Source organism: Streptosporangium subroseum (genome assembly GCF_900188345.1).
In the GTDB taxonomy this organism is placed as follows: Bacteria; Actinomycetota; Actinomycetes; order Streptosporangiales; family Streptosporangiaceae; genus Streptosporangium; species Streptosporangium subroseum.
The window spans coordinates 1-56,174 of the sequence record NZ_FZOD01000017.1; the positions used below are offsets into that span (position 1 = coordinate 1).

Genomic DNA, 56,174 nt, shown 5'->3' on the forward strand with positions numbered 1-56,174 from the left:
CAAGGCCTGCTGGCCCGCTCCTACGGAATCACCCACACCACCCTGCAGATCGATCCCGCACCCGACGACGCGGTGGGCGAGAGCGAGTGTGTCGACGTCGGCCACTGCACCGATCCGCACGGCCCCCACTACCTGCCCCCACGCGGCGGGCAACCCGCCTCTCCCCGCGATGCGAAAAGGAATCGAGATGATGAGGGCGGCGGCCGCGTCGAAGGAAGCGGGTTGACCCCGCAGGGACCGGAGAATACGGGCTGACTCTCCGAAGGGCGCGGTCTCATCTGCCCTTCCGGTGAGAGCGGCCGGCGCGCCATGGTAATCCAGAATTGACGCCCCATTTAAACCCGAAATGTCGATATAAAGGCCCCTGTTGTCGCGTTGCGTTATGCATGGAAACGCGTTTTCGGCTCGCCTTTTGGGGAATCGAGAAAACGCAGAGATCCCGGATGGCGGGAAGGTTGACCGGAGGTCGCCCATGGAGCGGATTCCCAGCGACGTTTCCCCTCGTGCTCGTCACTATGCGGATTTTCCTCGTGAAAAGATCCCGATTCTATCGGAGGGCCGCGTGACCAGGGCACTCGATGAACTCGGGCGGCCTGGCGGCCGGCGCTGCGAGGAGGGCTCTCCGACGGCCGACGCGGAACAACTAAAAGGCCGCACACGACATCGCCCGGGTTGAGTGATGTCATCAGGGAAATGCCCGGTCGGCTGGGACGGTAAAAAATTGACGGCATCTCCGGCGGTGAACGCCACCCGCCGAGCTCCATCCTCGGTCTTCCGCTGTCAGTTTGATAAGGGGTGCTGAAAATGCTGCCGGCATGGTGGACGCAGGCCACGCGGCCGATGCTGGAGGCAGGAGATTCTCCTGGAACCGGGGCATGGATCGCCGTGATACTGATCTCGGTGTCGACGCTCGCGGGGGCGTGGCTCGCGCGACGCGAGTCCACGCGCCTGGCGGTCCGGCTGGCGATCGCCTCCGCGATGATGATGATCATCGCCCTCACGGACATGCTTCCCGACGCCTGGCAGGACGCGGTCGAGACCGGAGTGCCCCTCTGGGTGGTCGGGATCGCGGTGGCATTCGGCTTCCTGGTCATCACCTACTTCACCCGTAAAGGATGCGCGTGCCCGTCCGACTCCGGCAGGAGCCCCGTCGGCCTGTACGCTCCCGGCGGTCATCGCCGCCTGAAGGAGACGGTCAACGCGGCACTGTTCGGAGGAATGGGAACCGCCGCCGCGCTGACCGCCCATCGGGCCATCGAGGGTGCGACCCTGGCACTGACCGCTTCGACCGTCGTGGTCATCGCCCTGATGGCGCACTCCGCCGGCGAAGGGCTGGCACTCGCCGCACTGCTGGACGTGGCCGGCCAGCGCCTCGCCCCCTGGCTTGTCGTCGCGTGCGTGAGTCCGGCGGTCGGCGTCGTCGTCGCCACCTTCAGTCCCCTGCCCGGCCAGGTGGTTCCGGTGCTACTCGGGATGGTGACCGGCGTGCTGCTGCGCACGGCGATAGTCGGCCTGAAACTGGCCGCGGGCAGGCAGGAGAACGGCCGGCTGTCGAGAGGACAACTGGTGATCGCCACCGCCGTGGCGATCACGGTGGGAGTGCTCCTCGCGATGGCCCGTTAACCCTGCTCGGGGAAGTCGAGTGGCCAGGACGGACCCGCGGCTGATCTCGCCTTCGGAGGCGGGCCGAGGTGGTTCGGAGGCGCCGCCTCAGGCGGTCTGCCTCTCGGCGGAAGGAGACGCCATGACGGGATCGATCCACTGCTTCAAAGTATCCATGACCTCGGCGTGACCTCCCCGCTCGGCATCGGTGAGCGGGATCCCGCCCCAACGATCCCTGGCCTCGTGATCGGCGCCCCGCTCCAGCAGGTAGGTGACGAGATCGAGGTGTCCCTCGGCCGCCGCCAGGTGGAGCGCCGTACGACCGTCATAATCGGCGGACCGAGGGGACACCCCGGATGCCAGCGAAGCCCGCACGCCTTCGAGGTCGCCGGTGCTGGCCGACCAGAGGAGCCTGATCGTGCCGTCCGCCGCGGCCTGGTTCTTCTTCAGGCGGGGGTCGCGCTTGCCTTCCCCGTCGCTCTGCACGAGCGAGTCGTACATGTGGAAGTTGTACTTTTCGACCAGTTGCCGGCAGAACTCGATGCCACGAACGGAGTTCCCGTGTCCGTCCAGCCGTGGTGACCAGATGGCGATCCCCATGACCTTGGGGATGACCACCATGAGCGCACCGGAGACTCCGCTCTTCGCCGGCAGGCCGATGGTGAAGGCGAACTCGCCGGAATAGTCGTACATCCCGCAGGAGGACATGAGGGACAGGCACTTCTGGACGGAGCCGGTCGAGAACACCCGGTCGTTGGACAGGGGCACGACCCCGCCGTTGGCCAGCGTGGCGGCGGCCGACGCCAGGGCCCCGGCGTGGAGCTCTATGGAGCAGCACTGGAAGTAGAACTCGAGGGTCTCGACCAGGTCGGTGTCCTGCGGGAAGGCCTTGTGTTCCCGCATGAAATAGCCCAGTGCGAAATTGCGGTCGGCGGTCTGTCTCTCGGAGAGGTAGACGGCGTTGTTGAATCCGACGGGCCTGCCACCCGACAGCCTCTGCCAGGTGGCCGCGACGTAGTCGAAGCGGTCCGCGATGTCGAGGTCCGGTTTGATGAGTGAGCAACTCATGATGGCACCGGAGTTGATCATTGGGTTGTGCGGAAGCCCGTCTCCGTTGAGTGACAGCTCGTTGAATCCGCGCCCGCTCGGCTCCCGCCCCACATGCCGGTGGACCACCTCGGCCCCGTGTTCCTCGAGCGTGAGCGAGTAGTTGACCGGTTTGCAGACTGACTGCACACAGAAACCCACGCTTGAATCCCCGATGCTGAACCGCTGGCCGTCCACCGTGCACACCACGATGGCGAACTGTTCGGGCGGCACCCGTTTCAGCTGGGGAATGTAGTCGGCCACCTCGCCACGTCTCTCTGGCAGCAGACTCTCGTAGATCCCGGTGATGTCCGCGGTGAAGGAGGAGAAGTCCGGAATGGCGAGATCGCCGGTGATCGCACGAGCCGGCAGTCCTCCACTTTGCCGGCACAGCTTCGCGAACCGGGCGTAGTCCAGTTGCCCGCCCGTATCCGCCTTCTCCAGCGCGTCGAAGGCGTCCACCATGCGCGGATCGTCGGGCGTGATGCCCGCCTGCTGGAGCCGGGCGATCATCTCGATGCGGGAGATGTGACCCCGGGCGTCCTTTTTGAAAGAGTCGAAAAGCTTCCGGTATCCGCCTGATTCCTCGGAGGCGAGGTCCCGGACCCTCCAGACCGTGTCGGCGATGACGGCGACCCGGCCGTTCGGTGCTTCCATGAGTGTGTCCTTCCGGTCAGAAGACGGCCCGGCTACCAAGCGATGGTCAGAGGATGACCTGGACATGGGAGATCTCACCGGGGCGAGCCTCCACCGAGACGTCCTTGCGGACGCCACCACCCGCGATGACGCGGACGGTCCAGGACCCAGGTGCGGCGAAGAACCGGAAAATGCCTTCGTCGGACACCACCAGCTCACCGGTGAACTCACCGGAGTGATCCAGCAGACGGGCGTAGGACCTGCCCGCGCATATCACGACACCCTGGATGACCGCCTGGGCCGTCAGATCCATCTCCGCCGAATGCGCGACGGTCCGCTCCGGTGCGGTACGACCCTGAGCGGGCATCAACGGGCCTCCCCCGATCCGAGGGGCACGCCGGCAGGCGAGCCGTACCCGGTCCACGAACCGCCGTAGTTCTTCGCGCCGGTCTGGCCGAGGACCTCGTACGACCCGACCGGGTGCGGGCGGAACGCTCGCCGACGCGGCAGCGGGCGACGGTGTCCTTGCCGGAGCCGGAACGCTCGCCGGCGTGGAGCGAGCGGAGCCCGTCGTCGGCAGGGGGCCGGAATGCGGCAGTCCTGTTCGCGCAGGAGCGGCGGCCTCACGCCGTGGGCGCAGGGACTCACCAAGGAGTTTCTCGCTTTCCATTTTTCTTACGGTAGGAGGGAAGCCTGCCGGCAGACAGGTCGTATTACACCCAGGAGTGGTCCTCACTGTCGGCGGACATCCCGGCCAATGGCCATGCCCGATGCCCATCGCGTCCGGCGCTCGCCGCGCCACGCCCGAGCAGTCCGAATGCGCATCCTCGGGTGGTCACCTCACCCACACTGGAACTCGATCACTGCAAAAGGTCCGGGGGCTCCGCCGTGTCGTGGGCTCTCACCGATCCATGGGGAGAGGTTCGATGACCCTGTCGAGGCGTGTGATGGTCGCTGGGCTCGGCGCGCTGGCCGCCCCCTTCGTCCCGCCGCCACCGGCCCCGCGGCCGGTGGCTCCCGGCCCGCCGGCCGTTCCCGCCGGCCGGACGCCCGACCAGCTCGCCCGGGACGAGGGCTTCTGGTCCGCCGTGGCCCGGCAGTATCGGGTCAGCCCGGACTTCGTCAATCTGGAGAACGGCTACTACGGGATCATGCCCGAGCCGGTGCGCCGCGCCTATCACCGCAACGTCGACCACCTCAACGAGGTGAACTCCCGCCTGCTGCGCACCACCTACAAGGACCAGGCCGACCAGGTCAGAGAGCGCATCGCGACCCTGCTCGGCGTCTCCATGGGGGAGATCGCCCTCACCCGCGGCGGCACCGAGGCCCTGCAGAACCTGATCGCCGGCTACCGGCGGCTGCGCCCGGGCGACGCGGTGATGTACACCGACCTCGACTATCACAGCGCGCGGTACGCCATGAACTGGCTGCGCGACCGGCGGGGCGTGCGGGTCGAGCGGATGGCCGTCCCCGAACCGGCGACCCACCAGGCCGTGCTGGACGCCTACGCCGAGGCGTTGCGCGACCGCCCGCGGGTGAAGCTGCTCCTGCTCAGTCACATGAACAACGTCACCGGTCTGGTGCTGCCGGTACGGGAGATCGTCGCGATGGCCCGTGACAGGGGAGTGGATGTGATCGTCGACTCCGCGCACTCCTGGGGACACCTTGACTTCACGATGGACGACCTCGGAGCGGACTTCGCCGGATTCTCCCTGCACAAGTGGATGGGGGTTCCGCTGGGAGCGGGATTTCTCTACATCAAGAAGGACCGGCTGCCCGATATCGACCTCGCCTTCGCCGATGAGACCTATCCCGGTGACGACATCCGCTCGCGGGTCCACTCCGGCACCCTGGACGTCGCCCCCGTCCTCACGGTGGGCGCGGCCCTGGACTTCCACGACGCCCTCGGCGGCGCGGTCAAGCAGTCGCGCCTGCGCTTCCTGCGCGACCGCTGGGTCCACCAGGTGCACGACCTCCCGAACCTGGAGATCCTCACCCCCGAGGATCCCGCCATGTACGGCACGATCACCGCGTTCCGGGTGGCCGGGCACATCTCGGAAGCCGACAACGTCGCAATCGCCAAGGAGTTGTTCGACCGGCACCACATTTTCACGGTGCGCCGCGGCGGACCGGTCAAGGGTGACTGCGTACGGGTGACGCCCGCGCTGTTCACCTCCCGAGACGACGTCGACCTGCTCGCCAGGGCGTTGCGCGGCATCGCGTCGAGGATGCGCGGCTGAAGGGGCGAGCGGCCCGGAAGCGGGTGCGCGGCTGAAGGGGCGGGCGGTCCGGAGCGCGCCGGCCCCGCGCGCGGGCTCCCGGCCGGTGGCCGGGCGCATGCCGGCCGGGAGCGCGTGCGAGGTCTGCGAGGTCTATACAGCCACCGGCGCCTCGGGTGAGGCCGCCAGGCGTCCCGACCGATCCAGGGCGCGTACGGCCGCCGCGCATCCCAGGCCGATCAACGCCATGACCAGCCACGGCAGGCTCGGCAGGCCTGTCGAGTCGCCGAGGTCCAGCGCCCACCCCGACAGCAGGTTGCCCGCGGTCACACCGATGCCGGCCAGGGTGCTGTAGAGCCCGTAGTAGGTGGCCACCATGTGCGGGCCGCCGACGGTGACGATGGTCGCCATCTCGAACGGATAGATGATCATGATGGCCAGGCTGAGCAGCACCGCCGTACCGAGGACCGGCAGAAGCAGGAGCGCGTGGGCGATGCCGCCGGCCGGGACGGTGGCATCGCCCACCAGGGGCGCGGCCAGCGCGAGCGGGACGAAGGCCAGTCCCATCAGGGCGAGCCCCCTGCCGATGGCCTCGGGCGGGCGCCACCGCCGGGCCGCCCACGCCGTCACCCGGGCCTGCCCGGAGATGGTCAGCAGGCCGGAGACCACAAAGATGAGGGTGACCCCGAGCTCGCCGCCCGTCACCCGGCGAACCTCCAGCGGCAGGCCGAGATAGACCTGGAAGCTCAGCACGTACGAGCCGATCATGGCCAGGGAGAACAGCAGGAAGGGGCGGTTGGCGATCACCTCGCGCCAGTCGAGCAGCACTCCGCGTCTCTCCCGCGCCCGGGGGTGCTCCCGTGACGGCAGGGCGCGTGTCTGGGCGATCGTCAGGGCGGCGAACGTCAGTCCCGAGGTGAGGCAGACGAGCTTGAACGCCATGCCGTTGAGCACCAGGCCGATGAGGGGCCCGATCAGGACGCCGAGCTGGGCGAAGACGTTGAACGCCGCGAAGGCCTCGACCTTGCGGGTCCCCGCCTCGTGGGCGAGATAGGCCCGTACGGCGGGGTTGAACAGGGCTCCGGCGAATCCGGTCAGCGCCGAGGCGACCACCAGCATGGGAATGGAGTCGGCCACGGCGAGAAGGAGGAACGCGACGGTGCGCAGCCCGCATCCGGCGATGATCATTGGTCTGCAGCCGAGCCGGTCGGCGAGGGTTCCCCCGACCAGGAACATGCCCTGCTGGCTGAGGTTGCGGATGCCGAGGATGAGACCGACCAGTGCCGTCGGCAGTGCCAGCGTGCCGGACAGGTGACCCGCCAGGTAGGGCATCAGCATGTAGAAGCCGACGTTGATGGTGAGCTGGTTGACCAGCAGCAGTTTCACCGGCCGGTCGAAGGACAGGGCCAGAGCCAGCGTGCTTCTCACCGCGGTGTCCCTTCGGAGACGAGGGGAGGCCGCAGGCCGGCGACCGGGTCGATCACGGTCGCGCAGCGCGTCCAGCGGGTCGGCTCGCGTTCCGCCGGATGACCGATCTCCTCCGGGGCCGTCGCCGCGGGCGAACCGAGAAGATCATGTGCGACGCAGTAGTCGTCGTTGAACACCGTGTCGAAGTAGCGGTGGGGGCCATCGGGAAAGATCGCCGCTATCCGCGTGTGGCTGGGCAGCGTGCGAGCCAGCCACGAGGAGACCAGGGCCACCGCCCCGACGCTCCAGCCGCCGGTGGCGTACCGCAGCGCCGCCAGGCGCCGGCAGGCCCAGACCGCTTCCGGCGGTGCGACCCAGTGGACCTCGCTGAACAGCTCGTACGCCACGTTGCGCGGATGGATGCTGCTGCCCAGGCCGCGCATGAGCCGGGAGCGCGCGGGCTGCCCGAAGATGGTCGAACCGATCGTGTCGACGCCGATGAGCCGCAGGTCGGGGTAGAACCGCCGCAGCGCGCGGAAGACCCCGGCGCTGTGGCCGCCGGTGCCCACGCTGCACACCAGGACGTCGATCCGCCCGAGCTGGCCGGCCAGTTCCGCCGCCAGCCCCGCATAGGCCGTGACGTTGTCGGGGTTGTTGTACTGGTCCGGGCAGTAGGCGTCCGGTTGCTCACCGAGCAGCTCGCGCACCCGCTCCCGGCGCGCCTGCTGCCAGCCGCCCACCGGGTGCGGCTCGGTGACGACCACGACGCGGGCTCCGTAGGCCGACAGCAGGCGGCGCATCAGCGGTTCCATTCCCGGATCGGTCACCAGCGTCACCGGGTGGCCGTGCACGATGCCGGCCAGTGCCAGGCCCAGGCCGAAGGTCCCGCTGGTGGACTCCACGATGGGCGCGCCCGGCCGCAGCTCGCCGCGATCGCGCGCTCTGTCGACGATGTAGAGCGCGGGACGATCCTTGATCCCTCCGGGGTTGCTGCCTTCCAGTTTCGCCCAGAAGCCGCGTCCCTGCCCCGAGGCGATCTCAGGGACCCAGAGGACCGGTGTGTTGCCGACCACGTGCTCGGGGGTGTGGCACGTGTTTCCGGTGATCATCTGGCTGAGCGGAGGAGTATCGATCTGTGGTGCTTTAAGTGTGTATGTCATGATCCGTTTCCCATGGTTGCGAGGTGGTCGACGCGCTTCTGGGCATGCGGAGGCGACGGCTCATGCCGATCGGGTCGAGCGGTGAGTCGTTCGCGAGCCTGCCCGCGGGGCGGCTATATACGGGAAACGGATTTGAGCAGCAGCAGCTCTGCCCCGGGAGGCAGGCAGGCCGGTCGCGAGGAGCGCCGTGCCGGTGCCGGTGACGCCGTCGCGGCTGTCTCGCCGGCGATCAGATCACCGATGGCGTGCCCGCTGGGAAGCGGGACGCGCACGTTGACGATCGGCGATCCGGCCGCCGCGCCGCACAGGCTGTGATCATCGCCGGCGGGAAGCTGGGGGCACGGTGCGCCGTCCCGGAACGCCGCCGTGACGACTGCGGCGTGGAGTTCGGCATCCGTGCCGCAGACGGCCGCGGGCTGTTCCGTGCCGTGCTCAGGGAGGGGAGCCGGAGGGGCGGTCGTGAGGACGCACGACCCGAGATGCAGCAACACGACGATGCCGAGCACGGCCAGGCACAGCGCGGAGAGAACGCCTCCGCGCTGTGCCAGCCGCCGCATCGATACGATCATGACGGTAAATCTATATTACGCTCCGTGGCGACTCGCTACGGGGGGTGACTTTTGCACCATCGAGGGTGGCCCTCGCCGCCTCCCTCGAACACCGTGACCTGTGGCTGAACGGCTACCGCGGGATTTTCGGCTCTGTCGCCTTCCTGCTCCGCGGTACCGTTTCTGTGCGACGTTGGTGCCCGGGGCCGTGGCGGTGCCCGCCGCCGAACGGGTCATGTTCGTAATGTGCAGGTCTTCTACCACGATCGCCGAATACTTTCGGGCCAGCGCGGTGGTGGTCTGGTGCTGCCAGTCATAGGCTCTGCGCTTGGCTTTCGCGCGGAGCCTGGCGATCTGGTCGTAGGTGCGGGCCAGCCGGTTGGAGACCGGCTCGCCTTTGATGCGGGCGGCGCGCCGGCGAGCGGCGGTGCGCTCCAGACGCAGCAACCGCTCGCGCTCACCGGGAGCCAGCCACGGCTTGTGCCGCAGTTTCTCCCCGGTGGACAGCGCCAGGGGCACGGTGATGCCCCGGTCCATGCCCACCTTCGGGCCCCGGTGCGGGGTCGGGTGTGGCACGTGTTGTTCGGTGCGGAACACGATGTGCCAGCCGTTCGCCTCCTTCACCACCCTGGCGCCGGTCACCTTCCCGGCCGGGGAGTTCTTCCCGATGCCGGGCAGAGCCTTGGTCCACCGGAAGCGGACCCGGCCGACCAGCGGGACGGTGACCGCGCCCCATTTCGCCGACAGGCGCACAATCCGCAGTTTGCTGGCTTGGGGCACATCGACCGCCAGACGCGGGCGGCCCTTCTTTGTTTTAAACGTCGGTCTTTTGGCCGGTGGTTAGGGTTGAAGAAGTTCTGCCACGCCTGCATATACGTTTTGAGAACAGCTTGGGCTGCCTGGGTCGGAAGCACCGCGAGAAAATCGGCGTCTTTGCGGGCCTGGCGGATCGCCGCATCGGCCTGTGCGAGCGTTGGCTTTTTTCCGGTGAAATGCGTCCAGTAGGCGTGCAGGCCGAGCAGGACCGTGAGGGGGATGCCGCGCCGTATTACAGCGCGTTCAGGAACCGTGCGGCGATCGGCGCGGCCACCTTGCCGCCGGCGCCGCCGTTCTGGACGAACACCGCGAAGGCTAGGGAGCCGCGGTAGCCGATGAACCAGGCGTGGTCCTCCGCGCCTTCGACCTCGGCGGTGCCGGTCTTGCCGAAGGTCTCCGGCGGGAGGCCGGCCTGGGCGGCCGTGCCCTGGGTGACCACGGCGCTCATCATCGTCCGCAGGCCGCCGGCCACACCTTCGTCCAGCGGCACCGGCGGCGGCGAGTCGGCGGCGGGCTCGGCGGTCATGATCGCGGGCCTCCAGACGCCGCTCGCCACCGCGGCGGCGACCTCGGCCATGCAGAGCGGGCTGGCCAGCGCCGAGTGCTGGCCGATGGCGTCGGAGCCCAGCTCATCCGGGGTCCCGTACGGCTGTATCCGGCAGGAGCTCAGGCCGGGCTTCTCGCGGAACCCGAACCGGTCGGCGGCCTCGGCGCGGAGCCGGTCGTCGCGGAGCCGCTCGTAGGTCTGCTGGACGAAGGTGGTGTTGCAGGAGAGCGCGAAGGCCGTGGTGAGGGTCACGGTACCGTGATCGACGCCGTCGGAGTCGGTGAAAGATTTGCCGGTCGGGATGTTGTAGGTCGCCGGGCACGCGACCGGTGACTCCGGAGTCAGGCCGGTGCGGAGCAGTGCGGCCGCGGTCACCACCTTGAACGTCGAGCCGGGCGGATAGAGGCCGTTGAACGCGCCCCTGCCGCCCAGGGTGTCCGCCACCGCGCGGACCTGACCGGTCTGGACGTCCACGGCCACGATCGCGGCGGGCCGTTCCGTACCGTCCAGAGCCCGGGCGGCGGCGGCCTGCACGGACCGGGAGATCGTGCTCCGGGTCTTTACGGGCGGCGGGGGCGGGGAGGCCAGCAGCACCCGGCCCGAGGCCGCCTCCTCCAGGGACAGAACGACCGCCGTGCCGCCCAGCCCGGTGACGTAGTCGCCCGCCCTGCTGTCGCGGGGGAACAGCAGGCCCTCGCGGGTCAGCGTGGCCGGCCTGCGGACCTGGGTCTCTTTGAGCCGCAGGCTCTCGCCGTCCTTGAGCGAGGGGTGCAGTGTCCCGGGATCCCAGAGCACCTTCCAGGCGCCGGCCCGCAGCCCCAGGTGCAGGACCGAGGAGAACGTCCACCGGCCGAGCCCCGCGACCTCCCGTACTCCCTGGAAGGTCATCTCGGCCGCCTCCTCACTCAAGCGGTGCAGCTCGCCCCGGGTGAGGGACAGCGACGAGACCCGCAGGTCGGCGTCGAACGATCGGTGCCGCTCGGCGAAGTCCGCCGGGGGGTCGGCGACCAGGCCGGTCATGGAGGAGATGTCATGGGCCTGCCAGGCGTCGAAATATCTCGTCGCGGTCAGCTCGGGGCTCTCCTGCGGGGGCGACGAGGGCGCCGGAGTGGTGGGCGTGGGCACGGGCACCGGAGTGGACGCCGGCGCCTCGGCCAGCTCGGCGGCGATCGTGGGCGACGGCGATGGCGAGGCCACCACGGCACCCGGAGAGCTCGTCACCCCGTACACGCCGAAAGCGATGATCGCGACCGTCGAGGCGATCAGCGCGATGAGCCCTCGACGACGCATTATCGCTTGCTCCCTCTGGTTTTCCACGAGCGCATACCAGATAAAAGATCATAAAGGCTGCAACCAGGGATGAGCCAGGCGATTCGGTAAACCTGTTTGTCACGCCGCATGGCAGGGGCAGGCGGTACGGAAGGCGAAATTCCGGGTCACGTGTTCCGCGAGCCCCCGCCCCGCGTGCGGGCGGGGCCGGTCACCGGGACTCCCTGGGGGCGCACTCCGTCGAGGGCGAGAGTGAGCAGCCGGTCGGTCTCGGCCGCGCCGGCGGTTTCCTGCTCGGCGGCCAGCGAGATGGCGTTGACGAGTTTGAGCAGATCGGCGATGGCGACATCGGGGCGTACGGCGTGCGCCTGACGAGCGCGCGTCAGAAGTTCGCCGCCGGAATCAATGATCATCGTGTGGCAGGTGGTGCCCAGTGTCGAGTCGCCGTCGCGGGCGCCGCGCATCAGCGACGCCGCCAGGCCGCGGTTGGAGGCGGCGTGTGCGCCGACGGCGCGGAGCCAGGTGACCAGCGCGGACCCGGGATCGGGGGAGGCGGCCAGGTCGCGCGCCTTCGCGCAGAGGATCTCCACCCGGTCGTGGAAGACGGCCTCCAGCAGCGCCTGGCGGGAGGGGAAGTGCCGGTGCAGGGTGGCCGAGCCGACTCCGGCGTGCCGGGCGATCTCCTCCAGGGAGGCCTCGGCTCCGTGCTCGGCGACGGCCGTTTCGGCCGCGGCGAGGATCCGGTCGCGGTTACGGCGTGCGTCGGCGCGCATCGACCGCCCGGCCGGGACCGATGCGGCGCTTCCCTGAGTCACGGGACCTCCGGTGGACTTGCAAAACGGGGTGGTCCTCCATATCGTACCGGAATGTAAACGGAAGGCCACCCCACTTATAGGGTGGCCCCACCGGCGCAGTCGAACCTCAGGAGAGACCGTGGACACGGGAAAGATCATCATGGTGGTGGGAGCGACCGGCCTGCAGGGTCGCGTCGTGACGGCGCATCTGCTCGCCGGAGGCTGGCGGGTGCGTGCGCTGACCCGCGATCCGGACGGCACGCCGGCGAAGGCCCTGGCCGAGGCGGGTGCGCAGATCGTGCGCGGCGAGATGGACGACCTCGCCTCCCTGGCCGCGGCGGCCGAGGGCGCCTACGGCGTGTTCAGCGTCCAGCCCACCGTCGGCTCTCCCGGCACCGCGCCGGACTTCGCCGCCGACGACGAGGTCCGCTGGGGTGTCAACGTGGCCGAAGCGGCGCGCGCCGCCGGCGTCCGGCACTTCGTCTACACCTCGCTCGCGGGCGCGGGCCGCCACGACAGCGAGCAACTGCCGCAGAACACGGTGAACAAGTGGCGGATCGAGCGGCACATCGCCGGGATCGGCCTGCCCGCGACGATCCTGCGGCCGGTCTCCTTCATGGAGAACTACACCGGCGGCTACCACCTGCACGACGGCACCGTGGCCACCGCGTTCGAGCCCGACGTGCCGCAGCAGATCATGGCCGTCGACGACATCGGCGCCTTCGCCGCTCTGGCCTTCGCCCGGCCGGACGAGTGGATCGGCCGGGCGATCGACCTGGCCGGGGACGAGCTGACCCCCCGGCGGATCGCCGAGGCCATCGGGGAGGCGGTCGGGCGGCCCCTGCCGTACGTGCAGATTCCGATCGAGGCGATCCGGCAGGTCGGCGAGGACTTCGCGTTCGCCTACGAGTGGCTCAACGAGCGTGGCTACCGGGCCGACATCACCGCCGCGCGACAGCTCCACCCCGGCCTGATGGACTTTCGCACCTGGCTCGGCAGGACCGGCGCAGCCCGGATCACGGCGTTCCTCGCCGCCCAGCACGCCGGAAAGCAGGATGCGTGAACGACCACGGGCCCGACCTCGGACGCGTCGGGATCTGGACGGGCGACCTCGACGGCTACCCCAGCCTGGAAGATGGGGACGGGATGCCCTCTCAGGTGGTGGCCGGCACGCGGGTCAGGATGTCCGCGGCGCGGTCGATGTCGCCGATGTCGCTGAAGCGGCCGATGCCCAGGCGGATGGTACGGGCCGCCTGGCCGGGGGTGAGCCCGATGGCGGTCAGCGCCGCCGAGGGTGCGCTGTGGCCGGTGTGGCAGGCGGCCTGGGCGGAGAAGGCCAGTTCGGGGGTGGCGGCCATCAGTTGCGCGGCGGTGAGGTGAGGCAGGGTGAGGCTGAGGTTGCCCGGCAGACGGTGGACGAGCGAACCGTTGACCCGCAGCCCGGCCCACGCGGCGGTAAGCCCGTCGAGGAGCCGCCGGCGCAGGGACAGGATTCGGGTGGCGTCGGCGTCGTGCTCGGCCAGGGCCAGAGCGGCGGCGGCGCCGAGGGCGACGATGCCGGGCACGTTCTCGGTGCCGGCGCGCAGGCCGTGCTCCTGCCCGCCGCCGACGAGCTGAGACAGCGGGACGGGGGCGCCGCGCCGGACGTATAGAGCGGCGACCCCTTTGGGCGCGTACATCTTGTGGCCGACGACGGTGAGCAGATCGAGGCCGAGGGCCGCGACGTCGACGCCGACGGTGGCCGGGCTCTGGGCGGCGTCGGTGTGCAGCGGGATGCCGCGCTCGCGGGTGAGGGCGGCGATGTCGGCCAGTGGCTGCAGGGTGCCGATCTCGTTGTTGGCGTGCATCACCGACACCAGGATCGTGCCCGGTTCGAGGGCGCGTTCGAGGTCGGCGGGCTCCAGGCGCCCGTCGGCGCCCACGGGGACGCGGGTGACACGGAATCCGGCGGCGGCCAGCCGGTCACAGGTGGCCTGGGTCGCCGGGTGCTCGATGGTGGTGGTCACGATGTGCTCGCCCCGGCCGGCGGCGCGCAGGGCGTGAGCGGTGCCGGTGAGGGCGAGGTGGTTGCTCTCGGTGCCGCAGGAGGTGAAGACGATCTCCTGCGGTTCGCGGGCGCCGATGAGCGCGGCCACCTGCGCGCGGGCGGTGTCGACCGCGGTGGCGGCGGTGCGGCCATAGGCGTGGGCGCTGGAGGGATTGCCGAACTCGGTGGTCAGGTAGGGCAGCATGGCCTCGACCACGCGGGGATCGACCGGGGTGGTGGCCTGGTAGTCCAGGTAGATCGGCCGGCTGCTCATCGATCCTCCAGGGTGCGGCGAGGCGGTGATGGAAACCTGGCGGTGAAGCGGCGTCCACGTGAGGGGGAGAAGCTCACAGCTCACCGAGCGCCTGCGGCGTGGAGGTCCCATGGTTCCCATGGTGAGGACGGGAGGATGTCACTCCATGACGCGGATCGGGTTCCCCGACTGGAACGCGGCGATGTCCTCGACGGCGTCACGGTAGAAGATCTCATAGACCTCGCGGGTGACGTACCCGACGTGCGGGGTGAGCACGGTGTTGCCCAGCGCGCGCAGAGGATGATCGGCCGGCAGCGGCTCGGTGTCGTAGACGTCGAGCGCCGCGCATGCGATCTTCTTGCGCCGCAGGGCGTCCACCAGGGCGTCCTCGTCGACGATCGGCCCGCGGGAGGTGTTCACCAGTATCGCCGTCGGCTTCATCGCGGCGAGTTCCGCGGCGCCGACCAGTCCGCGACTGCGGTCACCGAGCACAAGGTGGATCGAGAGCACGTCGGCCCGGGCGAACAGATCCTCCTTGGACATCGCCGTCACACCGTGTTCGGCGGCTTTTTCCGGAGTCAGGTTCTGGCTCCAGGCAACGGTCTCCATGCCGAAGGCCTGGCCGATCCTGGCGACCTGCGCGCCAAGCCTGCCGAGGCCGAGCAGCCCGAGGGTCTTGCCGTTCAGGCCGGTTCCGACGCCGACCTGCCAGCCACCGTCACGCATGGACCTCACCTCGGCGGGGAGGTTTCTGGCGGCGGCGAGGATCAGCGCCCAGGTGAGCTCGGCGGTCGGATATCCGATGTATCCGGTCGTGGACACGACGATGCCGAGTTTCCGTGCCGCGTCGACGTCGATGGCGGCGTTGCGTGCCCCGGTGCTCACCAGCAGCTTGAGAGCGGTCAACCGGGCCAGCAGTTCGGCCGGGAACCTGGTGCGCTCACGCATCGCGACGAGCACGTCGAAGCCGGCGAGCCGCTTGACGACCTCGTCGGCGTCGGCGAACGGTTCGGTGAACACCTCGATCTCGGCGTCGAGGGAGTCCCAGTCGGCAAAGCTCAGCGCGACGTTCTGGTAGTCGTCAAGGATCGCGACCTTCATGCCAGTCAAGCTACTACGGCGGCGTCCCCCGAGCCCGCCTCGCCCCCCGGGCTCGGCATGGTGCCGTCGAAATCCGTTCCGATCCTTTGCGGAGGCCGTCCGCCAAGCCCAGACTCGGACGGACGAAAGCCACCTCCCTGTGAGGCGCGGGCGCTTCCTACAGTACGGCGCGTGCCAGGGCGTTACCCTCGCCCGGCGCGACCGGCGCGGTCAGGAACACCGGCATCTGGGCCATGAAACGCGGGCGCGTCCCCCGGTGCTCGTCGGCCGCGTGCACGGTCAGCGGGTGAACCAGGTACATGTCGCCCGGCTGCCCGGTCGCGTACGCCGTCGGCCGGTCCGCGGAAGCCGCGTCCAGCAGCGGTCCGGCCTTGAACGGGTCGAGCACCTGCTCACCCAGCACCTCGACGGCGTCCCGCTGCGAGCCCACCCTGATGCGGGTCGGCGCGTCGTCGTCCCCGACGTCCGAGAGCAACACCAGCAGCAACATCGTCTCCGGCCGTCCCGACACGGCCCACGAGCCGTCGGGCCGGGCCACGGAGGCGTCGATGTGCCAGCCCCGATCGTCGGCCGGTGCCACACGGGGGAAGCGGATCGGCATGTTGCCGAGGGCCCCACGCGGCACCCACCCACCGGGACCGGCCACCTCATCCAACGCCTCACGCAGCCGCGGGCTGCCCATGAGCTCCCCGAAGGGTCCGTGGCCGGTCATGTCGGCGGCCCACACCACGGGCTGCAGCCAGCCGGAGGGGTCATCGGGCGACAGGCCGATCTGCTGCCAGACCAGCGCCCTGGCCGCGTCTCCGACCTCCCGGGGTACGGCCGCCTCCAGCTTGGCGAACCCCTCGGCAACAAAACGGTCGACATCCACAATTGCCATACGAGCACCATAACGACGCCGTCCACCGATTTTCCGGACGCTACTCCTGTGGATATTCAGGCATTAATCACTCACATGCCCTCAAAGCGCCCTCTCGGGTTGGGCCGCCTTCGGCGGCTCGCGCCGTCGCGCCCGCTCCGCCTCCGTTCGCGTCATCGGCCGCTTGCGCGTGCCCAGCGCCACCTGTCTCAAGGGGCCGGCGCCCCGGCCAGGAACGCGCCGGCGGCGGCGAAGGAGCGCTCATCGGTGAGCGGGTCGTAGGCGACACCGGGCATCGCGCCTGCTACCGCGTGCCTGTGCGTGAAGCCGTGCATGGCGGTGCCGTAGATGACGAGCTGCCAGTCGGCCTCGGCGCGATTCATCTCGTCGGTGAACGCGGCGACGTCGTTCATGGGAACGTGCGGGTCCAATGCCCCGTGGCAGACGAGTATCTTCGCCGCGACGGCGCCGGGCTCCGCGGGATTAATTGAATTTCGATCCGGTCTCGATAACAACATCGTGGGTTCGGAGAAATGCGGCCGGGTCCTCCGTCTCGGCATGGAACGCAGATGGAGCCGGGTAACCTCCGCCGAGCCGGAGGGCGATCCGTCCCGGCGACGAGGGATCCCTAGAAGACCATCCAGGACAGGACCGAGGCCTGGAGGGCGGACAGGACGCATAGGAAGAAGAGGAAGACCAGACTCCAGCCGATGACCCGGCGGAAGATGTCGCCCTCCTTGCCGTTCAGGCCGACCGCCGCCGCCGCGATGACGAGATTCTGCGGCGAGATCATCTTGCCCAGCACGCCGCCCGAGCTGTTGCCGGCGGCCATGAGGATCTCGGAGAGCCCGGCCTGGCCCGCCGCGGTGACCTGCAGGGCGCCGAAGAGCGAGTTGGAGGAGGTGTCGGAGCCGGTGACGGCCACTCCCAGCCAGCCGAGGATCGGCGACAGCAGCGCGAACGCGGCGCCGGCGCCGGCCATCCAGGTTCCCAGCGTGATCGTCTGCCCGGAGGCGTTCATCACGAAGGCCAGCGCCAGGACCGTCATCACGGTGACGATCGCCCAGCGGAGCTGATGAAGCGCCGTCCCGTAGGCCCGCAGCGCCCGCGGGACGGAGAGTCTGAGCGCGATCGTGGTGATGATGCCCGCGACGAGCATCTGGGTGCCGGGTGTGGTGAGCAGGTTGAGGGTGAACGTGGCCAGCGACAGCTCCTCGCCCTTCGCGTTGAGCAGGTGGAGCCCCGGCCACTTCACCGTGAACGTCGCCCTGTCGAGGAGGCTCTTGACGGCGGGGATCTGGCAGATGACGAACACCGCGATGATGATCCCGTAGGGCGCGTACGCCCGGATGACGTCCGCGCGCGAGTCGGGGTGGGCGACGCGTTCGGCGAACTCGGGGGTCGGCTCGTCGGCCGCGCCGCCCGCGATCACGGCGGGCTTGGGGTACGGCCGGCGCGGGCGCCAGACGCGGACCATCGCGACGACGGCGGCGGCCGACAGGAGGGCCGCGACGACGTCGGCCAGCGGCACCGAGATGAAGTTCGAGGTCGCGTACTGCGCGATCGCGAAGACGACTCCGCAGACCAGCGCCACCGGCCATGTCTCCCGCACCCCGCGCAGCCCGTCCACGATGAGGACGAGCGCCAGCGGGACGAACACCGCGAGGAGGGGGGTCTGCCTGCCCACCATCGCGCCGAGGGTGTCGCTCGACAGGCCGGTCACCTTGCCGAGCGTGATGATCGGGGTGGCCATGGCCCCGAAGGCGACGGGCGCGGTGTTGGCGGTGAGCGCCAGCACGGCGGCCTTCAGCGGGTTGAAGCCGAGGGCGATCAGCATGACCGAGGTGACCGCCACCGGCGTGCCGAATCCCGCGAGCGCCTCGATGAGGGCTCCGAACGAGAAGGCGATGATGATCGCCTGAATGCGCTGGTCGTCGCTCACCCGGGCGAACGAGCGCCGCAGCACGTCGAAGTGCCCGGTCGCGACGGTCATCTGGAAGACCCAGATCGCGTTGATCACGATCCAGAGGATCGGGAAGAAGCCGAACGCCGCCCCCTCGGATCCGGCCAGCAGAGTCTGCCCGATCGGCATGCCGTACACCGCGACGGCGATCACGATGGCGAGGGCGAGGGACACCAGCGAGGCGACCCAGGCGGTCACCCGCAACACGCCGAGCAGCACGAACAGCACCAGCAGCGGCAGCGCGGCGACCAGGGCACTCCAGGCAAGGGAATGGGCGACGGGATCGAGAATCTGCTGGTACACGGCGACCACCTTCGCAGGTGCGTGATTTTCCTCGTGATCGATGAGTTTTATCCTGTTTCGGTCTTCTGTAAAGGCCCCTGTAAAGACCTTTGTAAATACCCGGAATGATCACCTCCGGACCGTGACCTTCTCGTCTCCGTCTGAGATCGGCCGGGGGAGTTCGTTCCGCGTACGTGGTGCGTCGCCGTATCCAGGCCAGGAACCTCCTGACCCTGCTGACCGACCGCCGGCGCGAGGTCGCCGTCGCGGTCGGTCAGGGCCGGTCCAACGCCCAGATCGGCGCCGTACTCCACCTCGGCGTCCCCACGGTCAAGACCCACGTCTCCGGCATCCTCACCAAGCTCGACCTCAACAACCGCGTCCAGATCGCGCTGCCGGCCCACGACGCGGGGCTTCTGGACGACCAGGCCTCGGACTAGGGCTGGGCCGAACCGGCGAGGACGGGCACCTTGCGCTGGATGAGGTCGGCCATGGCGGCCTGTCCCGGCTGGTTGAGGTGCAGTACGGCGTCCGGGCCCTCCTGCCCGGGCGCGAGTGCGTCGAACCCCCGGTAGAACTGAGGCGCGGACTCGCAGAGCGAATGACCCGCGAACTCGGGCTGGAGATTGACCGAGTTCGTGTAAGGGCTGACAAACTGGACGTCGACCCTGTGTGCCCTGGCGGCCAGCGTGGCCAGGCGAAGGGTCGCGTCCAGCGCGCTGGCGACGTTGTTGCCTTCCACGCGCTCCGTGTCGCTGAACACCTGGCTGTCGCAGATCGGGTCCAACGGCACCCCGGTGGCGTTCTCGCCCCGGGTGACCTGCCGGCCGTACCCGGTCACCACGATCTTGGCCTGCGGGCTGCGGGCCTTGATGTCGGTCAGGAGGGTGTTCAGGGCCTTGCCCATGCCGGGCAGGCGGCTGAGAATCGCCTTGGTGGGCGCGCCCGTGCAGTCGGCCTGGATGCACACTCCGCCGTATCCGGCGAAGTCGACGTCGGTGGTGCCGATGCTCAGCATCACCACGTTGGTGTCACGACGGAGCGCGTCCAGCTGCGGGGGCTGGTCTTTGAACGTCTGTCCCAGGGTCCTGATGGCCGCGCCGCTGCAGGTGACGTTGGTGAACTTCACCTGCTTGCCACTCTGCCTGAGCGTGTCGACGATGACCGAGGAATAGGAGTTTCCGCTGCGATAACACGTTCCCTCGGTGCCGGGCTGGTAGTTTCCGGCACCGGTGCCGGATCCGTAGGAGTCGCCCATCGCCACCACGTTCAGCGACGCCGATGAACTGGTCGCGGCGACGGCGACCGGGGCGGTGAGCACACCCAGCGCCCCGATGACTAAAACCATGAAGGGTAATCTCATAGTGGGATCTTGATGATTCCGAAGCCAGATGTCCATCGCCCGATTGGGAGACCTCGGACGCGGGGCGACGGCCTGCCGGTGCGCTCCTGATGCCGCATGTGGGGCGAGCGCATCGGCGGGCCGGAACAGCGGGACGTTGCCACGGCATGGCGCACGGAGCTCCCGACCCGGTCAACAAGCGCATCCTCACCTTCGGCGGCGATGCGATCGCTCCGGGCCGAAGCGGATCCGGCGGGGTGATGTCAGGCGGCGAAGACCTGGGAGTCGTCGGCGAACGCCTTGAACTCCAGGGCGTTGCCCGCCGGGTCGAGCAGGAACATCGTCCACTGCTCGCCCGTCTGGCCCTCGAAGCGAACGTAGGGCTCGATGACAAACGCCGTGCCGGCCGCCCGGAGCCGGTCGGCGAGCTTGTGGAACTCGGGGACCGCCAGAATCAGGCCGAAGTGCGGCACCGGGACGTCGTGACCGTCGACGGGGTTGCTGACGCCCTGGGAACGGCCCGGGGCCAGGTGCGTCACGAACTGGTGGCCGTGCAGGTTCCAGTCGACCCAGGTGTCCGAGCTGCGGCCCTGCTCCAGACCGAGCACCTCGCCGTAGAAGCGGCGCGCGGCGGTGAGGTCGTCGACGGGCATCGCCAGGTGAAACCGCGGGATGGAGGAGTCAAGTGTGGTCATGGGTGGCCTCGCCTTCCAGGGCCCAGCGGGAGTGGACCGTGAGCCCAGGTTATCGACACTCGCCCTGTCGCCCGGCCGGGGGATTCACGGGGAGGACGGAGTCACGTGGGGGAGCGCGGGCATCGTTCTGGCGGTCAGGACGATGAGTGTCAGGCCGCACAGCAGCAGCGCGACAAGCTGGACGACGGTCACGGCGGTCATGGTCCGGGTGATCGGATCGACGGCTTCGAAGGTCAAGACAGATTCGAAGGTCAGGACAGAGGCGTGGGAGAGTGTCACGGGCACGATCAGGATCGCCAGTGCCAGCGGCGGGGAGGGCGTCCGCCTGGCCGGAACTCGCAGATGCGTCCAGACACAGGTCGCGCTCCCGGCCAGAAGGGCCAGGCAGGCCAGTCCCGCCACGCCCAGCCATGGCCACACCTATGACCAGAACCTCCAGTCGATGGTCGCCCGCATCGTCGAGCCCAGCACGCCCAGGATCGCGTAGAGCAGGACGCCGGCGCCGACGGGCGACGCGGCCACCCACAGGGGACGGCGCGTCCGTGGCGCGTCACGATGGAATCCGGCCACCAGCGCCGGCACGGGCACCACGAACAGAAGACTTTGGAGAACCGCGATCCTGCCGTAGTCCCAGTTCACGAGACTTGAGGGGAAGATTGGTGATCCCGGCGGCGACGGTGATCGTTGATGCTCCAGAACTAAGGCCCCTGAGGGCCGCGGTAGGACAGCGTCTGGCTGTAGACGAGGTTGGTGGTCGTGCTGCCGAACTGGGCGAGCTCGTCGATGAGCTGTTCGAGGTGGGCCATGGAGGTCGCGGCCACCTTCAGCAAGTAGCAGTCGTCACCGGTGGTTCGCAGACATTCCAGGATTTCGGAGCGCTCCTCGAGCAGCCGATGCAGCGGCTGGTGCCGGCTGCCGGGGTATTTGAGGCGCACTACGGCGAGCACGGCGAAACCGACCTTCGTCAGGTCGACGGCGGCGTGATAGCCGGTGATGATGCCCGCCGCCTCCAGCCGCTTGACCCGCTCGGTGGTCGCGGAGGCGCTGAGACTCACCCGCCGTCCGAGCTCGGTGAGCGGGATGCGGCCGTCTCGCTGAACCTCGACCAGGATCGACCAGTCGGTCGCGTCAAGACTCTCGGTCATTCGGCAAAGATACCGGCAGATCCACGACTTATCGACCAGTACGCCGGGAGGATTCCCTTCCAGGTGGGGGTGATCGCTGGATAGCCTGAAACGGTGCAAACGAACGGAACGACCATGACACGCGATGACGAAAACCACCTCCGCAGGGCCATAGAGCTTGCCGCCAAGGCGCGGGAGACCGGAGACGCACCGTTCGGATCTCTGCTGGTGGGTCCGGACGGCGCCGTGCTCGCCGAAGCCCACAACACGGTCCTGAGCGACGGCGACATCAGCGCCCACCCCGAGCTGAAGCTGGCCAGATGGGCGGCTCGGGAGCTTGATCCCGAAGCCGCGGCCGCCACCACCATGTACACGAGCTGTCAGCCCTGCGGCATGTGCACGGGCGCCATCGCGCGCTCCGGCCTCGGCCGCGTCGTGTTCGCGCTCTCCAACGAACAGTTCGCGACTCTCAAACCGGGCGGCTGGCCACACGTGCCCCAGGAGGGCCCCGCTCTGTTCGACGAGGCGCGCGTCCCGATCGACGACTACTACCGGTGATCCACCACGGCTCGGGCGCCCGGCGGCGGCCGACGTGCGTCAGCCCTCACCGATCGCCAGTCGCAGGAGGAACCGGGTCTCCCTGTCGTGCGGGTCGCGGTTCAACCGGGGGACGGCGATGACGGCGGCCGTCGCCCGGCACCAGCCCATGAGCCGGTCGGGATCCACCTCGGGGATCAGCGCGGCGAGGCGGGTGATGTTCGCCTCCAGGTCGTGAAGTTCCGTGGTCTGGGCGAGGACCCAGTCGATGCCGTCGAACATGGGATCGCCGATGCTGGGCCGCGGGTCGATCACGGTGAAGCCGTGGTCATGGCTGACGAGGACGTTTCCGGGGTGCAGGTCTCCGTGGACCAACCCGGCGGGGCCGCCGGCGGCCAGTGCGAGCGCGTCGGCCCGGCGGCGCTCGAGGAGATCGCGGTCGATGTACTGCTCCGCCGGGTTTCCCCGCCATCGGCCGAGGGCCAGGTCGAAGAGGAATTCGACGCGCTGCCTAAGAGTGGGCAGTTCGTCGTCGGGGGAGTCGGCCAGGCGGAGCGAGCGGAGAAGCACCGCGACGTCCTCGATCGACAGCCGCTCGACCCGGGTTCCGGGTTCCACGGCGGCCAGCAGCAGCGATCCCGACTCTCCGTCCGAGTCGATCAACCGGACCACGTGAGGACTGTCCTCCCACGCCTGGAGCGCGGCCGCCTCGGTGATGCCGATCTGCGGCTCGGGGGTGAGCTTGAGAAAGGCGGGGACGCCGTCGGCCCGCCGTACGTGAAAGGTTCGTGAGGTGTTGCCCGCCGCGACGGCGGCGACGATTTCCAGGTCCCAGCGCCGGGCGAGCCTTTCCAGAAGCTCGGGAAGCGTGGCGAACCAGTCGCGGAAACCAGGACCGAACCGGCCGACGAGTCTGGTCTCGACGGCCGGATCGAGGGTCAGATCGAGCATGCGACAGTGTCGCACACGGCGCCGGGTCCTCCTGAGGCCCGCCGACGGCGGATCTCATGCCGTGATGAGCCGGTCGCGGAAGCGGATGCGCGAGCTCCATGGTGCCATCCTTGGCCCAGTCGCCTTCGATCGTGTGCAGGTTCGATCGGCAGACCCCGCACGAAGCCACCTTGACCACCACCTGCCCGGTCGGGGCCACCGGCTCGTCCACCTCGCGCAGGCGCAGTGGCCAGGCCTCGATGGGCATCAGGGATTCCAGGACGGAAGCTTTCGTCGCGCACATCCTTGGGTTCGGCGGCGGCGCACGGCCCACGGTCAGTGGGTACGGATCACGGTGAAATTGAACTCCCCCTCGAGAAAGAAACTCCGTGAGTGCATGAACGGCCTGCCCCTGTCGTCGAACTGCAGCTGATCCAGGAGCACGTAGAGGTTGTCCTCACCCGCGTCGTCGTCCCAGCCGACGACGTCGGAGCGGACGGCGTGCACCGTGGCCACGGCCCGCGTCGGCCGCGGTCCGTCGTGGTCGGCGAGGTAGCCGAACACCGACCCCCGTAGATGGCCGGCCCGGAATTCGTCGGGAAAGACCCAGCGCGGCAGGATGTCGTAGGAGTAGGCGACGACCGTGTCGTCGGCCAGGATCTTGCGCTGGATGTCGAGCACTCTGGCGCCGGGATCCAGGCCGAACATGGCGAGCTCATCCTCGGTCGCGTCACGGATGGTGCGCCGGCGGTATCTCATGGAGGGCGTGAAGCCCATCTCGGCGATCGTCGCGGAGATGGACGTCAACTCCTGCATGCCGGCGTGGATCTCACGGTGCGGGGCCATGAACGTGCCCAGTCCCCGCCGCACGACGACCAGGCCCTGACCGGCCAGGTCCTTGATGGACTGACGTACGGTGGCGCGGGAAAGGCCGTACTCGGCGACGAGCTCGGCCTCGGTGGGCAGCTTCTCGCCGGGGGCCCACTCCCTGGCCTTGATGCGCGCGCGCAGGTCGTCGGCCAGTTGCTGGGGCAGGGAGGCCCGGGAGCGCAGGATGGTTATGGCGCACCTCTCATCGAACGGATCGGCCTACGGGTCCACATCCGACCCTAACAGAATACTTGACAGACGTCAGTTGTCAGACAACGCTACCAACTATGCGAACCATAGATTGGCTGGACGGTTCCGTACGGATCATCGACCAGACGCGGCTGCCGCATACCGAGACCCACGTCGACGTGCACGACGTCGAAGATCTCATCGTTCACATCCGGTCACTGGCGGTGCGTGGCGCGATGGCGCTGGGCGTGGCGGGCGCGATGGGCATGGCGCTCGCGGCGACCCGGGCCGAACGCGATCACCTTGACATGGACGGTGAGCTCGCCGCCGCGGCGCGGCTACTCGTCGAGGCTCGTCCCACCGCCGCCAACCTGGCCTGGGGCGTCGGCGAGATCCAGAAGGTCCGTGCCGCAGGAGCGGACGCCGCCGGCATCGTCGCGGCCGCGCTGGCCGTCCGGGACGCCGATCTGGATGCCAACAGCGCGCTCAGCGAGCGTGGAGCACGGCTGCTGGCCGGGGCGCGGCGCATCCTCACCCACTGCAACGCGGGCGCGCTCGCGGGCGTCGAGTACGGCACCGCGCTCGGCGTCATCGGGCGGCTGCACGCCACCACCGGCCTGGACATGGTCTACGTCTGCGAGACGCGTCCGCTGCTACAGGGCAGCCGGCTCACCGCCTGGGAACTCGGCCGGCACGGCATCGCGCACCGGGTGATCGTGGACTCCGCCGCCGCCGGTCTGATCCTCGCCGGCGACGTCGACGCCGTGGTGGTCGGCGCGGACCGTGTCGCGGCCAACGGCGACGTCGCGAACAAGGTGGGGACGCTCGGCCACGCACTCGCGGCTCGCCACGCCGGAATTCCCTTTGTCGTCGCCGCCCCCGAGTCCACGATCGACCTCGGCACCCCGACCGGATCCGACATCCCGATCGAGATCCGCGACGAGCGCGAGGTGCTGGAGATCGACGGCCGGCGAGTGGCCGCACCCGGCAGCCTGGGCTGGAACCCGGCCTTCGACATCACCCCCTCGGCCCTGGTGACCGCCATCGTCACCGAGCACCGTTCGCTGAACGATCCCAGGAACGATCCCCGGGACGACAGCCGGCACCCCTCACCGCACGATCCGCGGAACAGAACCGAACGCCTCTCACCGCATGAGCCCTGGAACAGAACCGAGCACCCCTCACCGAACGAGCCCTGGAACAGGGCGACACCCGAGGAGGACCTCGTATGAAGAAGCTCATCAACGACCCGCACGACTTCGTCGACGAAGTCGTCGACGGCTTGCTGCTCGCCCATCCCGACCGCCTGCGGGCCGCGAGCGAGACCCGCAGGGCGCTGGTGCGCGCCGACGCGCCGGTCGCCGGTCAGGTCGGCATCGTCACCGGCGGTGGCTCGGGTCACCTGCCGGCCTTCCTCGGCTATGTCGGAAAGGGGCTGTGCAGCGGGGTCGCGGTGGGCAACGTCTTCTCCTCGCCGTCGGCGGAGCAGATGTATGAGGCGACCAAGGCCGTCAACGGCGGCGCGGGCGTTCTCTACCTGTACGGCAACTACGTCGGTGACTCGCTCAACTTCGACCTCGCCGCCGACATGGCCGACCTCGACGACATCCCGACCCGCACGGTCCGGATCACCGACGACGCGCTGAGCGCACCGCCCGAACGCGGCACCGAACGACGCGGGGTCGCCGGCATGGTCTTCGCGTTCAAGATCGCTGGTGCCGCGGCCGAACGCGGCGACTCCCTCGAAAAAGTGTCCGAGCTGGCCCAGCGTACGGTCGACAGCACCCGCTCGGCCGGCGTCGGGCTCTCCCCGACGATCCTGCCCGAGGCGGGCAGGGCCACCTTCGAGCTCGCCGACGGCGAGATGGAGATCGGGATCGGCATCCACGGCGAGCCGGGATCACGCCGTGGCCCGCTCGAAACGGCCGACGAGGTGGCCGACACCTTGCTCGCGGTCATCCTGGACGACCTCCGGCTCGGGGCGGACGAGCAGGTCGCGGTCCTCGTCAACGGCCTGGGCGCCACTCCCCTGGAGGAGCTGTACCTGATCTACCGGCGCGTCCACAACACCCTCCTGGACAAGGGGATCGGCGTGCATCGCCCCTATGTCGGCGAATACGCGACGAGCCTCGAGATGGCCGGTGCGTCGGTCACGGTGCTGCGTCTCGACGACGAGCTGACCGAACTGCTCGACGCTCCGGCTGACTCCCCGTTCTTCCAGCAGTGACTTCCAGCAGCGAAGGGACAGCCGTCATGACCACTCTCACCGTGCCCGAAGTCGGCGCCATCCTCGACCAGGCCCTGCTGACGCTGGCCGGGCAGCGTGACCATCTCCGTGATCTCGACGCGGCGGTCGGGGACGGTGACCTCGGCATCACCGTCGACAGGGGTGCCGGCGCGATCCGGGCCGCGTTGGCCGAGACGCCGCCCGACACGTTCGGCGCGCTGCTGCGAACCGCCGGTACGGCGTTCGCCGGAGGCAACCCGTCGACGATGGCCGCGCTGGTGGGCACCGGCCTTCTCGCCGCGGCGAAGGAGGTGGACGGTGAGCGCGAGCTGAGCCCGGAGGTCGCGGTACGGATCGGGGACAGCGCTCAGCGGCGCATCGCGGAACGCGGAAAGGCCGGCCTGGGCGACAAGACCGTGCTCGACGCACTCGCTCCGAGCGTGGACGCGCTGCGGAAGGCGGGGGAGGGCGAACGACTGGCGGCGATGATCGCGGCGGCTCGCGAGGGTGTCGAGGCGACGACGGACCAGCCCGCGCGCAAGGGGAGGGCGGCATGGGTCGGTGAGCGGGGCACCGGCCACCCGGACCCCGGCGCCACCGCGTACCTGCTGTTCCTGGAAAGCCTGCTGTCGGCGGTGACGGAGCGGGCACCGCGGTAGCGGGCGGTCTCGCCGCTCCCGCGATGTCAAACGTGCCGTCGATACGTGCACCGGACGACAACGACGTCGAGATCGAGGAGCGGAGGCCGGATGTGATCAGTTAAGCGGGGCGTAGCCGAGGACGTGGTCGCGGAGCAGGGCACCCGCGTCGGGGTCCCTGCGTTCGAACGCCGCCATGAGCGGCTCGTGGTCGGCGGCGTTCTCGCAGGGCCGCATCCGGAACAGCCGGACCGACAGGTGCGTCCACACCTCGATGCCGAGCGACTCCCACACCGCCAGGAGCACGTCGTTGCCCGAGGCTTCGACGATCTCGCGGTGGAACGCGACGCCATGGCGTACCTGGTCGACCATGGAAGAGGCGGCCGCGGCCCGGTGCAGGCCGGCGAGGTGGACCCGCAGCGCCTCGACGGGCGGGTGACGCAGCCGTACGGCCGTCTCCTCCAGGCCCGCCCGTACCTCGTAGATCTCGCGCAGGTCGGTCGCGGTGAGCCGGCGGATCCGCGCGCCCTTGTGCGGCGACGACTCGACGAGCCGGAGCGCCTCCAGCTCGCGCAGTGCCTCGCGCACCGGAGCCTGGCTGACGCCCAGCTCCGCCGCCATACGCCGTTCCACCACGCGGTCACCGGGCCCCCACCGGCCGCTGATCAGGCCATCGAGTACGGCCTGCCGGATCTGATCACGCAGCGGGGGTCGTAAGACAGGTTTCACGAACCCAATGATGGCAGATGCAAACAACCGATGATCGATCATTGGGTGTTTAATGGTGATATGGAGAAGGATATTGACCCGCAGGAGACCGCGGAATGGCTGGAATCGCTAGAGGCGGTCCGCCGGGCGGCAGGCCCAGAACGGGCCGAGTACCTGCTGAAGCGGCTGGCCACGAGCAGCCGCTACATCAACACCGTGCCGACGTCGGAGGAGCCCGGCTACCCCGGTGACCTCGAACTGGAAGAGCGGATCGCGGCCTACGACCGGTGGAACGCGGCGGCGATGATCACCAGGGGCAGCCGGCTCGGGCTCGGCGGTCACCTGGCCACCTATGCCTCGGCCGCCTGGCTGTACGAGGTCGGGTTCAACCATTTCTTCCACGGCACTCATGACCAGGTGTACTTCCAGGGCCACGCGTCCCCGGGCATCTACGCCCGCGCGTTCCTGGAGGGACGACTGACCGAGGACCAGCTCGACCTGTTCCGGCGCGAGCCCGAGGGCGGGCTGCCGTCGTATCCGCATCCGCGGAGCATGAGCGGGTTCTGGCAGTTCCCCACCGTGTCCATGGGCCTCGGGCCGCTCAACGCGATCTACCAGGCCAGGTTCAACCGCTACCTGCACAACCGCGGCATCAAAGACACCTCGCTCAGCCACGTATGGGCCTTCCTCGGCGACGGCGAGATGGACGAGCCCGAGTCCACGGCGGCCATCACCCTGGCCGCCCGCGAAGGGCTGGACAACCTGACCTTCGTGATCAACTGCAACCTGCAGCGGCTCGACGGGCCGGTGCGCGGCAACACCCGCATCGTGCAGGAGCTCGAAGGCGTCTTCAGGGGCGCGGGCTGGCACGTCGTCAAGGCGCTGTGGGGCGCCGAATGGGACGGGCTGCTCGGTTCGGACGAGCTGGTGTCCCGGCTGAGCGAGATGCCGGACGGGCAGTTCCAGACCTTCGCCACCTCGACCGGGGACTACATCAGGCAGCATCTGTTCCACGGGCTGGACGTGCCGTACTCCGATGAGGACCTGCGGCGCATCGTCGGCGGTTCGCGGGCCGGCCACGAGCCGCGCAAGGTGCACGCCGCCTACCGCCGGGCCCTCGACCACCAGGGCGCGCCGACGGTGATCCTCGTGCAGACCGTCAAGGGATGGACACTCGGGGCCGGGGTGGAGGCGCGCAACGCCAACCACCAGATGAAGAAGCTCACCCAGGACGAGTTCAGGGCGCTGCGCGACCGGCTCGGGCTGCCGGTGCCGGACGAGGCACTCGACGCGGACCTGCCGCCGTACCTGCACCCCGGGGCCGACTCGCCCGAGGTCCGCTACATGGCCGAGCGCCGCCGCGCCCTGGGCGGGCCCATCCCCAGCCGAACCGTCTCCCACCAGCCGCTGCCGGCGCCGCCCGAGCGGCCCTTCCAGTCCCTGGAGAAGGGGTCCAAGCAGCCGGTGGCCACCACGATGGCCTTCGTCCGCCTGGTCAAGGACCTCATGAAGGAGCCGGAGACCGGGCGCCGCTGGGTGCCCATCGTGCCCGACGAGGCCAGGACCTTCGGCATGGAGTCGCTGTTCCCCACCGCCAAGATCTACTCGCCGCTGGGCCAGCGTTACGAGTCGGTCGACCGGGACCTGCTGCTCTCCTACCAGGAGGCGGTCGACGGCCAGCTCCTGATCGAGGGCATCACCGAGGCGGGATCGATGGCGTCGTTCACGGCCGCCGCCACCAGCTACGCCACCCACGGCGAGGCCATGATCCCGTTCTACATCTTCTACTCGATGTTCGGCTGGCAGCGGACCGGCGACCAGATGTGGGCGCTGGCCGACCAGCTCGGCCGCGGATTCCTGATCGGCGCCACCGCGGGGCGGACCACGATGACCGGCGAGGGGCTGCAGCACGCCGACGGGCACTCCCAGCTGCTCGCCTCCGTCAACCCCGCATGTCTCGCCTACGACCCCGCCTTCGGCTACGAGGTCGCGGAGATCGTGCGCGAAGGGCTCCGGCGCATGTACGGGCCCGACGGCGAGGACGTCTTCTACTACCTCACCCTCTACAACGAGCCGCTTCCCCAGCCCGCGATGCCCGAGGGCGTGCGCGAGGGCATCCTCAAGGGCATCTACCGTTACTCCTCCGGCGGCGGCCAGGCCCATCTGCTCGCCAGCGGCACCGCGATCCACTGGGCGCTGGCCGCGCAGCGGATGCTCCAGGAGGAGTACGGCGTGGGCGTCGACGTCTGGTCGGTCACCTCGTGGAGCGAGCTGCGCCGCGACGCGATGACCTCCACCGGAGTGCCGTACCTCCAGCAGGCCCTGGCCGGGACCGAGGGCCCGGTGATCGCGGTCAGCGACTGGATGCGCGCAGTGCCGGATCAGATCAGCCCGTGGATCGACCGGCCGTGGACCTCCCTCGGCACCGACGGGTTCGGCCTCTCCGGCACCCGGGAGTCCGTACGCGAGCACTTCGGCGTCGACCCGCGTTCGATCGCCGACACCGTGCTCAAGTCCGTCGAGGAGTCCGGCCGGCGATGACCGGCCCGGCTTGACCACCGCCGAGGCCGAGCCGTCCGGGTGCCGTCCACCTGCGCGAGGACGACACCCGGACGCCCGCCGGGCGGAGGGAGAGCGATCCGGAGGCCCTGCTCGCCGAGCAGGGCCTCCGGATCACCCGGGTCCGCCGGAGTCGGCTACGGGAGGACCGGGCTCAGTCTTTCTGGCGGGCGAACAGTTCAAGGTGGGAGCACCGGACGCAGCGGAAGGCGTCAATGATCAAGCGCGGTTTTCCCAGCCGCCTGGCACCGCCGAACAGTCCGCGCTTCAGAGTGCCCTCGATCCAGCGGCTGTACCCCTGGGAGTGCTCACCGCCGTCCTCGATGAAGCCCGGTTCCAGATCCACGCTGTCACATTGAGTGCATCGCATGCCCGTATTGTGCCAGCGATCTCTCCCGCGACCAGGCCATGCGGTCTACGGCTCCCTACGGCTCCCACGCGACCCGGACACCCGGGGTGCGCGGGGGAAGCCGGTCATCGGGGCCTCACCGGTCAGGGGAGAGCCAGGGCGCCTAAAATGAACTGGGAAGTCCATTTTTAGGAGCGAGAACCATGCACCGGTCCCTTACACCGAAGGGCGAGGCCACGCGGGCGCGCATCATCGAAGGAGCCGCCCAGGTGCTTCGGGAGAGCAACGTCGTCTCCGCCACGCTCGACGACATCCGGCAGCAGACCGGCACGAGCAAGAGCCAGCTGTTCCACTACTTCCCGGAGGGCAAGGACCAGCTGCTGCTCGCCGTCGCCCAGTACGAGGCGGATCGGGTGCTGGACGACCAGCAGCCGTACCTCAGCTGTCTCACCTCCTGGGACGCGTGGTACCAGTGGCGGGACGTCGTCGTCGAGCGGTACCGGTCGCAGGGGGACACCTGTCCCCTGAGCGCGCTGTTTCTGCAGATCGGCCGCACCACACCGGGTGCCCGGGCCGTCGTGGTGGAACTCCTGAAAAGATGGCAGGCCGAGCTGGCCGCCGGCATCCGGGCGATGCGGGACGGCGGTCACCTTCCGGCGTCGTACGACGTCGACGAGGCCGCCGCGGCTCTCCTCGCCGGTGTGCAGGGAGGAGTGTCGATCATGATGTCCACCGGGCGGTCCACCCACCTGGAGGCCGCGATCGACGTCGGGATCAGGCATCTGCGGATGGGTGGCCGGGAGCTCGCCCGGCCGTGAGCCCCACGTAGAAATCCAGGTGCCGCAGGGCCGCGGCCTCCCAGGTATGCCGGGCCGCGAGCGCGCGGCCCTCGGAGCGCCGCAGGGGGTCCGGGCCGTCCAGGGCGTGCCCGAGCTCCGCGGCGAGCGCGTCCGGGCCGGCGGCGAAACGGGCGGCGGACCCGAAGACCTCGCGCAGGACGGGCAGGTCGCGGACGACCAGGGGAACGCCCGCCGCGAGAGCCTCCATCGCGGCGAGTCCGAAGCCTTCCTTGGTTGAGGGGAAGGCGAAGGCGTCGGCGGCGGCGACGAGCGAGGGCAGGTCGCCGTCCGCGACGGTGCCGAGGACCACCGGTTCGACGCCGAGTTCGGCGGCACGGGCCTCCCATCGGACGCGGTAGTCGCGGTAGTCGAAGAGGGTCTCGCCTCCGGCGATGACCAGGCGCACCTCGGGATGGCGCACGCGGAGCAGCGCGTACGCCTCCAGCAGGTCCAGCGATCCCTTGCGGGGTTCGATCCCGCCGACGGCGAGGATGTAGCGGCCGAGCCGGGCCTTCCACCGAGCCCGGGCCGCGATGTCCTTCGCGGCCGAGGCGAACCGCTCGTAGGCCACGCCGTTGGGGATGACCTGAGCCGTGATGTTCCAGCCGTCGGCCAGTTCGGCGGCGACGGTGCCGGAGACGCAGACATGCGCGTACGGGGTGACGATCGCCCGCTCGTGGCAGGTGGCCAGTTCGGGGGTGGTGAAGTGGTCGAGGTGATGGACGGTGCGTACGCACCGTCCCACGGCGTTGGCGCTGATGCAGTCCTGGGCGTGCACGATGTCGTAGCCTGCCGGGTCGAAGGCGTCGCGCAGGGCGGTGATGGAGCGCAGCACACGCTCCCCGACGGTCTCACCGGGCCGGTCGGGGAATGGCACGACACGTTGCCGGACGGCCGGGTCGACCTCGCGGAAGAACCCGGCGTCGCCGCCCCGCCCCAGGGTCCACACGGTGACCCGCTGGCCGGCCGCCGCCAGTGCCTCGGCGAGGGCGAGGGTGTGCACGACGCCGCCCCGTGGCTTGGTGGAGTAGCTGAGCAGGGCGATGGACAGGGGAGCCGTCATGCGTTCCCCCGGTAGGCGCCGGGCCGTCGCTCGTCCAGATGACGCAGGATGCGCCGGGCTCGGTCGATCTCGGCCGCGACGTCGATCTCGGCGACGGCGAGCCCGGCCTTGGCCCAGGTCCGTGCGAGGACGTCGCCGCCGGGCCCGACCACCTTGGCCTGGCCGAGGAAGCGCATGCCGCCCATGGCGCCGGTCTGGTTGGAGGAGGCGAGGACCACCTGGTTCTCGGCGGCGCGGGCCTGGTCGTACAGGTCGAAGAGTTTGGCCTGGCGGTCCTGCGCCATCCGTGTGGCCCGGTTGGTGATGCTGGTGGGCCAGGCCGACAGACAGGCCAGGATCTCGGCCCCGTCGAGGGCGAGGCTGCGGGCCGACTCGGGGAAGGTCTTGTCGTAGTCGATGAGCATGCCGATCCGGCCGACGGGCGTGTCGAAGGCGTCGAACCGGCCGCCGGGGGAGTAGGCCGCGACCTCCCCGGCCGGCAGATGGACCTTTCTGTGCCTGCCGAGGACGCCGTCGCCGCTGACGCAGACGGCCGCGTTGTAGCGGTCCGCGCCGTCGGCCTCGCAGTACCCCACGCAGACCGTCATCTCGGCGGCGAGCGCGGAGACCCGCAGGATGAGCGGGTCGTCCGGCTTGAGGGCGGGCGGCAGCGCCTCGGGATCCGGATGGCGCAGGTCGGCGAGGTAACCGCCGAGGGCGGCGTCGGGCAGCACCAGGAGCCCGGCGCCCTCCCTGCGCGCGTCGTCGATGATCTTGGCGATCCTCGCCAGGTCGAACTCCAGGTCGCGGCCGAAGTGGGCGGCCGCGGCGGCGATCCGGACGGCGCTCATGCGGGGACCGCTCCCGCGGCGTGTGACAGGGGCGGATAGGCGTCGGGCCGCCGGTCCCGCAGGTGGCCCATGGCGCGCCGGGCCGTCTCCAGAGCCCTGGTCACGTCGATTTCGGCGATGGCGACTCCGGCGCCGACCCCGGTGTCGGCGAGGATGTCGCCGCCGGGGTCGACGACCTTGGCGCTCGCGACGAAGCGCAGCGTCCCGAAGGTGCCGGACTGGTTCGCCGACAGCCACACGATCTGGTTCTCCAGGGCCCGGGCCCGGTCGAAGAGGTCGAACCGGCGCTTCCAGCGGTCCTGTGCGAGGTCGGGGGACGCGCCGGTACGGGACCCGGGCCAGGCGGAGACGCACACCCCGATCTCGGCGCCGTCCAGGGCCAGTGCCCGGGCCGACTCGGGGAAGGCCTTGTCGTAGCAGATCATCATGCCCAGCCGGCCGAGTGGTGTGTCGAAGGCGTGGAAGCGGTCGCCGGAGGAGTAACTGGCGTCCTCGCCGAGCGGCTGGTGCACCTTGCGGTGGTTGCCGAGGACGCCGTCCCCGTTGACGCAGACCACGCTGTTGTAACGGCGTGTTCCTTCGGCCTCGCAGTAGCCGGCGATCACCACCATGTCGCCCGCGAGCGCGGTCAGGCGACGGATCTCGGGTCCGTCCAGGGCAAGGGCAGGCGGTCCCTCGTCGTGTTCGGCGTCGTCGTCCAGGCTGAGCAGGTAACCTCCGAGACAGGCCTCCGGAAGGGCGAGGAGCCGGACGCCTTCCGCCTGGGCCTGCTTGATCAGCCTTTCGACGATGGTGAAGTCCTCCTCCAGGTCGCGGCCGAACTCCGCCGCGACGGCGGCCATGCGCACCGTACTCATGCAGTCCCCATTCCGGTCACCGCATCGGTGACAGCCTCGGTCAGTTCGCCGTCGGGCCAGCGCAGCCGTACGCCGTGGCCGGCGGTCAGCTCCCCGCATTCGCCGCCGACGGCGGGACCGGCCCGCAGGGCGGGCCCGCCTCGCTCGTCGGCGGTGAGCATCGCGAAGCCGGGGAAACAGCTCAGCCAGTCTCCCAGGGACGCACCCTCGGGGCGGGGCACGGCGGCGACATCGAGGATCGCCGCGCAGCCGCTCGCCTCGGCGAGCATGCCGAGGGTGCCGGCGATCCCGGCCATCGACACGTCCTTGGCGGCGGCGGGCCGGGCGGCGGCCACCGCGCCCAGCATCAGGCGCAGCTCCTCACCGCTGCGGGAGGTGGTCGAATCCCACTGGCGGCCCCGGTGCCCGGCCCGCCAGGTGCCGCCGAGGTCGGCGGTGAGGCGGACCCGGTGCCCGGGTCTTCCGCCACCGCCGGGCACGGGATGGTCCGTGCGGCCGAGTGCGGTCACCGCGAGCGCGGCCGGGACACCGAGCTGGGTGTGACCGCCCAGCACCGGCACCCCGTACGCCGCGGCCGCGTGCCGCAGTCCGGCCAGCACGCGTGCGGCGTGCGAGGCGTCGCGCGCGCCGACGGCGTCGAGCAGTCCGACCGGGGTCGCGCCCATCGCCGACAGGTCGTTGACGTTGACCAGGACCGAGCACCAGCCGGCCCACTCCGGTTCCCGCTCGACCATGGACGGGACGATGGCGTCGCAGGCGGCGACGAGGTCGCTGCCGGGCACGGGGGCGCCGTCGTCGCCGACGAAGCCGGGGCCGCCCGGGGCGAGCCCCGCCAGGAGCGGGCCGAGCGCGGACTTGGTGGCCGCCGCCTGGGCCGCGATCCGGCCGATCGGCCGGCGCATCAGCACGTGCGGGGTGCCGGCGACCGTGACCGCTCGCACCCGCCGCCAGCCCAGCCGCCGGAACGGCGTCTCGTTGCGCGCCTGGACCGTCGCCTCGAAACGGAGCACCCCCTGGGCCTCGGCTCGGGCGCAGGCGGCGCGGACGAGAGCCGCGCCGACTCCCTGCGGGCCACGTGCGCCGGCGGCGACCACCAGCCGTCCGCCCGTCCACCAGCCGAGGTCCGGCCCCTCCCCGACGGGGCCGAGCCGCACGCCGCCGACGACAGAGCCGTCCCGCCCGCGGGCCACCAGGACGACGGTGCGCGGATCGGCGTCGTGGTCGTCGAGGTCGTGGTCGTCGAACAGCCCCTGCTCGTGGACGAAGATCTGCCGTCGCAGCCGCCGGTAGGCGTTCAGGGTGGCAGGGTCGCCGGCCTCCTCGATGCGGAAGCCCGGCTGTCGCGCCAGAGTGCTGCGGTCGCCGAGCAGGGCGAGGATGTCGTCCATCACGGCCGCGGCGGAGGCGGGAAATCCTCCGTCGAGCCCGGCGGCGGCGTGGAGTCCGCTCATGCCGGCCTGTTCCGCGGCGCCGGGTGTCGACGGCGCCGTCCTGCCGCCGTCCTGCTTCCGGGAGCATTCATCGCGTTCACCCACCCGCCGTCCGCAGCACGCTGCACGCGCCGCATGCCGCGCAGCCGGCCTTCTGGTCGGCACCGGACATCCCGGCGGCGCGTAGTTTCAGGGCGACCTGTTCGGTGACGTGGCGCAGCAGTCGCGGGCTCGGGGCGCCGATGCCGTCGTGGGCCGCGAGAGTGCCGCGCATCGGGCGGAACGGAACGACGAACGGATACACCCCACGGTCGATCAGCCGGCCCGCGCCGGCGATCAGCTCGTCGGGGTCCTCACCGAGGCCGACCAGCAGGTACGTGGAGACACGGTTGGACCCGAAGATCCGCACGGCCTCGTCCCAGGCCGCCTCGTACTCGGCCATCGGCACCGTGGACTTGCCGGGCATCCAGCGGTGGCGCACCTCCTCGTCCAGTGCCTCGGCGTGGATGCCGATGGCTGTGGCCCCGGCGTCGTGGAGCTCGCCGATCCAGGACAGGTCGCCGGGGGGCTCGCACTGCACCTGGATCGGCAGGCCGGGTACGGCCTCCAGTACGGCTCGCACGCTGCGCGCCAAGGCGCGGGCACCGCGGTCGGGGCCGACGGTGGTGCCGGTGGTCATCACCATCTGCCGCACGCCGTCGAGCCGGACCGCGGCCTCGGCGACCTCGGCGAGCTGCGCCGGAGTCTTGGCGGCCACCGTCGCGCCCGAGCGCAGCGACTCCTCGATGGTGCAGAAGCGACAGCGGTCGGGCTCGGCGTAGCGGATGCAGGTCTGAACGACGGTGGTGGCGAGCACGTCCGCGCCGTGCAGGCGCGCGATCTGTTCGTACGGCACGCCGTCGGCGGTCGTCAGGTCGTAGAACTTCGGTCGGCGGACGGTCTGGAGAGTGAGTCCGGTGTCCTCGTCGCCGAGCCAGACCCTGCCGTCGCGGACCGTGTAGGGGCTGCCGGGGTTGGTGGGAAGGGCGGCGTTGGCACCGTCCACGAGGACATGGCCGTCGTCGCTCGGCCCCGCGCCGTCGGGGCGGCGGACAGGGGCGTCCATCTGGACGCCGTGCAGGGCGAGTTCGGCGCGTGTGGCGATCCGCACGTCCACCGCAGTGCCCCCGATGCCTCCGGTGCCAACGCTCATGTCGTCTCCCTCAGAGCTGGTAGGTCGAGTTGATGATCGCGCCCTTGCGCGCGTAGTAGATCAGGGCGTCCTGGACGTCGAGCGGATGGGCGGGGATGACACCCTCGATCAGGTCCTCCTCACGGGCGCCGTGCAGGGAGAGCCCGAAGCGGCAGCAGTAGACCTTGCCGCCCTCGGCGATGAAGGTTTTCAGCTGGTTGTTGATGTTGTGCTCACCGGGGAAGGCGGAGTTGCCGGTGGTGGGGAAACCGCGGGTGGCCAGGCAGTTGAGGGAGCCGGGACCGTAGAAGTAGATGGCGGTCTCGAAGCCCTTGCGCAGCGCGCGGGTGGCCTGCAGGACGGCGACGAAGCTGACGGAGGACTCGTGAGCGAGGCCGTGGACGAGGGTGAAGTAGGTCTCGCCGTTCTCGGCCTGGTAGTCCGGGAAGATCTTGGTGCTGCCGTAGATGCTGGAGCCGTCGGCCAGGGAGGGGTGCGGGATCTCGTTGATGCTCTGCTTCTCGAGGTCGTTGAGCTCGATGGCGGCGTCGGTCATGGTGTCTCCTCGTGGTGTCGGGTGAGGCGTGGGCGGTCGTAGAGCGCGGTGAAGGTGTCGTGGAAGACCAGCTCGCCGAGCTCGCCGTCACCGGCCGCGGCGCTCATCCGGGCGTACTCGCCCGCGAAGTCGCCCCACGGCTGGTCACTGGCGAAGAGCACGCGGTCCTGGCCGATACCGCGGCGCTCGATCTCCCGGGCGAGCCAGTACGGCGCGAAGCCGATCGCCCAGGAGAGGTCGGTGTAGACGCGCTTGCCGGCCGCGATCCAGTCGAAGAACCGGGAGCCGGCGAGCTTGATGTGGCCGCTCATGCCGCCGCCGAAGTGAACCAGGTGCACCGGCACGCGGTCGGCGTACCACTCCACCAGGTGGCCGACCTCGTCGATGTCGGAGGCGGCACCGGGGGAGGTGTGGACATGGACGACCAGGCCGAGGCGTTCGGCCTCGCGGAAGATCCGATCCAGCGGTGGGCGGCAGGCCGGGTCGGTGACGCGGCCGCCGAGCAGGAAGCTGAGCTTCAGCGCCCGTACGCCCTCCTCGCCGGCCAGGGCGAGGGCGCGCGCGGTGCGCTGCTCGTCCTGCGGGCGCGGGGAGACCCACAACCCGGCGCGGATCCGGTCGTCGGTCTGGGCGGCCTCGATGACCAGCTCGTTGAAGGAGAAGGCGATGTCCGGGTCCGGGACGCCGTAGTTGGGGATGATCAGGGCTCGTTCGACGCCCTCGGCGTCGAGGTCGGCGATCAGTTGCTTGATGGTGGCGCGCGCGGTGGTGGCGGGGCTGACGGCCGGTCCGCCGTAGAAGGGGTGGGCGGGCAGCACGCCCAGGTGGCGGTGTGCGTCGAAGATCTGTCGCGTCGTCACGGCGGTGTGCTCCTTCAGCCCACGGGAAGCGCGGAGGCCAGTGACGCGGGGGCGCCGGTCAGCGCGCCGCAGACGTCGGCGAGCCGGCGCGCGGCGTCGATGTGGCCGGCCAGGAACTCCGCGTCCCTGCCCACCGCCTCGAATCGCCCCGAGCCCCAGCTGTACTGCCAGGGCAGGCCCAGGAAGTACAGGCCGGGGCAACCGGTGGCGCCGCGCCAGTGCATCGGGTAGCCGCGGCCGTCGAAGGCGGGTATCTCCATCCAGCGGTGGTCGCGGGTGAAGCCGGTGGACCAGATCACCGAGGTGATCCCGGCCTGCCGCAGGTCACGGTCGTGCGGCTGCTCCGACGGCTCCCACACGGGTACGTACCGGGGCTCGGCCGGTGCCCTGATCCCGTGGGCGTCGATGTGCGCGTCGATGGCGTCCTTGATGCCCTCTGCCACCGCGTCGGCGTGGTCGAGGTTGCCCTTCAGGTCGTCGGCGAACTCCAGCGCCGTGCCGTCGATGCCGGTCAGCCGCCCGTACAGGCGCATTCCGTCCCGGGCGAAGGCGCGCAGGTCGATGTCGCGGCCGCCACCGCGGCCGGTGACGTAGTGGTTCACCCGCATCCGTACGGCGTCGGCGTCGGCGAACGCGTCGATGCCCTTGGCGTAGTGGCCCATGTCGTCCAGCCAGGCGACGCAGTCGCGCCCCCGGTAGAAGCGGGCGACGCGCGGTGCGCCGCCGACGGCCAGGTGCACCTGGCGACCGGCGAGATGCAGGTCCTCGGCGATCTGGCAGCCGGACTGGCCGGTGCCGACCACCAGGACGGCCCCCGCGGGCAGCCGGTCCGGGCTGCGGTATCGCGAGGAGTGCAGCTGGGTCACCTCGGACGGCAGTCGCTCGGCCATCCGCGGGATCGACGGAGTGTGGTATGGGCCCGCGGCCACCACGACCTGATCCGCCGTCAGGTCGCCGGCGGTGGTGGACAGTTCGAACGTACCGGTCACCGCCCTCCGTAGCCTGGTGACGGTCACCCCCTCCACCAGCGGCGGAGCGAAGAAGGACACGTAGTCCTCCAGGTAGCGCACGATCTCGTCCCGGGCCATGAACCCGTCCGGGTCCGGGCCTGAGTAGGGGAAACCGGGCAGCCTGCACTGCCAGTTGGGGGTGACCAGGCAGAAGGTGTCCCAGCGACGCTCGCGCCACTCGTGCCCGACCCGGTTCGCCTCGATGACGACGTGTTCGATGCCGCGCTCGCGCAGGCAGTAGCTGACGGACAGGCCTGCCTGGCCGCCGCCGACGACGGCCACGGGGTAGTGGGCACCCGCCAGGTTCGCGCTCACCGCTCACCTCCGTCAGGGAAGGCGTCCGCGGGGAGCAGGGCCTCCACGGTCGCCATCGCACCCGGCACGGAGAGGTACGAGGCGGCGGTGCTCTCGATCTCGGCCAGCTGACCGGCCGCCCTGGTGCACGCGAAGCCGTACTTCGCCCTGACCCGCTCACTCGCGATGCCCAGCGCCTGCCGGCTGCGGTCCACGAAGTGGGCCAGTGGGTAGGCGGTTCCCGAGGAGAGGAAATCCTCGATTACTGTTGAGGGAGAGTAGTAACGCTGGATCGCACCGTCCGGCCAGCGCACCCGGAAATACATCTCAGGCATGAGGTCCTCCAGGCAGGGCGCCGAGGTTCTGACGGACCTCGCCGCTGCTCATGGGAACCAGTTCAGCCAGGGCTTGTTGCCGATCCGTGACATCCGGAATAAAGACGCGTTAGCGAGTTCTCACGCGTATAGGCCGTGCCCGGAGAGGCGGTCTTCGAGAAGGTCGGAGGAGAAGCGGAGGACGCGCGCCCACCGTCAGTAGAAGTGCCGCAGGCCGGGCCACAGCGCCGACCAGGGCTTGGCCGTGCCGGAGCAGAGCGCGATCGGAGCGTTCTGCTCCTCGTTGTCCACGCCCTGGCCGTAACGTGGCCGTGGAGACCATGTGGCCGACCGCCAGGACAAACGCCGCCGCGCAGAACGCGGCGATCATTTGCGCGCGGCGCCCCCCGCCCAGTTCGCCGGCCACCAGCGCGACCACGAGGACCGTCGCCACGCAGGCGAGCGTCGAGATGATCCGCAGTCCGGCGGGGGTCTCCGAAGACCGCGGTGACCGCCCGCACGATGAGAGGGGTCAGCGGCGGCTGGTCCACGTAGCCCCACGCGGGATGGTCACCGGCGACCATGAAGTACAGCTCGTCGCGGTGAAAACCGTAACGCTGGGAAAGTCCGGTCAGCAGTCCGGCGAGCCCCACCATCACCGCGACCACGGGAGCGGTCGCGAACGCTGCCCGCCCGCCGGTGACCGGCACGTCCGACCGCGCAGCGCTCATTTCAGGATCTTCCCAATTCGGGGTATACGGCGCTACCCGGAAGACCTGACCGTTTCCTGCCAGTGTCCGGCCGTCACCCCGTACCTCGGAGCCCCCGCCGGACCGGTCGGCATCATCCCCGATCGCTCCCGGCTTCGCCGTGCGGCCGGGGGTTCAGGAGGCCGTCAGCGACGCGAAGCGGTCGAGGTCGATGTTGCCGCCGCTGACGATCACGCCGATCCGTCGCCCGCGCAGTTGGGCGGCGAGTTTGCGGACGGCGGCGAAACCGAGACAGCCGGTGGGCTCGACGACGATCTTCATGACGGACCCGAAGATCCTCATGCATTCGACGAGCTCGGTGTCGGTGACGGTGAGAATGTCGTTGACGTCGCGGCGGATGATGTCGAACGTGTGGGTGCCGAGGTGCTGGGTCTGCGCGCCGTCGGCGATGGTCTTCGGGGTGTCGATGTGGACGATGGCGCCCTGGCGCAGGGACCGCTGGCCGTCGTTGCCGGCTTCGGGCTCGACGCCGTACAGCTCACATCCGGGCGACAGCGCCTTGGCCGACAGCGCCGTGCCGGCGAGCAGCCCGCCGCCGCCCAGGGGCACGAAGAGCGCGTCGAGGTCGCCGACCTCGTCGAACAGCTCCCTGGCCGCGGTGCCCTGACCGGCGATCACATGGTGGTGGTCGTACGGCGGGATCAGGGTGAGGCCGCGCTCGGCGGCAAGAGCACGGCCGATCTCCTCCCGGTCCTCGGTGTAGCGGTCGTAGGTGACGACCTGCCCGCCGTAGCCTTTGGTCGCGGCCACCTTCGCGACCGGTGCGTCGTGGGGCATGACGATCGTGGCCGGGATGTCCAGCAGCCGGGCGGCCAGGGCGATCGCCTGGGCGTGGTTGCCGGAGGAGTAGGCGACCACGCCGGCGCGTCGCTGCTCGGCGGTGAACCGCGACAGGGCGTTGAACGCGCCGCGGAACTTGAAGGCGCCCATGCGCTGGAAGTTCTCGCACTTGAACACCACGTCGGCGCCGAGGTCTTCGTTGATACGGCGCGAACGCAGCACCGGCGTGCGGTGAGCGTGTGACGCGATGCGCGCGGCGGCGCTCTGGACGTCGTCGTAGGTCGGTGACTGGGGCATTTGCCTGACTCTCTTCGGTTGGTCCGCCCGGCGCGACGCACCGGATCACCGCGCTGACGGCGCGCCGGACCAGCCCTCGGACGTACGCCCCGACCGCCCACACGGAGATCACAGACGCCCTGACCGCGGGTGACCCGGACCATCAGGTCTACCGGCAGGACGAGGGCCACGACAAGTCCGCGGGGGACCGGCGCGCCCCGGCCGGTTCCCGCTCCGGGATGGGAACGGCGACCGGAAGGCCGCGGGCCGACGGTGACCAGGAGGCTCAGGCCGGGGTGACTTTTCCGGTGATCTCCGACGAGCCCGAGCACGTCGGTCGAATCGACGATCTCAACGCTTTCCAGGGCCGCCACGCGGGTCCGGATCATGTGTTCGATCAGTGGACGGCTCACGCCGAACACGATGATTCCGGAGGGCGCGGGCCGGAGGAGACGACCGTCGAGGTAGGTGCGAAGATCGGCCTGGGCGTCCCCGCGCGGAACACCGGTCGCTGTCCATTTTAAAACTATATGTCTAATTTATGTCGATATGGTGGCCGTGTTACACCCGGGAACGGAGAGCATCCCTGATAGGTGGGCCGGCCGCCTCGTCAACCCACTGGGCGCACCCGCGTGTGATGACGGGCCCGGTGACATCTTCCCCCATACCATGGCCATCCCAGCAGTGATCACCTTACGCTCGTCATGATCGGTCGGATACGGCCCGGCTCGCCGGGCCGCCCTCCTCTGTTATGAGCCTCGGAGTGAGCATGTCTCCAGAGATCATCTCGATCCTCGTGCTGGTGGCGATGTTCGTCGTGGCCACCCTGCTGCCGGTGAACATGGGGGCGATCGCCTTCGCGGCGGCGTTCCTGGTCGGCGTCTACGTCGCGGACCTGTCCGCGGACGACATCTTCGCGGGCTTTCCCGGTGATCTGTTTCTGACGCTGGTCGGCATCACCTACCTCTTCGCCATCGCCCAGAACAACGGGACGGTGGACTGGCTCGTCCGGCTGGCCGTGCGCGGCGTCCGCGGGCGCATCGTCGCGATCCCCTGGATCATGTTCGGCGTCGCGGCCGTCCTGACCGCGATCGGAGCGGTGAGCCCGGCCGCCGTGGCCATCATCGCCCCGATCGCCCTCGGGTTCGCCGCGCAGCACCGCATCAACCCCCTGCTCATGGGCCTGATGGTCGTGCATGGGGCCCAGGCGGGAGGTTTCTCTCCCATCAGCGTCTACGGCGGGATCGTCAACCAGGTGGTCGAGCGGGCCGGGCTGCCGGACAGCACGATCGCCATCTTCCTGAGCAGCCTGGCCTTCAACACCCTGGTAGCGGTGATCATCTTCGTCCTGTTCGGCGGGCGGGAACTGCTGGGGCGTAGGGAGTCGATGGATCGGCCGGCTCAGGAAGGCGTTCGGGACAGCGCTCAGGACGAGGTCCAGGGCGGCGAGCGGGGTACGGCGCAGGCGACGCTCCTGCGTCCGACGCGTGACCAGATCCTCACCGTCGTCGGCCTGCTGGTGCTGGGCGTCGGCGCCCTCGTGTTCGAGCTCGAGGTCGGCTTCGTCTCGATCACCGTGGCGGTGCTGCTCGCGATCATCTCTCCGACGGTCCAGAAGGGAGCGGTGGACAAGATCAGCTGGTCCACCGTCCTGCTCATCACCGGTGTGGTCACCTATGTCGGAGTGCTCGAGAAGATGGGCACGATCAAGTCGGTCGGGGAGGGCGTCGCCCACATCGGCGCACCGCTGATCACCGCTCTTCTGCTCTGCTACATCGGAGCCATCGTGTCCGCCTTCGCCTCGTCGGTCGGGGTGCTCGGTTCGACGATCCCCCTGGCCGTGCCGTTCCTGCTCATGGGCGAGGTCGGCGCCGTGGGAGTGATCGCGGCGCTCGCGGTCTCCTCGACCATCGTCGACTGCAGTCCCTTCTCGACCAACGGCGCGCTGGTCCTCGCCAATGCGCAGGGAGTTGACCGGGACGCCTTCTTCCGCAAGCTGGTCGCCTACGGTGCGGTCATCACGGTGACGGCACCGCTCGCCACCTGGCTGACACTCGTACTGCCCGGCTGGCTGTGAGCGCGCGGGGTGTCCGCCGCGGGGGTTCGCGCCGGAGGAGCTCAGAGGTCCAGGACGAGATCGTCCCGGGGCTGGGAGCAGCAGATCAGGACGTCGCCCTCGGTCGGCGCCTCCACCGGTTCGGGGGAGTAGCCGACGGCGCCGGACAGCAGGCCGCTCTCGCAGGTGTGACAGACACCGGTACGGCATGACCAGCGGGTCGGCACGTCACAGGCCTCCGCCAACTCGAGCAGGCTCGCGTACGAGGGGTCCCATTCGACGGTGAGGCCGCTGCGCGCGAACGAGATCGCCGGTCCCGGGCCGGGTGGACCCGCGGGCGGATGCACCGGCCGCGCGGCGACATCGGTAAGACCGGGCGTCAGGGCCCGCCCCGCACCGAAGATCTCCGTGTGGATCCGGGAGGGAGTGAGGCCGGCGGAGGCGAGGGCGGCGGGAAGCTCGTGCATGAACGCCGGAGGGCCACAGAGGTAGGCGTCGGCCGCCCGGGGAACCCGGAGGCCGTCGAGCAGGTCGGCCGATATCCGTCCCGCGGTCTCGTAGTCGACTCCCCGGCGGTCATCGGGCGCCGGACGGCTGTAGCAAACGTACTCGTGGGCGTTCGGGAGCCGGGCCAGCAGGTCGCGGCTCTCCTGCGCGAAGGGGTGCTCGGCGCCGTCGCGTGTCCCGTACAGCCACCACACCTCACGCGGGTCGCGGGCGGCGGCCAGCGCGTGCAGCATGGCCAGGACGGGAGTGGCTCCGATGCCGGCGGACACCAGCAGGACCGGCGAGTCACCGGCCCGCAGGGTGAAGACGCCCCTGGGGGCCGCGACGTCGAGAACGTCGCCGACGCGCAGGTGAGCGCGGAGATAGCCGCTGGCGACGCCCCGCGGTTCCTGCTTCACGCTGATGCGATACCACGCGGACCCCGGGCGGCCGGACATCGAGTAACTGCGGATGACCGGGGGACCGGCGGTGTCCGGGCGCATCCGGAAGGTGAGGAACTGCCCCGGCAGCGCCGCCGGCAGCGGCGCTCCGTCGACGGCGGCCAGCGTCAGCGAGAACACGCTTCTGCTCTCCGCGTCGATGCGGGCGACCTTCAGCGGCCGGAACCCGTCCCAGGCGGGCGGCGGACCGGTGGAGGCCAGTCCCGCGTTGCCCGCCGGTTTCCCCGGGACGCCTTCGGCCTGGTCGAGCAGTGCCTGCAGGGAGCCCTTCCATCCCGGGCTGAGGGCGGGAACGCGCAGCGCCCGGGCGAGCTGGTCGCGGGGGTGGCCGGGCAGGTACAGCAGGGCGTCGATCTCCGCGACGGTCACGCCCTCCGGGCCGGAGGCGACCTTGACGATCTCTTCTCCCGCCTCCACGCGTCCCTCGGTGAGGACCCGGAGGTAGAACCCGGGACGCCGGTGGGACACCAGCAGGGAGGGCATCCGGGGCTCATCCATCCGCAGGCCCACCCGGTAGCAGGTGACGCGCGGCTGAGTGACCTCGAACACCGCCTCGCCGATCCGGTATTGGTCTCCGATGCACACCTCGTCGTCCGGCAGCCCGTCGACGGTGAAGTTCTCCCCGAACTGCCCGTAGACGAAGTCGTCGCGTCCGAACTGCTCCTGCCAGTGGCGGTAGGAGTCGATCTGGTAGACCAGCACCGCGCGGTGCTCACCGCCGTGTCCGGCGAGGTCTCCCTGCCCGTCCCCGTCGATGTTGAGCCGGCGCACCATCCGGGGACCGGTGACGGCCTGCTTCCACACGCCGGTGTACACGTTCCTGCCCTGCCAGGGGACGTCCTGCGGCAGACCGACGTTGACCGCCAGCAGCTTGGCCATTGGGTCCTCCCCACGTCAGGGTTTTCCGTCCGGGTGGTTCGGCCGCGCAACGCAAGAAGGGCCCGAAACGTGCGCCCGATCATTGTATTTCACATGTTTCCGCAGCTCAGGGCTTGGGGGTGGCGATGTGGCCGCCGCGCTCCGGCGGAAGTTCGGCTGCCGGCCGACGCCGGAGGAGGCGCCGCTGATGAGCCAGGTCTCCATGCCTCGGAGGTCGCAGGCCACGAGTGGTCGTGAGGCGGTAAACCATCCTTGCGAGCGCCGGCCACGAGTGATCGTAAGGACATGAGGCCGTGAGTCACCCTCGCGGTCGTCGGGGCCGGCTTGACACAGCTAAGACGACCGACCATATTAGAGCGGGAGGTGGCGACCATGGCCAGGCAGAGCATGCGCGAGGAGATCGTCGAAGCGGGGCTGGAGCAGTTCCACACCCATGGCTACAGCGCGGCCGGGGTGAAGGACATCACCGATGCGGCCGGCGTGCCGAAGGGGTCGTTCTACAACCACTTCACCAGCAAGGAAGCACTGGCCGTCGTGGCCATACAGCGCTACGGCGACGGGCTCCGCCTGCGAGAACTCGCCGACAGCGGCGTCGACCCCCTGACACGCCTGCGGGAGCACTTCGAGTTCCTCCGTGACGAGAACCTGCACCGGGGGATCACGCGAGGGTGCCTCATCGGCAACTTCTGCACCGAGATCGCCGATCACAGCGAGGTGATCCGCGAGGCCGCACAGGACAGCCTCCATCGGTGGGCCGCCCTGATCACGGCGGCGCTCGCCGAGGCCCAGGGTGCCGGGACGGTGCGCGCCGATCTCAACCCCGAGACGACGGCACGTTTTGTCCTCAACGCCTGGGAGGGCACGCTCATCGCGGCTCGCGCCGACCGCTCGGCGGACGCCTTCGACCCCTTCTTCGATCTCGTGTTCGGTACGCTGCTCGCCGGCTGACGAGGTTCGACGCGAGATCTCGACGCCTCCCGGGGTTCGCGGGATTCCCCGGGACGGCGGACGCCCGGTCCTTCCTGCTCGCGGAGGCCGGATCTCAGAGTGTGGGCCTCGCCGGCCGCGGATGAAACAGCCGCAGCCGCCGGACCCGTTCGTCGCGCAAGAGATGCAGCCAGACCACGCCGGGCGGGCAGTGATTCGGATTCTCCGGCGAGTTGATCAGCTCGGCCTCCCAGATCATCAGGTCCCCGCTCGACACCACGTTGACGATGCGCTGCCGTACGCCGTGCGCCAGGTCGGACTCCATTCCCCGGATCATGAAGTCCTGGTCGCCCAGCCGCCGGCCGTCGGGCCCGATGAACTCGGCGTCGGGCCGCCAGCGTTCCTTCACGGCGTCGGCGAACGCGCCCCGGCGCGATGCCGCCAGCATCTCCTCGGCCTCCCGCCGCCGAACGTCGTTCAACGACGCGGCGTCGTCGTGCACCAGGTCGGCCGTGTCCACCAGGGCTGTGGCGAGCTTGGTCCTGGCCTGGCTCAGCCGGCTGCGGACGGTGCCGACCGGCACCCCGCACAGCGCGGCGATCTGCTCATAAGATGAGACATCGCTGAAATACCGCAGCAGGGCCGTCAGACGCACCGGTTCGGATAGCTCGCTCAGCGCGTGCCAGACCCAGTCCCGCAGCGACCGGCTCTCCAGCAGCTCCTCCGGCGTCGGTTCGCCGGAGGGCAGCGCCAGCGCCTCCACGTCGCCCAGCAGTACGGCGCGCGACGCCCGCAGCCGCATCCGGCAACCGTTCCGCACGATCGCCCGCAGCCATGGGCCCACGGCCGCCGGATCACGCAGCTCGCCGATCCGCCGCACCGCCACCAGCATGGCGTCCTGGACGGCGTCCTCGGCGTCGGGCCCGTACCCGAGCATGCTCAGCGCGACCGCCTGCATGCCGGCCAGGTGCCGCGACATCAGCAGCCCCAGGCACGTCGCGTCTCCGGACTGGGCGGCGAACACCAGCTCAACGTCCGACTCCGGGTTCGATGGCACACCGTTCTCCTTTCGGGCGCACTGAGCGCTCTCAACGAGATGCGGCGGCGGCCGGGAAAGTTCGACGACCCGGGCCGTGATTTTCGATTCCCGTGCCCGGTTCCGGCCCGCGCCGCTCTCTCCTCGGCGGTGCGTGCTCTTCCTCGGCCGGCGTGATCGACATCGGGGGTAGGCCAGGCAAGCCCACAGAGGATATCAATCGGCCGCAATCACAGGTTCACCGTGATGGACGCTCTGGAGGCCCATGCCGACCGGCTTCGCCGGGTCCGGGTGCACCGGATGGACGCGTTCGGGGAACGCGCCTCCATCCGTGGCGCGGGCGCAGCCCGTACCAGCGCGCCCGCGCGTTGATCGCTGTTGCGCATCCCGATCACCGTGACCGGTGCCGGCACGACGCCTACGCGGCCGGGCTGCCGCACCGATGTGGTCGGCGCCCATGATCCTGCCCGGCCGCGTGGCACGTCACCGATCCGGGGCCGGGTCGCCGAGCCATCTGCCGAACCAGGCGCGGGTGCGCCGGAGCACGTCGAGCTGATGGTTGCGTTCCCTGAACGAGTGTCCCTCGCGCGGGTAGACGACGAACTCGTGCTCGACGTCAAAATGACGCAGCGCGCGGTGGAAGAACGTCGCCTGGGCGAGTGGCACGTTCGTGTCGTTCTCGCCGTGCAGGATCAGCACCGGGGTGCGGATTTTCGAGGCGAACGAGATCGGGCTGAGCCGGTCGTGGGGGTGTGGGCCGGGCCCCTCCCAGCCGACACTGCCGCCGAGCCCCGCCTCCAGGATGCCCCCCTCGCCGGTGGCGACGAGCATTCCCCAGTCGCTGATCCCGGCGCCCACCAGTGCGGCCTTGAACCGATTGGTCTGCCCGATCGCCCAGGCGGCCATGAACCCGCCGTGGCTCCCTCCGCCGATCCCGAGCCGGTCCGGGTCCGCGACGCCCTCGGCGATCAGCAGGTCGATCCCACCGAGGATGTCGGTCCATTCCTCCATGCCGACCGCGCCCGCGACGGTCGCCGCGAAGTCGTGCCCGTGGCCCTCGCCGCCGCGCGGGTTGGGCAGGAAGACCGCGTATCCCGCGGTCGCCAGCCACTGACCCGACGGGTTCGCGCTGAGCATGAACTGGTCGGGGTGCCTGTGGTAGGGGCCGCCGTGCACCAGCGTGATGAGCGGGAAGGGGCCGTCGTCGCGGCTCCGCCCGACCGGCAGGATCAGCAGCCCGTCGAGGACGAGTCCGTCGGACGCCTTGTAGGAGAGACGTTCCTGGGTTCCCCACCTGACCTGGCGCAGCTCCGGCCTGGTGTCGCTGAGCCGGATGAGCGGTCCGGCGGGCGGTCCGGCGTGAACGTTCTTCGGCTCGTAGGAGGTGCTCGCCACCACGGCGACGACCTCGCCCGAGCGGCTCACGGTGAGCGAGTCGGCGAAACCATCCATGGAGAACACCGGCTGGAACCGCCGCGCCTCGGGGTCGAGCCGGTAGATCGCGGTGTCGAGCCCGTCGGCGAACAGCGCCAGTGGAGGGCTGCCCGTGACCTGCGCGAGGCCGGACGGGCAGACCGTCATGCCGATGGTCAGGTTGCGATGTTCCCCCGCGGCACCCGTCTCGGGAACGGTGACGTCGAAGACGGCCAGGCCTCCGACCGGGCTGGGCGGGGTCACCGCCAGGTAGATCAGATGCCAGGCGCCGTCGGTGTTCCACCAGGCCGGCGAGAACGCCTGCAACTCGGTCCGGCCGAGATCCTGGACCTTCCCGGTCTCCGGGTCGACCACGTGCAACTCGGAGGCGAAGCTGACGGGGTCGCCGTCCGGGGCGGCCCAGCTGAGCACCGCGAGCGGGCCGCCGTCCGGTCGCTGGACCACCTCGACGACGTGCCTGTCGCCGAGCCCGTCCACCACCCGGAGCTCTCCGGTGCCAAGGTCGAGCAGTCGCAGGCGGTCGTAGGGCACCCGCTCTCCCCACACCTTGGCGTCGTCGCGCTCGCTCTCCCTGCGCTCGTCCTCCTCGGTCGGCTCGTCCGCGGCGATCACGGCGACCAGGTGGGCGTCACCGAGCGGGAGGTGATCGGAGATCCCGCCCTTCCAGGCGGTCAGGGCCTCGGCCTCCCCGCCGTCGAGCGATATCCGGTGCAGCTGGGGGACGCCCCGCTCCCTCCGATCCGAGGCGAAGAAGAGCGACGCCGAATCCGGCGCCCACCGCGGGACGGAGTCGTTCGCCGTCCCCGCGGTCAACTTCCTGGGCGGTGAGCTCCCATCGGCGGCGGCGACCCAGAGCGCGCTGACCGGGTGTTTCTCCCGCATGCCGATCGGGGCGACCGCGTAGGCGACCCAGCGGCCGTCCGGGGAGATCACCGGATGCAGGGGAACGGCTCCGTCCACGACCATCTGCGGTGTGGCCTCTGTCATCGGGCTTTCCCCCATCAAGATCAGTAATGTTCCGCACATCCTGTCACGGCGGAAACTCGACGCCACCGAGTCCGGCGCACACCTCTGCCGGGCGGTCCGGCGCGGACCGCCCGGCCGTCGGGCGGTCCGGCACCGCCCGGCTGGTCGGCCGCGTCTCAGTCCAGGACCGCGCCGCAGGTCATGTTGATCGCCGACCCCGTCACGGTGCGAGCCCAGTCCGAGGCGGCGAAGACGGCCACGTTGCCGACGTCCTCCAGCGAGGCCGCCCGCCCGGTCAGAGTCCGCCCGACGAGGTCGTCCTCGATGGCCTTGCGCTGGTCTGCGCCCGCCGGGATCGTCTCGGGCAGGCCACCGGTCTGCAGGGTGACGACGCGGATCCCGTACGGCGCGAGCTCCGAGGCCAGCTGGCGCCGCATGGACTCGACCGCGTCGAACGCGACCAGCAACCCTCCCAGGTTGTAGTGGCGCATCGAGCCTCGGTCGCCCGGCCCGCCGAAAGCCATGATCACGCCCGACCGCTGCCCGGCCATGTGCCGGGCGGCGGCGCGCGCGGTGAGGAACTTGGAGCTCACGGCGGTCACGACCGGGCTCAGGTAGTCCTCCAGCGACATATCGATCATCGGTGTTCCCTGCACGTCACTGTCCGAGATCACATTGAAGGACACGTCGATGCTTCCCGCCTCGGCCACGACGGCGGCCGCGTGCTCGTCGACCGATCTTTCGTTCAGCGCGTCGACCTCGGCGGTCTCCGCCGCGCCTCCCGCGCCGCGGATCTGGTCGGCGACCTTCTCCAGCGTCGCGCGGGTCCGCCCGGCGAGAAAGACCCGCGCCCCCTCGCGACCGAACGCACGGGCGACGGCACCTCCGACCGAGCCGCCTCCGCCGTAGATGATCGCGTTCTTGCCCTTGAGCAACATGGTCTGCCTCCTGCGTGTCGATCGGGTTCCGTCACCGCGTACAACCCGCGGGAGGCTCCGAACTCATCGCCCGAGGCCGGATTACTCCGTGATCTCGTCGGGGAGGCCGAACAGGGCGAAGATCTCCGGCGTCAGGAACGAGACGACCTCGGCGATCTTCGTGCCGCGCAGCGCGAGCAGGTCGAGCCCCGACGCGACGTAGGCGGACCTGTCCTCGTCCCACATGTAGGTGCCGAACGCGAGCTGCCCGTTCGCGTTCGCGGGCAGGAAGCGCCAGCGCCACCTCAGCGGCTTCTCGACCAGGAAGGCTCTGATGCCCTCGTGGCCCTCGTACCATTCGGTCAACGGCGGCATCGCGTACTTGGCGTCGTCGGTCAGCATGGCCACGATGGCCTCGACGTCCCCGATCTCCCACGCGGTCGCGTACCGGTCGGCCAGCCTCCGGAGGTCCTCGTCCTGCAGGGATCGCAGCTCCTTCTGCTGGCTGACGGCGGGAAGCCGGTCGCCGAGGACCTTGCGGGCTCGCTGCAGCGCGCTGTTGACCGACGCGACCGTGGTCTCCATCAGGTCCGCGACCTCACGAGCCGAGAACCCGAGGACCTCACGCAGAACCAGGACGGCTCGCTGGCGAGCCGGCAGGTGCTGGAGCGCGGCGACGAAGGCCAGCTCCACACCCTCGCGCGCCACGTAGCGAGCCTCGGGGCCCAGGTCCGCCCAGCCCAGTCTCTCGTCGGGGTACGGTTCGAGCCACGAGGTCTCGGCGAGGGGCACGGCACCCGGGCTGAGATCGGTGGGAAGCTCCCGGCGACCCCGGCGCTCGATGAGCGTCAGGCACCTGTTGGTCGCGATCCTGTACAGCCAGGGCCGGATCGAGCCGCGGTCCTCGAACCGCTCCAGACTCCGCCAGGCCCGCACCAGCGATTCCTGCATCGCGTCCTCGGCGTCATGGATCGACCCGAGCATCCGATAGCAGTGCGCCTGCAGCTCACCGCGGAACGGATCGACCAGATGCCCGAAGGCGTCGGAATCACCCGCCCGCGCGGCATCCAGAAGCCGTGCCCCTGGTGCGTCAAGTGCGTCGTCTTCGAGCGTCCGCCCAACCTCACTCACGTCGACGACCCTAGTACGCCGGACCGGACCTTCGTGATCTTGCGGCATGGCGGCCCGCGGACGCGGGTTCAGTCAAAGCAGGTCAGGGCCACCTCGACCGAAGCCATCAGGGCCTTCCGATCGGGATCGATGGCTCCCATGACGCGCAGTCCCTGCATGTTCGTCACCAGGAACCGCGCGAGGTCGGCCGCCTCGCGTCTGTCGGACAGCTGGCCGGACGCCTGTGCCTGAACGATCACGTCGAAGAGCGCGCCCTCGATCGACCGGGTGGTCGACCGCAGCCGGTCGGCCACCGTGGGGTCATGGTGCACCCGCTCCATCGCCGCACCGATGATCAGGCATGCCTGACGGTTCCCGTCTTGGACGATCTCGTCCACCAGCCCGACCATGATCTCCCGGATCAACTCCCTGGCGGGGGTTCCTCCGCGCAGCATCTCGACCAGCGGAAGGGCGTACCGCTCCCGGTAGAGGTCGATCGCCGCGAGGTACAGGTTGTCCTTGCTGCCGAATGCCGCGTACAGGGACCCGCGTCCCACTCCGGTCGCGTCGACCAGGTCCTGGATGGAGGTTCCCTCGTAACCCTTGCGGCGGAAGGCGGACATCGCCGCCTCGATCGCCGCTTCGGTGTCGAACTCCCGGGTGCGTGCCATGGCAGGACTCTAGGCTTATCTGGAACGATCGGTCAAATTTGTGGATCGTGAGACGCTTCACCGCGACACGTTGAACCGGCCCGATACTCCCGAAGCCGTCCTCACGTGACAAGCAACTTTCCGAAGTTGGCCTGCGGTCGATGCCCCATCTCCGGATCCGACATTCTGACCCGCGACAATGCCGCTATTTGATGGTCGGGGACACGTCCGGGTGAAGGATGCCGGGTCCCGAGGCGAGAGAAGCCGCATCACCCTCGTGGACCGGAAGACACAGGACAAAACGCGCGCCGCGGGGGCTGTCCTCGATCTGGAGGCTGCCTCCGCTCGCCTCGGCGATCTGCCGGGCGATCGGCAGGCCCAGCCCGGTGCCCCCGGCGTCCCTGCTGCGGGCGGCGTCCAGCCGGGCGAAGCGCTGGAACACCAACTCGCGCTTGTCCTTATCGATGCCCTGCCCGTCGTCGATCACCTCCAGCACCGCCATGCCGTGCGGGAAGCGCTGCCCGTCGCCGGGAGCGCGCCGTACGGTGATGGTGATCATGCTGTCGGCGTGCCGTTCGGCGTTGTCGAGGAGGTTGGTCAGCAGGCGACCCAGCCGCAACCGGTCACCGATCACCACGACACCGGGCTCAAGCAAGAATTCACACCCGCTTCTCACATGGTGGCGCATCCGACACTCCGCGGTGACGAGTCCGGCCAGATCGATCGGCTCGCGGGCGCCCGGACATCCCGCGTCCAGCCGGGCGATGGTCAGCAGGTCATGGACGATCGCCTGAAGCCGCTCCAGACCGCCCAGAATGGCCCGACCCACCTCGGTCACACTGGTCTCCCGAGGCGCGAGCAGGGCGTCCTCCACCTCGGCGCGCATGGCGGCGATCGGGCTGCGCAGGTCGTGGGAGGCGTCCGAGGCGAACTGGCGCTGCTGTTCCACCGCGGCCTGCAGGCGGCCCAGCGTGTGGTTGACGCTGACGGCCAGATCGTGGATCTCGTCATCGCTGGGCGGTACGGGCACCCGGCGGCCCAGGCAGGTCGCGTTGATCTCGTCGAGTTCCGCCCGGATGGCGTTCACCGGCCGCAGGGACGCGGCGGAGATCCGCCGGCCGAGGTAGGTGATGGCCGTGGCGGACAGCAGCGCTCCTACGCCCACCACGGCGGCCAGTCGGGGGTCGACCCATGGGGGGATCACGGGGGAGGAGCAGTAGACGATCGAGTTGCCGCCCGCCCGGTGAGCCCACTGCGCGATCACCATGTCGCATTCGCCGTCGGGAAAGACTCCGCCGCACACGACGGAGGTGGCGGCTCTGCTGCCGTCGGGGGTGAACGTCGCCATGCGGGGCTTGCCCAGCAGCGGCGGGGTCGAGGCGACGACCCGGCCCCGTGGGTCGACGACTTGTATGTATCGGGACTTGCGTCGTGCAAGGGGGTAGACCACCTGGCCCCGTTCTACCTGCATGGCCACGCGGCCACCGTCCGCGAGGACCTCCTGATTGAGAAACCCCGTGGCATAACGGTGAATGGCAATCATCAGCACCGTTGCCACCAGGCCGCACAGCAGGACCGCCGTTACAGCGGTGAACAGAGTGATTCGAGCTGTAATTGAGATTCGATGTCTCGCGCTCATTTTTTCAAATTCCTTCTCAGCCAGTGGGAAATACCGACCACATGATTCTGCGAAGGGGGACGTTGACCTCAGAGCGGAAGCCGTTCGCTTCGCGGGACCCTACACCTCTCAGGCAAGTCAAGAACTGGGCACTTCGCCCTGCGGACTCTCTAATCGAGTGCATGACGTTGCAAAGTCGGCGGCGATTGCAATGGAAGGTCCGCGTGGCACGACAGTTCGGGCGGGCGAGATCCTGGGCCGTCGTGATGGAGGTCTGCGGATCGTGTTCGAGCTGATCCCCATGCAGCCGCTGGACGTGCAGGCCGAGCGCGTCGACCCCGGGCCCGCACCACTCCGGCGAACCGCCGGCACCCGTGCCGCCGCTCAGCGCCGAGCCGCTTGCCCCTGGCCGATCACGGTTGCAGGGCCGTCTGAATTTTGGCCGTACCGCGGCGACGAACTCTGGCGCGAGCGGCTTTTCCAACGACGGCACATTCGCCGCGTTATCCCGCCCGAAAACCCATATAGCAGGCGTATGGAGAGTTCGCTGTCATCCAGGAGCAGATGGGCACGCGCCTCACTGTCAGGGTTCGCACGCCCGAGCCTTGGCCCCGAAAAAGAGTCGCCGGGAAATTCGGCCCAGTACTCCCGAATCTTCGGCCAAATGACAAGTAGTTCTCTGCGGCCGGCCTGCGGCCAATTCCCGCCTTTGAATCCGGCCTTCTGACCCTTGATGACGCGGCTTGTCGCGAGTCAGAGCGGCCCAGCGAATGGGCCCTTTGAAAACTGCCAGAGTCATGGAAATTTACGATTCGCAACCGGGTTCTGCTGTCGTTCGCACGGGGGCTCCGTGTCGTTTGGCCGAAATTTCGGGATTTAGTTGCCGTTCCAGCGATTGCAGAGATTTATTTGTCGCTTCAGGGCAGCTTCGGGAGCACCAGGTCGAGAAACCCTAGAGTTCCCACGAACCCAAGGATCGGCATCGGGTTGTTGGGGTGGTCTGGGAGGGTGTGCGCCTTTGGGTTCGCGGGAACCCGAGGCCCGCATACAGCCGGCGGGTCGGCCGCGGCGACGGACAGCTCCCAGAACGCAGCGACAGCAGACGGGTCAGCCTGGCGAGCCGATCGCTATCTGGGATTCTCGGGGGAGTGCCGGCGGACCCGTTGAGACGAGACGCCAGGGCCAGGGCGGCGGTCCGGTCGTGGCGGATTCGGTCTCGGCCATACGAACGGCGATGGTCCGGCCCGCGCCGTGAGGGCCGCGACGATCCTGGTTCTCATGCCGGTTACTCTCCTCCCGCGTAATACTCGTGCCGATGATCGGTGATGCTGTACCGGTCGCTCTGCCGGACGTCGCCGGATAGCAAGCCGTCGCCAAGCGGGTCGATGTCGAGCTCCCGCACCACCAGGGGCGTCCCCTCCTTGCCCGACACCGTCAGCACCTGAAGCGTCCCGTCGGGGGCGTACCGGAGAAGGTTCGGCACCTCATTGCCCCGCAGCGGCAGGTCCACGGCCGGCGAGCTGTCACCGCTGTCCAGGTCGTACAGGCGCACCCGCGAAGGCAGCTTCTCCTCGGGGTCGCCCCTCGTGACCCAGGCGAGCGTCTTGCCGTCCGGGGCGAGGGCCTCGGTGTAGGCGTCCGCGACGACCCGGGGCAGCGTGCCGCCCACCGGGGCGCTGCCGTCGAGTGGGTACGCGTACAGGGTCGTGATGCGGTCGGTCTCCCAGCGGGTGGCCAGCACCTCGTCGCCGTCGCCGCTGAACTCGAGCGCGTCGGCGGCTGCGGGCAGCTCGGTAACCTTGCCGGTCGCGACGGTGACCACCTTGGTGGGCAAGCGGTTGGGCCGGT

52 protein-coding genes and 2 pseudogenes (1 of these 54 running past the window's edge) are annotated in these 56,174 nt (G+C 69.7%); 14 read left to right on the forward strand and 40 right to left on the reverse strand.

The features are described from left to right. Positions 1-255 (forward strand): annotated as a pseudogene (locus CHC08_RS49635) (hypothetical protein); the annotation flags it as partial. Between the two features lie 549 nt (positions 256-804). Continuing rightward, the gene (locus CHC08_RS18500; protein ID WP_143653266.1) at positions 805-1,623 is read left to right on the forward strand and encodes a hypothetical protein; all 819 of its coding nucleotides are present in this window, start codon (positions 805-807) and stop codon (positions 1,621-1,623) included. Positions 1,624-1,710: 87 nt separating this feature from the next. On the opposite strand, the gene glsA is transcribed toward CHC08_RS18500, so the two are convergent. Next, on the reverse strand, positions 1,711-3,345 hold the full coding sequence (glsA, locus tag CHC08_RS18505; RefSeq protein ID WP_089208564.1) for a glutaminase A: 1,635 nt from the start codon (positions 3,343-3,345) through the stop codon (positions 1,711-1,713). A gap of 46 nt (positions 3,346-3,391) precedes the next feature. Further along, positions 3,392-3,691: a DUF1416 domain-containing protein gene (locus CHC08_RS18510; protein WP_089208565.1), complete on the reverse strand. Its 300-nt coding sequence runs from the start codon at positions 3,689-3,691 to the stop codon at positions 3,392-3,394. Positions 3,692-4,250: 559 nt separating this feature from the next. Here CHC08_RS18510 and CHC08_RS18515 point away from each other — a divergent pair. Next, positions 4,251-5,564, forward strand: a complete 1,314-nt coding sequence (locus tag CHC08_RS18515) for an aminotransferase class V-fold PLP-dependent enzyme (RefSeq protein ID WP_089208566.1) — start codon at positions 4,251-4,253, stop codon at positions 5,562-5,564. 132 nt (positions 5,565-5,696) lie between these two features. On the opposite strand, the gene CHC08_RS18520 is transcribed toward CHC08_RS18515, so the two are convergent. From CHC08_RS18520 to CHC08_RS18545, 6 genes are all read right to left on the reverse strand, one after another. Further along, positions 5,697-6,971 carry an MFS transporter gene (locus CHC08_RS18520; RefSeq protein WP_089208567.1) on the reverse strand — a complete coding sequence of 425 codons (1,275 nt, stop codon included), beginning with the start codon at positions 6,969-6,971 and terminating at the stop codon, positions 5,697-5,699. Continuing rightward, positions 6,968-8,110 carry a PLP-dependent cysteine synthase family protein gene (locus CHC08_RS18525; protein ID WP_089208568.1) on the reverse strand — a complete coding sequence of 381 codons (1,143 nt, stop codon included), beginning with the start codon at positions 8,108-8,110 and terminating at the stop codon, positions 6,968-6,970. The genes CHC08_RS18520 and CHC08_RS18525 overlap by 4 nt, the downstream gene beginning before the upstream one ends. 113 nt (positions 8,111-8,223) lie before the next feature. Then, the gene (locus CHC08_RS18530) at positions 8,224-8,679 is read right to left on the reverse strand and encodes a hypothetical protein (RefSeq protein ID WP_143653267.1); all 456 of its coding nucleotides are present in this window, start codon (positions 8,677-8,679) and stop codon (positions 8,224-8,226) included. A 15-nt stretch (positions 8,680-8,694) separates the two neighbouring features. Further along, positions 8,695-9,411, reverse strand: coding sequence for a transposase (locus tag CHC08_RS18535; protein WP_143653268.1), 717 nt, complete (start codon positions 9,409-9,411; stop codon positions 8,695-8,697). Between the two features lie 295 nt (positions 9,412-9,706). After that, the gene (locus CHC08_RS18540) at positions 9,707-11,311 is read right to left on the reverse strand and encodes a penicillin-binding transpeptidase domain-containing protein (RefSeq protein WP_089208571.1); all 1,605 of its coding nucleotides are present in this window, start codon (positions 11,309-11,311) and stop codon (positions 9,707-9,709) included. Between the two features lie 146 nt (positions 11,312-11,457). Further along, the gene (locus CHC08_RS18545; protein WP_245878400.1) at positions 11,458-12,105 is read right to left on the reverse strand and encodes a TetR/AcrR family transcriptional regulator; all 648 of its coding nucleotides are present in this window, start codon (positions 12,103-12,105) and stop codon (positions 11,458-11,460) included. A gap of 118 nt (positions 12,106-12,223) precedes the next feature. On the opposite strand from CHC08_RS18545, the gene CHC08_RS18550 reads away from it, so the two are divergent. Then, positions 12,224-13,147, forward strand: coding sequence for an NmrA/HSCARG family protein (locus CHC08_RS18550; RefSeq protein WP_218825359.1), 924 nt, complete (start codon positions 12,224-12,226; stop codon positions 13,145-13,147). 91 nt (positions 13,148-13,238) lie between these two features. Here CHC08_RS18550 and CHC08_RS18555 read toward each other — a convergent pair whose 3' ends face one another. The 5 genes from CHC08_RS18555 to CHC08_RS18575 all read right to left on the reverse strand — a co-directional run bounded on the left by CHC08_RS18555 (position 13,239) and on the right by CHC08_RS18575 (position 18,589). Continuing rightward, positions 13,239-14,384: a cysteine desulfurase family protein gene (locus tag CHC08_RS18555; protein WP_089208573.1), complete on the reverse strand. Its 1,146-nt coding sequence runs from the start codon at positions 14,382-14,384 to the stop codon at positions 13,239-13,241. Between the two features lie 138 nt (positions 14,385-14,522). Then, the gene (locus tag CHC08_RS18560) at positions 14,523-15,464 is read right to left on the reverse strand and encodes a D-2-hydroxyacid dehydrogenase family protein (RefSeq protein WP_089208574.1); all 942 of its coding nucleotides are present in this window, start codon (positions 15,462-15,464) and stop codon (positions 14,523-14,525) included. A 157-nt stretch (positions 15,465-15,621) separates the two neighbouring features. Continuing rightward, on the reverse strand, positions 15,622-16,344 hold the full coding sequence (locus CHC08_RS18565) for a phytanoyl-CoA dioxygenase family protein (RefSeq protein ID WP_089208575.1): 723 nt from the start codon (positions 16,342-16,344) through the stop codon (positions 15,622-15,624). 188 nt (positions 16,345-16,532) lie between these two features. Beyond that, on the reverse strand, positions 16,533-17,003 hold the full coding sequence (locus tag CHC08_RS48360) for a dienelactone hydrolase family protein (protein WP_143653269.1): 471 nt from the start codon (positions 17,001-17,003) through the stop codon (positions 16,533-16,535). Continuing rightward, positions 16,952-18,589 (reverse strand): L-lactate permease, encoded by a 1,638-nt coding sequence (locus CHC08_RS18575; protein WP_089208702.1) that lies wholly within the window; start codon positions 18,587-18,589, stop codon positions 16,952-16,954. Before CHC08_RS18575 ends, CHC08_RS48360 begins: the two co-directional genes overlap by 52 nt. A 182-nt stretch (positions 18,590-18,771) precedes the next feature. Here CHC08_RS18575 and CHC08_RS18580 point away from each other — a divergent pair. Next, positions 18,772-19,008: pseudogene (locus CHC08_RS18580) on the forward strand (response regulator transcription factor); the annotation flags it as partial. On the opposite strand, the gene CHC08_RS18585 reads toward CHC08_RS18580, so the two are convergent. From CHC08_RS18585 to CHC08_RS18605, 5 genes are all read right to left on the reverse strand, one after another. Then, on the reverse strand, positions 19,005-19,916 hold the full coding sequence (locus CHC08_RS18585; RefSeq protein ID WP_179282105.1) for an SGNH/GDSL hydrolase family protein: 912 nt from the start codon (positions 19,914-19,916) through the stop codon (positions 19,005-19,007). The pseudogene CHC08_RS18580 and the gene CHC08_RS18585 sit on opposite strands and share 4 nt — an antisense overlap. Before the next feature lie 257 nt (positions 19,917-20,173). After that, positions 20,174-20,605 carry a VOC family protein gene (locus CHC08_RS18590; protein ID WP_089208578.1) on the reverse strand — a complete coding sequence of 144 codons (432 nt, stop codon included), beginning with the start codon at positions 20,603-20,605 and terminating at the stop codon, positions 20,174-20,176. Positions 20,606-20,689: 84 nt separating this feature from the next. Beyond that, on the reverse strand, positions 20,690-21,025 hold the full coding sequence (locus CHC08_RS18595) for a hypothetical protein (RefSeq protein WP_089208579.1): 336 nt from the start codon (positions 21,023-21,025) through the stop codon (positions 20,690-20,692). Further along, complete coding sequence (locus CHC08_RS18600; RefSeq protein WP_089208580.1) at positions 21,026-21,244, reverse strand: hypothetical protein; 219 nt, start codon at positions 21,242-21,244, stop codon at positions 21,026-21,028. A 59-nt stretch (positions 21,245-21,303) separates the two neighbouring features. After that, complete coding sequence (locus CHC08_RS18605) at positions 21,304-21,750, reverse strand: Lrp/AsnC family transcriptional regulator (protein WP_089208581.1); 447 nt, start codon at positions 21,748-21,750, stop codon at positions 21,304-21,306. Between the two features lie 114 nt (positions 21,751-21,864). Here CHC08_RS18605 and CHC08_RS18610 point away from each other — a divergent pair, with 114 nt between their 5' ends. Further along, positions 21,865-22,287 (forward strand): nucleoside deaminase, encoded by a 423-nt coding sequence (locus tag CHC08_RS18610; protein WP_089208582.1) that lies wholly within the window; start codon positions 21,865-21,867, stop codon positions 22,285-22,287. Between the two features lie 39 nt (positions 22,288-22,326). On the opposite strand, the gene CHC08_RS18615 is transcribed toward CHC08_RS18610, so the two are convergent. Next, positions 22,327-23,217, reverse strand: coding sequence for an aminoglycoside phosphotransferase family protein (locus CHC08_RS18615; protein WP_089208583.1), 891 nt, complete (start codon positions 23,215-23,217; stop codon positions 22,327-22,329). Between the two features lie 315 nt (positions 23,218-23,532). Next, complete coding sequence (locus CHC08_RS18620) at positions 23,533-24,258, reverse strand: GntR family transcriptional regulator (RefSeq protein WP_338055686.1); 726 nt, start codon at positions 24,256-24,258, stop codon at positions 23,533-23,535. 95 nt (positions 24,259-24,353) lie between these two features. Here CHC08_RS18620 and mtnA point away from each other — a divergent pair, with 95 nt between their 5' ends. The 3 genes from mtnA to CHC08_RS51560 are packed head-to-tail and all read left to right on the forward strand — an operon-like array spanning position 24,354 to position 27,141. Next, the gene (gene mtnA / locus CHC08_RS18625; protein WP_089208585.1) at positions 24,354-25,487 is read left to right on the forward strand and encodes an S-methyl-5-thioribose-1-phosphate isomerase; all 1,134 of its coding nucleotides are present in this window, start codon (positions 24,354-24,356) and stop codon (positions 25,485-25,487) included. Continuing rightward, positions 25,484-26,482: a dihydroxyacetone kinase subunit DhaK gene (locus CHC08_RS51555; protein WP_089208586.1), complete on the forward strand. Its 999-nt coding sequence runs from the start codon at positions 25,484-25,486 to the stop codon at positions 26,480-26,482. The genes mtnA and CHC08_RS51555 overlap by 4 nt, the downstream gene beginning before the upstream one ends. A gap of 26 nt (positions 26,483-26,508) precedes the next feature. After that, on the forward strand, positions 26,509-27,141 hold the full coding sequence (locus tag CHC08_RS51560; RefSeq protein WP_089208587.1) for a DAK2 domain-containing protein: 633 nt from the start codon (positions 26,509-26,511) through the stop codon (positions 27,139-27,141). A gap of 96 nt (positions 27,142-27,237) precedes the next feature. Here the strand turns inward: CHC08_RS51560 and CHC08_RS18640 are convergent, their stop codons facing one another. Beyond that, positions 27,238-27,849, reverse strand: a complete 612-nt coding sequence (locus CHC08_RS18640) for a GntR family transcriptional regulator (protein ID WP_245878401.1) — start codon at positions 27,847-27,849, stop codon at positions 27,238-27,240. A gap of 60 nt (positions 27,850-27,909) precedes the next feature. Here CHC08_RS18640 and aceE point away from each other — a divergent pair, with 60 nt between their 5' ends. Next, entirely contained in the window at positions 27,910-30,369 is a 2,460-nt protein-coding gene (gene aceE, locus CHC08_RS18645) for a pyruvate dehydrogenase (acetyl-transferring), homodimeric type (protein WP_245878402.1), read from the forward strand. Positions 30,370-30,541: 172 nt separating this feature from the next. Here aceE and CHC08_RS18650 read toward each other — a convergent pair whose 3' ends face one another. Beyond that, positions 30,542-30,733, reverse strand: coding sequence for a hypothetical protein (locus CHC08_RS18650; RefSeq protein WP_245878403.1), 192 nt, complete (start codon positions 30,731-30,733; stop codon positions 30,542-30,544). Between the two features lie 206 nt (positions 30,734-30,939). Here CHC08_RS18650 and CHC08_RS18655 point away from each other — a divergent pair, with 206 nt between their 5' ends. Further along, positions 30,940-31,554, forward strand: a complete 615-nt coding sequence (locus CHC08_RS18655; protein WP_089208591.1) for a TetR/AcrR family transcriptional regulator — start codon at positions 30,940-30,942, stop codon at positions 31,552-31,554. On the opposite strand, the gene CHC08_RS18660 is transcribed toward CHC08_RS18655, so the two are convergent. The 10 genes from CHC08_RS18660 to CHC08_RS18710 all read right to left on the reverse strand — a co-directional run bounded on the left by CHC08_RS18660 (position 31,511) and on the right by CHC08_RS18710 (position 41,807). After that, positions 31,511-32,638: an MSMEG_0565 family glycosyltransferase gene (locus tag CHC08_RS18660; protein ID WP_218825360.1), complete on the reverse strand. Its 1,128-nt coding sequence runs from the start codon at positions 32,636-32,638 to the stop codon at positions 31,511-31,513. The two genes, CHC08_RS18655 and CHC08_RS18660, sit on opposite strands and share 44 nt — an antisense overlap. Then, positions 32,635-33,468, reverse strand: coding sequence for a carbon-nitrogen hydrolase family protein (locus tag CHC08_RS18665; RefSeq protein ID WP_089208592.1), 834 nt, complete (start codon positions 33,466-33,468; stop codon positions 32,635-32,637). The genes CHC08_RS18660 and CHC08_RS18665 overlap by 4 nt, the downstream gene beginning before the upstream one ends. Further along, positions 33,465-34,325, reverse strand: coding sequence for a carbon-nitrogen hydrolase family protein (locus CHC08_RS18670; protein WP_089208593.1), 861 nt, complete (start codon positions 34,323-34,325; stop codon positions 33,465-33,467). Before CHC08_RS18670 ends, CHC08_RS18665 begins: the two co-directional genes overlap by 4 nt. Next, positions 34,322-35,776, reverse strand: coding sequence for an MSMEG_0567/sll0787 family protein (locus CHC08_RS18675; RefSeq protein ID WP_218825361.1), 1,455 nt, complete (start codon positions 35,774-35,776; stop codon positions 34,322-34,324). The genes CHC08_RS18670 and CHC08_RS18675 overlap by 4 nt, the downstream gene beginning before the upstream one ends. Positions 35,777-35,852: 76 nt before the next feature. After that, entirely contained in the window at positions 35,853-36,947 is a 1,095-nt protein-coding gene (locus CHC08_RS18680) for an MSMEG_0568 family radical SAM protein (RefSeq protein WP_089208594.1), read from the reverse strand. A gap of 10 nt (positions 36,948-36,957) precedes the next feature. Further along, the gene (locus tag CHC08_RS18685; protein WP_089208595.1) at positions 36,958-37,482 is read right to left on the reverse strand and encodes an MSMEG_0572/Sll0783 family nitrogen starvation response protein; all 525 of its coding nucleotides are present in this window, start codon (positions 37,480-37,482) and stop codon (positions 36,958-36,960) included. Further along, positions 37,479-38,342, reverse strand: coding sequence for an amidohydrolase family protein (locus CHC08_RS18690; protein ID WP_218825362.1), 864 nt, complete (start codon positions 38,340-38,342; stop codon positions 37,479-37,481). Before CHC08_RS18690 ends, CHC08_RS18685 begins: the two co-directional genes overlap by 4 nt. Positions 38,343-38,356: 14 nt before the next feature. Beyond that, positions 38,357-39,667 (reverse strand): MSMEG_0569 family flavin-dependent oxidoreductase, encoded by a 1,311-nt coding sequence (locus CHC08_RS18695; protein ID WP_089208596.1) that lies wholly within the window; start codon positions 39,665-39,667, stop codon positions 38,357-38,359. Beyond that, positions 39,664-39,981: an MSMEG_0570 family nitrogen starvation response protein gene (locus CHC08_RS18700; RefSeq protein WP_089208597.1), complete on the reverse strand. Its 318-nt coding sequence runs from the start codon at positions 39,979-39,981 to the stop codon at positions 39,664-39,666. The genes CHC08_RS18695 and CHC08_RS18700 overlap by 4 nt, the downstream gene beginning before the upstream one ends. An 863-nt stretch (positions 39,982-40,844) precedes the next feature. After that, positions 40,845-41,807, reverse strand: coding sequence for a threo-3-hydroxy-L-aspartate ammonia-lyase (locus CHC08_RS18710; RefSeq protein ID WP_089208598.1), 963 nt, complete (start codon positions 41,805-41,807; stop codon positions 40,845-40,847). Between the two features lie 748 nt (positions 41,808-42,555). Between CHC08_RS18710 and CHC08_RS18720 the strand changes: the two genes are divergently transcribed. Then, on the forward strand, positions 42,556-43,863 hold the full coding sequence (locus tag CHC08_RS18720; RefSeq protein ID WP_089208706.1) for an SLC13 family permease: 1,308 nt from the start codon (positions 42,556-42,558) through the stop codon (positions 43,861-43,863). Between the two features lie 41 nt (positions 43,864-43,904). Here CHC08_RS18720 and CHC08_RS18725 read toward each other — a convergent pair whose 3' ends face one another. Then, the gene (locus tag CHC08_RS18725; RefSeq protein ID WP_089208600.1) at positions 43,905-45,668 is read right to left on the reverse strand and encodes an MOSC and FAD-binding oxidoreductase domain-containing protein; all 1,764 of its coding nucleotides are present in this window, start codon (positions 45,666-45,668) and stop codon (positions 43,905-43,907) included. A gap of 372 nt (positions 45,669-46,040) precedes the next feature. Here CHC08_RS18725 and CHC08_RS18730 point away from each other — a divergent pair, with 372 nt between their 5' ends. Continuing rightward, positions 46,041-46,616: a TetR/AcrR family transcriptional regulator gene (locus CHC08_RS18730; protein ID WP_143653270.1), complete on the forward strand. Its 576-nt coding sequence runs from the start codon at positions 46,041-46,043 to the stop codon at positions 46,614-46,616. 94 nt (positions 46,617-46,710) lie between these two features. Here the strand turns inward: CHC08_RS18730 and CHC08_RS18735 are convergent, their stop codons facing one another. Next, positions 46,711-47,652 carry an RNA polymerase sigma factor gene (locus tag CHC08_RS18735; protein WP_218825363.1) on the reverse strand — a complete coding sequence of 314 codons (942 nt, stop codon included), beginning with the start codon at positions 47,650-47,652 and terminating at the stop codon, positions 46,711-46,713. A gap of 225 nt (positions 47,653-47,877) precedes the next feature. On the opposite strand from CHC08_RS18735, the gene CHC08_RS52440 reads away from it, so the two are divergent. After that, positions 47,878-48,003 carry a hypothetical protein gene (locus tag CHC08_RS52440; protein WP_275937186.1) on the forward strand — a complete coding sequence of 42 codons (126 nt, stop codon included), beginning with the start codon at positions 47,878-47,880 and terminating at the stop codon, positions 48,001-48,003. Positions 48,004-48,114: 111 nt separating this feature from the next. Here the strand turns inward: CHC08_RS52440 and CHC08_RS18740 are convergent, their stop codons facing one another. The 6 genes from CHC08_RS18740 to CHC08_RS18765 all read right to left on the reverse strand — a co-directional run. Further along, on the reverse strand, positions 48,115-50,052 hold the full coding sequence (locus CHC08_RS18740; protein WP_089208602.1) for a S9 family peptidase: 1,938 nt from the start codon (positions 50,050-50,052) through the stop codon (positions 48,115-48,117). 155 nt (positions 50,053-50,207) lie between these two features. Continuing rightward, a complete protein-coding gene (locus CHC08_RS18745) occupies positions 50,208-50,969 on the reverse strand; it encodes an SDR family NAD(P)-dependent oxidoreductase (protein ID WP_089208603.1) in 762 nt (253 codons plus the stop codon). Positions 50,970-51,050: 81 nt separating this feature from the next. Next, a complete protein-coding gene (locus CHC08_RS18750; RefSeq protein WP_245878404.1) occupies positions 51,051-52,079 on the reverse strand; it encodes a sigma-70 family RNA polymerase sigma factor in 1,029 nt (342 codons plus the stop codon). Positions 52,080-52,147: 68 nt separating this feature from the next. After that, positions 52,148-52,729 carry a TetR/AcrR family transcriptional regulator gene (locus tag CHC08_RS18755; protein WP_089208605.1) on the reverse strand — a complete coding sequence of 194 codons (582 nt, stop codon included), beginning with the start codon at positions 52,727-52,729 and terminating at the stop codon, positions 52,148-52,150. Positions 52,730-52,913: 184 nt separating this feature from the next. Further along, complete coding sequence (locus tag CHC08_RS18760) at positions 52,914-54,179, reverse strand: sensor histidine kinase (protein ID WP_245878410.1); 1,266 nt, start codon at positions 54,177-54,179, stop codon at positions 52,914-52,916. Positions 54,180-55,611: 1,432 nt separating this feature from the next. Beyond that, positions 55,612-56,174 carry the 3' portion of a hypothetical protein gene (locus tag CHC08_RS18765; RefSeq protein WP_089208606.1) on the reverse strand. Its footprint extends 466 nt past the window's final position, so 563 of the gene's 1,029 nt are visible here — the last part of the coding sequence; the start codon falls outside the window, past its right edge — the gene reads right to left on this strand; the stop codon is at positions 55,612-55,614.

What these genes read in the sequence shown, in the direction of transcription:
- CHC08_RS18500 (WP_143653266.1), top strand. Translation starts at nt 805, where the DNA reads ATGCTGCCGGCATGGTGGACGCAGGCCACGCGGCCGATGCTGGAGGCA.
- glsA (WP_089208564.1), bottom strand. Translation starts at nt 3,345, where the DNA reads ATGGAAGCACCGAACGGCCGGGTCGCCGTCATCGCCGACACGGTCTGG.
- CHC08_RS18510 (WP_089208565.1), bottom strand. Translation starts at nt 3,691, where the DNA reads ATGCCCGCTCAGGGTCGTACCGCACCGGAGCGGACCGTCGCGCATTCG.
- CHC08_RS18515 (WP_089208566.1), top strand. Translation starts at nt 4,251, where the DNA reads ATGACCCTGTCGAGGCGTGTGATGGTCGCTGGGCTCGGCGCGCTGGCC.
- CHC08_RS18525 (WP_089208568.1), bottom strand. Translation starts at nt 8,110, where the DNA reads ATGACATACACACTTAAAGCACCACAGATCGATACTCCTCCGCTCAGC.
- CHC08_RS18530 (WP_143653267.1), bottom strand. Translation starts at nt 8,679, where the DNA reads ATGATCGTATCGATGCGGCGGCTGGCACAGCGCGGAGGCGTTCTCTCC.
- CHC08_RS18540 (WP_089208571.1), bottom strand. Translation starts at nt 11,311, where the DNA reads ATGCGTCGTCGAGGGCTCATCGCGCTGATCGCCTCGACGGTCGCGATC.
- CHC08_RS18555 (WP_089208573.1), bottom strand. Translation starts at nt 14,384, where the DNA reads ATGAGCAGCCGGCCGATCTACCTGGACTACCAGGCCACCACCCCGGTC.
- CHC08_RS18560 (WP_089208574.1), bottom strand. Translation starts at nt 15,464, where the DNA reads ATGAAGGTCGCGATCCTTGACGACTACCAGAACGTCGCGCTGAGCTTT.
- CHC08_RS18565 (WP_089208575.1), bottom strand. Translation starts at nt 16,344, where the DNA reads ATGGCAATTGTGGATGTCGACCGTTTTGTTGCCGAGGGGTTCGCCAAG.
- CHC08_RS48360 (WP_143653269.1), bottom strand. Translation starts at nt 17,003, where the DNA reads ATGCGTCCTGTCCGCCCTCCAGGCCTCGGTCCTGTCCTGGATGGTCTT.
- CHC08_RS18585 (WP_179282105.1), bottom strand. Translation starts at nt 19,916, where the DNA reads ATGGTTTTAGTCATCGGGGCGCTGGGTGTGCTCACCGCCCCGGTCGCC.
- CHC08_RS18590 (WP_089208578.1), bottom strand. Translation starts at nt 20,605, where the DNA reads ATGACCACACTTGACTCCTCCATCCCGCGGTTTCACCTGGCGATGCCC.
- CHC08_RS18605 (WP_089208581.1), bottom strand. Translation starts at nt 21,750, where the DNA reads ATGACCGAGAGTCTTGACGCGACCGACTGGTCGATCCTGGTCGAGGTT.
- CHC08_RS18610 (WP_089208582.1), top strand. Translation starts at nt 21,865, where the DNA reads ATGACACGCGATGACGAAAACCACCTCCGCAGGGCCATAGAGCTTGCC.
- CHC08_RS18615 (WP_089208583.1), bottom strand. Translation starts at nt 23,217, where the DNA reads ATGCTCGATCTGACCCTCGATCCGGCCGTCGAGACCAGACTCGTCGGC.
- mtnA (WP_089208585.1), top strand. Translation starts at nt 24,354, where the DNA reads ATGCGAACCATAGATTGGCTGGACGGTTCCGTACGGATCATCGACCAG.
- CHC08_RS51555 (WP_089208586.1), top strand. Translation starts at nt 25,484, where the DNA reads ATGAAGAAGCTCATCAACGACCCGCACGACTTCGTCGACGAAGTCGTC.
- CHC08_RS51560 (WP_089208587.1), top strand. Translation starts at nt 26,509, where the DNA reads ATGACCACTCTCACCGTGCCCGAAGTCGGCGCCATCCTCGACCAGGCC.
- aceE (WP_245878402.1), top strand. Translation starts at nt 27,910, where the DNA reads ATGGAGAAGGATATTGACCCGCAGGAGACCGCGGAATGGCTGGAATCG.
- CHC08_RS18655 (WP_089208591.1), top strand. Translation starts at nt 30,940, where the DNA reads ATGCACCGGTCCCTTACACCGAAGGGCGAGGCCACGCGGGCGCGCATC.
- CHC08_RS18660 (WP_218825360.1), bottom strand. Translation starts at nt 32,638, where the DNA reads ATGACGGCTCCCCTGTCCATCGCCCTGCTCAGCTACTCCACCAAGCCA.
- CHC08_RS18665 (WP_089208592.1), bottom strand. Translation starts at nt 33,468, where the DNA reads ATGAGCGCCGTCCGGATCGCCGCCGCGGCCGCCCACTTCGGCCGCGAC.
- CHC08_RS18670 (WP_089208593.1), bottom strand. Translation starts at nt 34,325, where the DNA reads ATGAGTACGGTGCGCATGGCCGCCGTCGCGGCGGAGTTCGGCCGCGAC.
- CHC08_RS18675 (WP_218825361.1), bottom strand. Translation starts at nt 35,776, where the DNA reads ATGAGCGGACTCCACGCCGCCGCCGGGCTCGACGGAGGATTTCCCGCC.
- CHC08_RS18680 (WP_089208594.1), bottom strand. Translation starts at nt 36,947, where the DNA reads ATGAGCGTTGGCACCGGAGGCATCGGGGGCACTGCGGTGGACGTGCGG.
- CHC08_RS18685 (WP_089208595.1), bottom strand. Translation starts at nt 37,482, where the DNA reads ATGACCGACGCCGCCATCGAGCTCAACGACCTCGAGAAGCAGAGCATC.
- CHC08_RS18700 (WP_089208597.1), bottom strand. Translation starts at nt 39,981, where the DNA reads ATGCCTGAGATGTATTTCCGGGTGCGCTGGCCGGACGGTGCGATCCAG.
- CHC08_RS18710 (WP_089208598.1), bottom strand. Translation starts at nt 41,807, where the DNA reads ATGCCCCAGTCACCGACCTACGACGACGTCCAGAGCGCCGCCGCGCGC.
- CHC08_RS18720 (WP_089208706.1), top strand. Translation starts at nt 42,556, where the DNA reads ATGTCTCCAGAGATCATCTCGATCCTCGTGCTGGTGGCGATGTTCGTC.
- CHC08_RS18725 (WP_089208600.1), bottom strand. Translation starts at nt 45,668, where the DNA reads ATGGCCAAGCTGCTGGCGGTCAACGTCGGTCTGCCGCAGGACGTCCCC.
- CHC08_RS18730 (WP_143653270.1), top strand. Translation starts at nt 46,041, where the DNA reads ATGGCCAGGCAGAGCATGCGCGAGGAGATCGTCGAAGCGGGGCTGGAG.
- CHC08_RS52440 (WP_275937186.1), top strand. Translation starts at nt 47,878, where the DNA reads ATGGACGCTCTGGAGGCCCATGCCGACCGGCTTCGCCGGGTCCGGGTG.
- CHC08_RS18740 (WP_089208602.1), bottom strand. Translation starts at nt 50,052, where the DNA reads ATGACAGAGGCCACACCGCAGATGGTCGTGGACGGAGCCGTTCCCCTG.
- CHC08_RS18745 (WP_089208603.1), bottom strand. Translation starts at nt 50,969, where the DNA reads ATGTTGCTCAAGGGCAAGAACGCGATCATCTACGGCGGAGGCGGCTCG.
- CHC08_RS18755 (WP_089208605.1), bottom strand. Translation starts at nt 52,729, where the DNA reads ATGGCACGCACCCGGGAGTTCGACACCGAAGCGGCGATCGAGGCGGCG.
- CHC08_RS18760 (WP_245878410.1), bottom strand. Translation starts at nt 54,179, where the DNA reads ATGCAGGTAGAACGGGGCCAGGTGGTCTACCCCCTTGCACGACGCAAG.